The organism is Acidithiobacillus thiooxidans ATCC 19377 (assembly GCF_009662475.1).
Classification (GTDB): Bacteria; Pseudomonadota; Gammaproteobacteria; order Acidithiobacillales; family Acidithiobacillaceae; genus Acidithiobacillus; species Acidithiobacillus thiooxidans.
In genome coordinates this window covers 2,201,658-2,254,894 of sequence record NZ_CP045571.1, presented here as the reverse complement: position 1 = coordinate 2,254,894, position 53,237 = coordinate 2,201,658, and the positions used below count along the sequence as shown (strand labels likewise).

Annotated in this window: 73 protein-coding genes (2 of these 73 cut by a window edge); 33 read left to right on the top strand and 40 right to left on the bottom strand. The window is 53.4% G+C overall.

Translation table 11 applies throughout. The features are described 5' to 3' along the window. The 18 genes from GCD22_RS11960 to GCD22_RS11875 form a co-directional block, all read right to left on the bottom strand. A protein-coding gene (locus GCD22_RS11960) for a S26 family signal peptidase (RefSeq protein WP_065974536.1) crosses the window boundary here: on the bottom strand, window positions 1-203 show its 5' portion. The gene continues 451 nt to the left of window position 1, outside the view; the window shows 203 of its 654 coding nt (coding positions 1-203); it begins with the start codon at window positions 201-203; the stop codon falls past the left edge of the window. Then, window positions 203-2,386, bottom strand: coding sequence for a DNA topoisomerase 3 (locus tag GCD22_RS11955; RefSeq protein ID WP_153940797.1), 2,184 nt, complete (start codon window positions 2,384-2,386; stop codon window positions 203-205). The genes GCD22_RS11960 and GCD22_RS11955 overlap by 1 nt, the downstream gene beginning before the upstream one ends. A 156-nt stretch (window positions 2,387-2,542) precedes the next feature. Next, entirely contained in the window at window positions 2,543-2,851 is a 309-nt protein-coding gene (locus tag GCD22_RS11950; RefSeq protein ID WP_031568984.1) for an XkdD/Y8K6 family phage-associated protein, read from the bottom strand. Between the two features lie 2 nt (window positions 2,852-2,853). Beyond that, a complete protein-coding gene (locus GCD22_RS11945; protein ID WP_139112213.1) occupies window positions 2,854-3,174 on the bottom strand; it encodes a hypothetical protein in 321 nt (106 codons plus the stop codon). A 135-nt stretch (window positions 3,175-3,309) separates the two neighbouring features. Beyond that, window positions 3,310-5,769, bottom strand: coding sequence for an ATP-binding protein (locus tag GCD22_RS11940; RefSeq protein WP_031568989.1), 2,460 nt, complete (start codon window positions 5,767-5,769; stop codon window positions 3,310-3,312). 150 nt (window positions 5,770-5,919) lie between these two features. Then, window positions 5,920-6,204, bottom strand: coding sequence for a hypothetical protein (locus GCD22_RS11935; protein ID WP_031568990.1), 285 nt, complete (start codon window positions 6,202-6,204; stop codon window positions 5,920-5,922). 2 nt (window positions 6,205-6,206) lie between these two features. After that, window positions 6,207-6,791, bottom strand: coding sequence for a hypothetical protein (locus tag GCD22_RS11930; protein WP_031568992.1), 585 nt, complete (start codon window positions 6,789-6,791; stop codon window positions 6,207-6,209). Next, the gene (locus GCD22_RS11925) at window positions 6,788-6,985 is read right to left on the bottom strand and encodes a hypothetical protein (protein WP_031568994.1); all 198 of its coding nucleotides are present in this window, start codon (window positions 6,983-6,985) and stop codon (window positions 6,788-6,790) included. Before GCD22_RS11925 ends, GCD22_RS11930 begins: the two co-directional genes overlap by 4 nt. Window positions 6,986-7,066: 81 nt before the next feature. Then, window positions 7,067-7,624, bottom strand: a complete 558-nt coding sequence (locus GCD22_RS11920) for a hypothetical protein (RefSeq protein WP_031568997.1) — start codon at window positions 7,622-7,624, stop codon at window positions 7,067-7,069. A 73-nt stretch (window positions 7,625-7,697) separates the two neighbouring features. Further along, entirely contained in the window at window positions 7,698-9,314 is a 1,617-nt protein-coding gene (locus GCD22_RS11915) for a DUF3363 domain-containing protein (protein ID WP_065974537.1), read from the bottom strand. Window positions 9,315-9,396: 82 nt separating this feature from the next. Beyond that, a complete protein-coding gene (locus tag GCD22_RS18765) occupies window positions 9,397-10,221 on the bottom strand; it encodes a DNA-methyltransferase (protein WP_139112212.1) in 825 nt (274 codons plus the stop codon). Further along, the gene (locus tag GCD22_RS11905; RefSeq protein ID WP_051690433.1) at window positions 10,119-10,820 is read right to left on the bottom strand and encodes a class I SAM-dependent methyltransferase; all 702 of its coding nucleotides are present in this window, start codon (window positions 10,818-10,820) and stop codon (window positions 10,119-10,121) included. Before GCD22_RS11905 ends, GCD22_RS18765 begins: the two co-directional genes overlap by 103 nt. Continuing rightward, a complete protein-coding gene (locus tag GCD22_RS11900; RefSeq protein WP_031569001.1) occupies window positions 10,817-11,017 on the bottom strand; it encodes a hypothetical protein in 201 nt (66 codons plus the stop codon). Before GCD22_RS11900 ends, GCD22_RS11905 begins: the two co-directional genes overlap by 4 nt. Then, window positions 11,014-11,424, bottom strand: a complete 411-nt coding sequence (locus GCD22_RS11895) for a hypothetical protein (RefSeq protein ID WP_153940796.1) — start codon at window positions 11,422-11,424, stop codon at window positions 11,014-11,016. The genes GCD22_RS11900 and GCD22_RS11895 overlap by 4 nt, the downstream gene beginning before the upstream one ends. After that, complete coding sequence (locus GCD22_RS11890; protein WP_139112211.1) at window positions 11,390-11,701, bottom strand: hypothetical protein; 312 nt, start codon at window positions 11,699-11,701, stop codon at window positions 11,390-11,392. Before GCD22_RS11890 ends, GCD22_RS11895 begins: the two co-directional genes overlap by 35 nt. Window positions 11,702-11,757: 56 nt before the next feature. Next, a complete protein-coding gene (locus GCD22_RS11885) occupies window positions 11,758-12,102 on the bottom strand; it encodes a hypothetical protein (RefSeq protein WP_031569007.1) in 345 nt (114 codons plus the stop codon). A gap of 35 nt (window positions 12,103-12,137) precedes the next feature. Continuing rightward, complete coding sequence (locus tag GCD22_RS11880; protein WP_031569009.1) at window positions 12,138-12,596, bottom strand: single-stranded DNA-binding protein; 459 nt, start codon at window positions 12,594-12,596, stop codon at window positions 12,138-12,140. A 178-nt stretch (window positions 12,597-12,774) separates the two neighbouring features. Beyond that, complete coding sequence (locus GCD22_RS11875) at window positions 12,775-13,437, bottom strand: SGNH/GDSL hydrolase family protein (RefSeq protein ID WP_226855983.1); 663 nt, start codon at window positions 13,435-13,437, stop codon at window positions 12,775-12,777. Between the two features lie 374 nt (window positions 13,438-13,811). Here GCD22_RS11875 and GCD22_RS11870 point away from each other — a divergent pair, with 374 nt between their 5' ends. After that, window positions 13,812-14,186 (top strand): hypothetical protein, encoded by a 375-nt coding sequence (locus tag GCD22_RS11870; RefSeq protein WP_031569013.1) that lies wholly within the window; start codon window positions 13,812-13,814, stop codon window positions 14,184-14,186. A 19-nt stretch (window positions 14,187-14,205) separates the two neighbouring features. On the opposite strand, the gene GCD22_RS11865 is transcribed toward GCD22_RS11870, so the two are convergent. From GCD22_RS11865 to GCD22_RS11765, 21 genes are all read right to left on the bottom strand, one after another. Then, window positions 14,206-14,823, bottom strand: coding sequence for a hypothetical protein (locus GCD22_RS11865; RefSeq protein ID WP_139112078.1), 618 nt, complete (start codon window positions 14,821-14,823; stop codon window positions 14,206-14,208). Continuing rightward, window positions 14,820-15,770, bottom strand: coding sequence for a DNA adenine methylase (locus GCD22_RS11860; RefSeq protein ID WP_139112079.1), 951 nt, complete (start codon window positions 15,768-15,770; stop codon window positions 14,820-14,822). The genes GCD22_RS11865 and GCD22_RS11860 overlap by 4 nt, the downstream gene beginning before the upstream one ends. Before the next feature lie 57 nt (window positions 15,771-15,827). Beyond that, the gene (locus GCD22_RS11855) at window positions 15,828-16,937 is read right to left on the bottom strand and encodes a hypothetical protein (RefSeq protein WP_031569020.1); all 1,110 of its coding nucleotides are present in this window, start codon (window positions 16,935-16,937) and stop codon (window positions 15,828-15,830) included. A 61-nt stretch (window positions 16,938-16,998) separates the two neighbouring features. Continuing rightward, the gene (locus tag GCD22_RS11850) at window positions 16,999-17,382 is read right to left on the bottom strand and encodes a hypothetical protein (protein WP_031569022.1); all 384 of its coding nucleotides are present in this window, start codon (window positions 17,380-17,382) and stop codon (window positions 16,999-17,001) included. Next, the gene (locus GCD22_RS11845; protein ID WP_153940795.1) at window positions 17,383-17,523 is read right to left on the bottom strand and encodes a hypothetical protein; all 141 of its coding nucleotides are present in this window, start codon (window positions 17,521-17,523) and stop codon (window positions 17,383-17,385) included. Continuing rightward, window positions 17,513-17,686: a hypothetical protein gene (locus tag GCD22_RS11840; protein ID WP_153940794.1), complete on the bottom strand. Its 174-nt coding sequence runs from the start codon at window positions 17,684-17,686 to the stop codon at window positions 17,513-17,515. The genes GCD22_RS11845 and GCD22_RS11840 overlap by 11 nt, the downstream gene beginning before the upstream one ends. Further along, a complete protein-coding gene (locus GCD22_RS11835) occupies window positions 17,679-18,410 on the bottom strand; it encodes an ATP-grasp domain-containing protein (protein WP_051690435.1) in 732 nt (243 codons plus the stop codon). The genes GCD22_RS11840 and GCD22_RS11835 overlap by 8 nt, the downstream gene beginning before the upstream one ends. Before the next feature lie 5 nt (window positions 18,411-18,415). Further along, entirely contained in the window at window positions 18,416-18,580 is a 165-nt protein-coding gene (locus GCD22_RS11830; protein ID WP_153940793.1) for a hypothetical protein, read from the bottom strand. After that, a complete protein-coding gene (locus GCD22_RS11825; RefSeq protein ID WP_031572152.1) occupies window positions 18,577-19,191 on the bottom strand; it encodes a hypothetical protein in 615 nt (204 codons plus the stop codon). Before GCD22_RS11825 ends, GCD22_RS11830 begins: the two co-directional genes overlap by 4 nt. After that, the gene (locus GCD22_RS11820; protein ID WP_031572151.1) at window positions 19,176-19,451 is read right to left on the bottom strand and encodes a heavy metal-binding domain-containing protein; all 276 of its coding nucleotides are present in this window, start codon (window positions 19,449-19,451) and stop codon (window positions 19,176-19,178) included. The genes GCD22_RS11825 and GCD22_RS11820 overlap by 16 nt, the downstream gene beginning before the upstream one ends. Further along, window positions 19,448-19,843, bottom strand: a complete 396-nt coding sequence (locus tag GCD22_RS11815) for a hypothetical protein (protein WP_031572150.1) — start codon at window positions 19,841-19,843, stop codon at window positions 19,448-19,450. Before GCD22_RS11815 ends, GCD22_RS11820 begins: the two co-directional genes overlap by 4 nt. A 97-nt stretch (window positions 19,844-19,940) precedes the next feature. Beyond that, window positions 19,941-20,264: a hypothetical protein gene (locus GCD22_RS11810; RefSeq protein ID WP_139112105.1), complete on the bottom strand. Its 324-nt coding sequence runs from the start codon at window positions 20,262-20,264 to the stop codon at window positions 19,941-19,943. 38 nt (window positions 20,265-20,302) lie between these two features. Further along, on the bottom strand, window positions 20,303-20,602 hold the full coding sequence (locus tag GCD22_RS11805) for a nucleoside triphosphate pyrophosphohydrolase family protein (protein WP_170286743.1): 300 nt from the start codon (window positions 20,600-20,602) through the stop codon (window positions 20,303-20,305). A 67-nt stretch (window positions 20,603-20,669) separates the two neighbouring features. Then, window positions 20,670-21,248, bottom strand: a complete 579-nt coding sequence (locus tag GCD22_RS11800) for a hypothetical protein (protein ID WP_031572989.1) — start codon at window positions 21,246-21,248, stop codon at window positions 20,670-20,672. Window positions 21,249-21,360: 112 nt separating this feature from the next. After that, window positions 21,361-21,624: a hypothetical protein gene (locus GCD22_RS11795; protein ID WP_031572986.1), complete on the bottom strand. Its 264-nt coding sequence runs from the start codon at window positions 21,622-21,624 to the stop codon at window positions 21,361-21,363. A 68-nt stretch (window positions 21,625-21,692) separates the two neighbouring features. Then, on the bottom strand, window positions 21,693-22,211 hold the full coding sequence (locus GCD22_RS11790; protein ID WP_153940792.1) for a hypothetical protein: 519 nt from the start codon (window positions 22,209-22,211) through the stop codon (window positions 21,693-21,695). 18 nt (window positions 22,212-22,229) lie between these two features. Further along, complete coding sequence (locus GCD22_RS11785) at window positions 22,230-23,063, bottom strand: hypothetical protein (protein WP_031572981.1); 834 nt, start codon at window positions 23,061-23,063, stop codon at window positions 22,230-22,232. Between the two features lie 65 nt (window positions 23,064-23,128). After that, on the bottom strand, window positions 23,129-23,359 hold the full coding sequence (locus tag GCD22_RS11780) for a superinfection immunity protein (protein WP_031572978.1): 231 nt from the start codon (window positions 23,357-23,359) through the stop codon (window positions 23,129-23,131). A gap of 142 nt (window positions 23,360-23,501) precedes the next feature. Next, window positions 23,502-23,720 carry a hypothetical protein gene (locus GCD22_RS11775; protein WP_031572976.1) on the bottom strand — a complete coding sequence of 73 codons (219 nt, stop codon included), beginning with the start codon at window positions 23,718-23,720 and terminating at the stop codon, window positions 23,502-23,504. Between the two features lie 14 nt (window positions 23,721-23,734). Beyond that, window positions 23,735-23,926 (bottom strand): hypothetical protein, encoded by a 192-nt coding sequence (locus tag GCD22_RS11770; RefSeq protein ID WP_031572974.1) that lies wholly within the window; start codon window positions 23,924-23,926, stop codon window positions 23,735-23,737. Between the two features lie 176 nt (window positions 23,927-24,102). Continuing rightward, window positions 24,103-24,900: a S24 family peptidase gene (locus tag GCD22_RS11765; protein ID WP_051690646.1), complete on the bottom strand. Its 798-nt coding sequence runs from the start codon at window positions 24,898-24,900 to the stop codon at window positions 24,103-24,105. A 372-nt stretch (window positions 24,901-25,272) separates the two neighbouring features. On the opposite strand from GCD22_RS11765, the gene GCD22_RS11760 reads away from it, so the two are divergent. The 24 genes from GCD22_RS11760 to GCD22_RS11640 all read left to right on the top strand — a co-directional run bounded on the left by GCD22_RS11760 (window position 25,273) and on the right by GCD22_RS11640 (window position 45,219). Next, window positions 25,273-25,467 (top strand): hypothetical protein, encoded by a 195-nt coding sequence (locus GCD22_RS11760; protein ID WP_031572968.1) that lies wholly within the window; start codon window positions 25,273-25,275, stop codon window positions 25,465-25,467. Beyond that, a complete protein-coding gene (locus GCD22_RS11755) occupies window positions 25,464-26,393 on the top strand; it encodes a hypothetical protein (protein ID WP_065974454.1) in 930 nt (309 codons plus the stop codon). The genes GCD22_RS11760 and GCD22_RS11755 overlap by 4 nt, the downstream gene beginning before the upstream one ends. After that, a complete protein-coding gene (locus GCD22_RS11750; protein ID WP_051690644.1) occupies window positions 26,390-27,193 on the top strand; it encodes a replicative helicase loader/inhibitor in 804 nt (267 codons plus the stop codon). Before GCD22_RS11755 ends, GCD22_RS11750 begins: the two co-directional genes overlap by 4 nt. A gap of 61 nt (window positions 27,194-27,254) precedes the next feature. After that, complete coding sequence (locus tag GCD22_RS11745) at window positions 27,255-27,878, top strand: DNA-methyltransferase (protein ID WP_035210706.1); 624 nt, start codon at window positions 27,255-27,257, stop codon at window positions 27,876-27,878. Then, window positions 27,875-28,096, top strand: a complete 222-nt coding sequence (locus GCD22_RS11740) for a DUF1064 domain-containing protein (RefSeq protein ID WP_031572959.1) — start codon at window positions 27,875-27,877, stop codon at window positions 28,094-28,096. Before GCD22_RS11745 ends, GCD22_RS11740 begins: the two co-directional genes overlap by 4 nt. 10 nt (window positions 28,097-28,106) lie before the next feature. Beyond that, entirely contained in the window at window positions 28,107-29,141 is a 1,035-nt protein-coding gene (locus GCD22_RS11735; protein WP_051690643.1) for an ORF6N domain-containing protein, read from the top strand. A 133-nt stretch (window positions 29,142-29,274) separates the two neighbouring features. After that, window positions 29,275-30,672 carry a hypothetical protein gene (locus GCD22_RS11730; protein WP_031572954.1) on the top strand — a complete coding sequence of 466 codons (1,398 nt, stop codon included), beginning with the start codon at window positions 29,275-29,277 and terminating at the stop codon, window positions 30,670-30,672. Beyond that, window positions 30,665-30,907, top strand: a complete 243-nt coding sequence (locus tag GCD22_RS11725) for a helix-turn-helix domain-containing protein (protein ID WP_031572952.1) — start codon at window positions 30,665-30,667, stop codon at window positions 30,905-30,907. Before GCD22_RS11730 ends, GCD22_RS11725 begins: the two co-directional genes overlap by 8 nt. Continuing rightward, a complete protein-coding gene (locus GCD22_RS11720; protein WP_031572950.1) occupies window positions 30,904-31,191 on the top strand; it encodes a hypothetical protein in 288 nt (95 codons plus the stop codon). The genes GCD22_RS11725 and GCD22_RS11720 overlap by 4 nt, the downstream gene beginning before the upstream one ends. Before the next feature lie 87 nt (window positions 31,192-31,278). Next, a complete protein-coding gene (locus GCD22_RS11715) occupies window positions 31,279-35,643 on the top strand; it encodes a zincin-like metallopeptidase domain-containing protein (protein ID WP_153940791.1) in 4,365 nt (1,454 codons plus the stop codon). Window positions 35,644-35,656: 13 nt separating this feature from the next. Beyond that, window positions 35,657-36,052 (top strand): hypothetical protein, encoded by a 396-nt coding sequence (locus tag GCD22_RS11710; RefSeq protein WP_035209204.1) that lies wholly within the window; start codon window positions 35,657-35,659, stop codon window positions 36,050-36,052. Window positions 36,053-36,134: 82 nt separating this feature from the next. Further along, on the top strand, window positions 36,135-37,901 hold the full coding sequence (locus GCD22_RS18025; RefSeq protein WP_051690642.1) for an LPD7 domain-containing protein: 1,767 nt from the start codon (window positions 36,135-36,137) through the stop codon (window positions 37,899-37,901). Window positions 37,902-37,990: 89 nt separating this feature from the next. Beyond that, window positions 37,991-38,356, top strand: coding sequence for a hypothetical protein (locus GCD22_RS11695; RefSeq protein WP_226856002.1), 366 nt, complete (start codon window positions 37,991-37,993; stop codon window positions 38,354-38,356). After that, the gene (locus GCD22_RS11690; protein WP_193354187.1) at window positions 38,337-39,014 is read left to right on the top strand and encodes a hypothetical protein; all 678 of its coding nucleotides are present in this window, start codon (window positions 38,337-38,339) and stop codon (window positions 39,012-39,014) included. The genes GCD22_RS11695 and GCD22_RS11690 overlap by 20 nt, the downstream gene beginning before the upstream one ends. Before the next feature lie 95 nt (window positions 39,015-39,109). After that, window positions 39,110-39,373: a hypothetical protein gene (locus GCD22_RS11685; protein WP_031572930.1), complete on the top strand. Its 264-nt coding sequence runs from the start codon at window positions 39,110-39,112 to the stop codon at window positions 39,371-39,373. Further along, the gene (locus GCD22_RS11680) at window positions 39,363-41,135 is read left to right on the top strand and encodes a hypothetical protein (RefSeq protein WP_065974457.1); all 1,773 of its coding nucleotides are present in this window, start codon (window positions 39,363-39,365) and stop codon (window positions 41,133-41,135) included. Before GCD22_RS11685 ends, GCD22_RS11680 begins: the two co-directional genes overlap by 11 nt. Further along, complete coding sequence (locus GCD22_RS11675; protein WP_153940790.1) at window positions 41,132-41,434, top strand: hypothetical protein; 303 nt, start codon at window positions 41,132-41,134, stop codon at window positions 41,432-41,434. The genes GCD22_RS11680 and GCD22_RS11675 overlap by 4 nt, the downstream gene beginning before the upstream one ends. A 133-nt stretch (window positions 41,435-41,567) precedes the next feature. Next, entirely contained in the window at window positions 41,568-41,879 is a 312-nt protein-coding gene (locus tag GCD22_RS11670) for a hypothetical protein (RefSeq protein ID WP_031568824.1), read from the top strand. Continuing rightward, window positions 41,863-42,501 (top strand): hypothetical protein, encoded by a 639-nt coding sequence (locus tag GCD22_RS11665; RefSeq protein WP_031568827.1) that lies wholly within the window; start codon window positions 41,863-41,865, stop codon window positions 42,499-42,501. The genes GCD22_RS11670 and GCD22_RS11665 overlap by 17 nt, the downstream gene beginning before the upstream one ends. Then, the gene (locus tag GCD22_RS11660; protein WP_051690416.1) at window positions 42,501-43,085 is read left to right on the top strand and encodes a 1-acyl-sn-glycerol-3-phosphate acyltransferase; all 585 of its coding nucleotides are present in this window, start codon (window positions 42,501-42,503) and stop codon (window positions 43,083-43,085) included. The genes GCD22_RS11665 and GCD22_RS11660 overlap by 1 nt, the downstream gene beginning before the upstream one ends. Further along, window positions 43,082-43,945 (top strand): toxin co-regulated pilus biosynthesis Q family protein, encoded by an 864-nt coding sequence (locus GCD22_RS11655; RefSeq protein ID WP_081577648.1) that lies wholly within the window; start codon window positions 43,082-43,084, stop codon window positions 43,943-43,945. Before GCD22_RS11660 ends, GCD22_RS11655 begins: the two co-directional genes overlap by 4 nt. Continuing rightward, window positions 43,942-44,136: an ATPase, T2SS/T4P/T4SS family gene (locus GCD22_RS11650; protein WP_031568835.1), complete on the top strand. Its 195-nt coding sequence runs from the start codon at window positions 43,942-43,944 to the stop codon at window positions 44,134-44,136. Before GCD22_RS11655 ends, GCD22_RS11650 begins: the two co-directional genes overlap by 4 nt. An 18-nt stretch (window positions 44,137-44,154) precedes the next feature. Beyond that, complete coding sequence (locus GCD22_RS11645; protein WP_140391145.1) at window positions 44,155-44,697, top strand: hypothetical protein; 543 nt, start codon at window positions 44,155-44,157, stop codon at window positions 44,695-44,697. Window positions 44,698-44,724: 27 nt separating this feature from the next. After that, entirely contained in the window at window positions 44,725-45,219 is a 495-nt protein-coding gene (locus GCD22_RS11640) for a hypothetical protein (RefSeq protein ID WP_031568842.1), read from the top strand. A 47-nt stretch (window positions 45,220-45,266) separates the two neighbouring features. Here GCD22_RS11640 and GCD22_RS11635 read toward each other — a convergent pair whose 3' ends face one another. Then, a complete protein-coding gene (locus GCD22_RS11635; RefSeq protein ID WP_031568844.1) occupies window positions 45,267-45,827 on the bottom strand; it encodes a hypothetical protein in 561 nt (186 codons plus the stop codon). 96 nt (window positions 45,828-45,923) lie between these two features. On the opposite strand from GCD22_RS11635, the gene GCD22_RS11630 reads away from it, so the two are divergent. The 8 genes in view from GCD22_RS11630 to GCD22_RS11595 are tightly spaced (at most 1 nt apart) and all read left to right on the top strand, a layout consistent with a single transcriptional unit that may run on beyond the window. Beyond that, window positions 45,924-46,625: a lytic transglycosylase domain-containing protein gene (locus GCD22_RS11630; RefSeq protein ID WP_051690418.1), complete on the top strand. Its 702-nt coding sequence runs from the start codon at window positions 45,924-45,926 to the stop codon at window positions 46,623-46,625. Beyond that, entirely contained in the window at window positions 46,622-46,816 is a 195-nt protein-coding gene (locus tag GCD22_RS11625) for a hypothetical protein (protein ID WP_031568848.1), read from the top strand. Before GCD22_RS11630 ends, GCD22_RS11625 begins: the two co-directional genes overlap by 4 nt. After that, a complete protein-coding gene (locus GCD22_RS11620) occupies window positions 46,813-47,493 on the top strand; it encodes an EAL domain-containing protein (RefSeq protein WP_081577650.1) in 681 nt (226 codons plus the stop codon). Before GCD22_RS11625 ends, GCD22_RS11620 begins: the two co-directional genes overlap by 4 nt. Further along, on the top strand, window positions 47,486-49,156 hold the full coding sequence (pilN, locus tag GCD22_RS11615; RefSeq protein WP_031568852.1) for a PilN family type IVB pilus formation outer membrane protein: 1,671 nt from the start codon (window positions 47,486-47,488) through the stop codon (window positions 49,154-49,156). Before GCD22_RS11620 ends, pilN begins: the two co-directional genes overlap by 8 nt. A 1-nt stretch (window position 49,157) precedes the next feature. Then, the gene (gene pilO2 / locus GCD22_RS11610) at window positions 49,158-50,558 is read left to right on the top strand and encodes a type 4b pilus protein PilO2 (protein WP_051690419.1); all 1,401 of its coding nucleotides are present in this window, start codon (window positions 49,158-49,160) and stop codon (window positions 50,556-50,558) included. After that, window positions 50,545-51,255 carry a type IV pilus biogenesis protein PilP gene (gene pilP / locus GCD22_RS11605; RefSeq protein ID WP_035209374.1) on the top strand — a complete coding sequence of 237 codons (711 nt, stop codon included), beginning with the start codon at window positions 50,545-50,547 and terminating at the stop codon, window positions 51,253-51,255. Before pilO2 ends, pilP begins: the two co-directional genes overlap by 14 nt. 1 nt (window position 51,256) lies before the next feature. Beyond that, a complete protein-coding gene (locus tag GCD22_RS11600; protein ID WP_226832376.1) occupies window positions 51,257-53,026 on the top strand; it encodes a GspE/PulE family protein in 1,770 nt (589 codons plus the stop codon). Next, window positions 53,026-53,237, top strand: the 5' end (the start) of a protein-coding gene (locus GCD22_RS11595; RefSeq protein ID WP_031568857.1) for a type II secretion system F family protein. Its footprint extends 892 nt past the window's final position; the window shows 212 of its 1,104 coding nt (coding positions 1-212); the start codon lies at window positions 53,026-53,028; its stop codon lies beyond the right edge, outside the window. The genes GCD22_RS11600 and GCD22_RS11595 overlap by 1 nt, the downstream gene beginning before the upstream one ends.

Here is a 53,237-nt window from a genome sequence, read left to right as displayed (position 1 = left end):
TTTCGGGTGGACGGGCACACTTCCACCATGTCCCCATCTTTCAGCGCAGGATGCGGAGCAGGTTCCTTCTCGTAAAACCCCAGAGGCAGACAGGTTGTCCAGTTGAATGACCAGTCTTCCATGCGGGCAATGGCCAGCAGTCCCGCCATGGGCAGAATGATGGCGGCCAGTGCGCTGATGCCGATTGTGGACAGTCTGGGCATTATTTTCTGGCCCCGAAAGGCTGGCCCGGTTTGCCGTTCTCGTCAGCCAGCAAGGGATGCCCGTCACGGTTGGAGCAAGCCCAGAAAAACGTTCCTTTCTTCTTTTTACTCTCTATGCGCCGGACGGTGCCGCCGCAACCGGGAACGGGGCAGGGCGTACCGGCTCCTCCGGATGAGCCGGTTCCCTTTTCAGAGCCAAAGGGAGCGCCGGGTTTCCCCTTCTCGTCGGCCAGCAGGGGGTGTGCATCCCTGTTGGAACAGGCCCAGAAAAAGACGCCCTTTTTCTTTTTACTCTCCATGCGCCGGACGGTGCCGCCGCAACCAGGGACCGGACAGGGAGTGCTTTTCTCCTTTTTTCCCTGGTCGAAGCCACTCACGCCACTCCCTTCCTTGAGACGACCAATGATCGTCTCCACCTGGGTCGTGATGGCTTTCCCAAAGCGGGCTGGTTCGAGGGCGCCTTCAGCGATCCGTGTCAGATAGTCTTCCCACTGGGCGGTGGTCACCGGGTCGGCCATGTTCCGTGTCACCGCGTCCTTGCGCAGCCAGGCGATGAGCGATCGGCCCTTGCTGGTGGAGACCAGCTGTTTGCCCTTTTTCTCCAGAACGTCGCGTTTCAGCAGGGTTTCGATGATGTTTGCCCGTGTCGCCTCGGTGCCCAGGCCCGACGTTTCCTTGAGTTTCTTTTTGGCTTCCGGGTCGTCCACGAATTTATGGATATTGCTCATGGCCTCGATGAGCGTGCCGTCCGTAAAGCGCGCTGGCGGCTTGGTTTGTTTTGCCTGGACTTCTCCCTCCTGGCCCTGTAAGGGGTCTCCAGTCTGCATTTGCGGCAGGGGCACCCGGTCTTCACTTTCTTCTTCGTCGTCAGCACCGTTTCCATACAAAACCTTCCAGCCGGGATCGATGTCCTTGCGCCCTGTCGCCTTCCAGGTTTCGCCGCCAAGTTCCACGGTGGCGGAAATGGCGAGATAGCGGTAATCCGGCAGGAAAAGGGCCACATAGGGCTGCATGACAAGCTGGTAGAGACGCTCTTCTGCAGGGGATAGTCCGTTTGGCGTTTCTCCCGTAGGAATGATGGCATTGTGGGCTGTAACCTTGGCGTTGTTCCAGGCCGCATGCTTGCGGCGCGGGTCCAGCAGCTTGCGGGCCGCATCGGGCATGGGCAGCTGTTTCAGGATGCGGGATGCATCAGCCAGTTGTTCTTCTGGCAGATAGCGGCAATCACTACGCGGGTAACTGGTGAGCTTCTTTTCATAGAGCGACTGGGCCGTATCCAGCACCTGCTGGGCACTCATGCCAAAGCGGGCTGATGCCGTTTTCTGCAGGGCGGACAGGTTGAAGGGCAGGGGAGCGGACTGTTTCTGCTCTTTGGACTCGTATCTGGTGACTTTCCCCTGGCCACGGGCCTTGGCGGCAATGCGCTCGGCCAGGTTCCGGTTGATGATCCGGCCTTCGGCGTCGAAGCCTGGACCGTCTGTATGCTTTGGCTGCCATTTGGCGAGAAATGCGCCGTTGACGTGTCGGCATTTTGCCAGCACCTCGAAATAGTCCTGGGGCCGGAAATGCTCGATGGCATTGTCCCGGTCCACGATGAGCGCCAGGGTCGGTGTCTGCACCCGGCCCACGGAAAAGAAGGCGCCGGAGCGTAGGGTAACGGCGCGGGTAAGGTTCATTCCGACGAGCCAGTCAGCGCGGCTGCGGGCTTCGGCGGCGTCCTTGAGTGGCTGGTATTTGCCGTTGTCTTCCAGGCTGGCAAAGGCCTTGCGGACGTTTTCCTGATCCAGGGCCTTGAGCCATACCCGCTGTACCCGGCCCCGGTAGCGGAAGTGCTCCAAAATCTCGTCGATAAGAAGCTGTCCTTCGCGGTCCGGGTCACCGGCGTTGATGACGACATCCGCGTTTTTTAACAGTTGCCCGATTTTCTTGAGCTGGTCTTTGGCATCGGGTTTGGGATGCTTGATCCACTCGCCGGGAAGAATGGGCAGGTCTTCCATGCGCCAGATTTTCTTCTTTGTCTTTGGGGATCGGGGCAGGTCGTCGGGCAGGTAATCATCGGGTTCAGCCTGTTCCAGGATATGTCCAAAGGCGTTGGTAATCTCATACTGACTGGCTTTGGCACCCAGACCTTCGCGGATAGCGCGGGCCATGGATGGCTTTTCGGCGATGATGACCGTGGACATGAAAAAACCCTCTATCGAAACAATGACAGAGGGGTATAGCGCAGATTCGTTGTGTTATAGCGGACGGGCAAGAGAAAGCCCTGCCCGTTCGCTATAATGCAAGTCCATGAGTCAGCGGCAAGCCAGAGCGATGACGCACTTGAGTTTTGGCTATCGTCAGACTGGATGTTCAGGATGGGGTGACTCACTCTGGTCTCGCATCTTGTGCAGGATTTCCCGCAATCGTTTGTGCGCTTCACCCTGGATGGACAGTGCATTGATCTGGATGGCCGCTTCCAGAAGCTCCGGCAGGGCGGCAATGAGTTTGGCATCGGCCTCTGTAAATTGCCCCTTGTCATCTAATCGCCGCATGTATTCGCCGCCCTTGTCCGGCCAGAGAACGACCCAGGCATCGTGCGCGCCGAGCCTTTTGGCCTGCCAGGGTCCGGTCGTGTGGGACTTCATGATTTCCTGGTCGGTTTTCATGGCTAAATATTCCTCCTTTCCAATTGTGATTTTTGCGCCTCTATGATCTTTCTTTGTTTTTCTGATGCCTTATCTATTCTTAACTGTTCTTTGTATCTGCGATGCAGCATCATCAAATCCATTCTGCTGATCGGTTTGTCGTGCTCATTGATGTATCCATAAGCCATGGCTTTGTTTGCGTCATCCAGTTTTTTTAATGCAGATGCACTGATTGGATAGTTCAGAAAAGCAAAAATAGCAACCAGGCAAAAAAAGATGAAAAAAGAACTTAAAATTATTATTATCAATGCTGTAAAAACTGGAGCGTGTACTATTCCATACATGATTTAAGACCCTTGCATCTTCTTTCAGGAACCACAACTCTTTTCTGATACGTTCACCAATCAGCGCCAGGGCCAGATCAAATGTTTTGCCCGTTTCTTTTCCGTCCCACCGCAGATAGTGCAAGCCCAAATGAATTACACACGCTCTTTCGTCGCGTCCTGCAATGTGTCATCTCGCCATTCGAGGTACTCCAGCACATCCAGAAAGCCTGCTGCCGCAGCGTTGTGCTCGATGGTCCATCTGGTTTCGCCATTCTGAACATAAGGCACCCAATCTTCCGGAATCCGTTTGGCTTCTTCTGCTTTTGCCATGGCGGCATCTTCCTGCTCACGCACCCATGGGTCCCATTCTTCATCCTGGGTATGTTCCCATGGTTTTGGCGTTTGAAAACGGTAACTATTCCCATGCCACGCAGATCGTATAAAGTCCTCTCTTTCAGCCATCAACTCTGGATCACCATAATGCGGGGCAACAACGCTTTGATACCAATCGAAAGCGGCATCTGGAAGCTCTTCCGGCAGTATGCCCAACACTTCGGCATACCACTGGCGATCTCTTGCATCATCCTGTGCAATCATTTCGCCCCAATGTTCATCAGCTAGCCGATCTTCCATATCTCTTGCGCGTGTCCGATCACGATCTTCCGCCAGCTGCTTTTCCGAATCTCGTACCAATGTCTCCCACTCCGGTGGGAGTGGGCACAAACCAGCTTCAATCAAACGGTTGTTTTCGGCTTCGATCCAGTCTTGCAAACGACTGTCTTGCTGGCGGATATCTTCATTTCTGGATTCCAGCGCCAGGCGCATCATGGCGTCATCCACAGCGACAAGGCCGCTATCCAGACCGTTTTTAACCCGGCCATTGCCCATGCGCTCCTGCAGCAAACGTTCGCGCCAGGCTACGCCAGAAGGTCGTTTACCCGCATTTTCCATGCTGGACGTGTATTTCTTGAGCCAGATATACAGGAACTTCTGACGCACGGCAGCCTGTTCCAGCACCAGATCGTGGAACCGCTGATAAAATGCTTCATCGTGACCACAGGAAAGACTGTCGCCCTGGTGGGAAATCTCATGCTCCACGAGGCTAAAAATCTTCATCGCCGTTTCCAGAGGCTTGGTTTTCAATGGCAACACCTGTTTCCGGTCGATGGCGATATAGGCCGAACCGTCAGTCCATGCTTCAGCAGTATTGGAGTCCCCCAAAAACACACGAAAGCGAATGCCGCCCCGAGTCCGTCGCCCATACCAGAATTCTCCACCCGTACAAATGGCCGCGTATTGTTCCAGACACCATTTCAAGGCGACCCATGCCCGCCGGGTTTCCTTGTCCAACGTATTATCCGGAGCAAGGGCAATGCGACTTTTGAAAGCTTTTTTGAGCACGTCAAATGAAAGCAGCGCAGGTACGGAAAGAGTGCTGAGGCCCCAATACTGGATATCATTGGTGGACACATGATCCCGTAAATTGTCCTGTATGCGCCCAATGACTTCCACGAAATCCAATGCATTGTACAAACCAAAACGGGAGAGCGTGATGGGATGCACGAAAACGGCCATACCGGATGCCGCCATGGCTTCGGCCTGGGGGATGTCCCGTTCGTTCTCAACGACAGCAAAACGGTTATTCTGAACAACGCCTTTGTGGTAATTGCAATGCTGACGCAGGAACTCGTTCATAGAATAATGCTTTTTCCCGGGGAGAATAGTCACCACTGGTTCTTTATCATAAATCCGGTGCAACTCCGGATCACCAGACAATAATGCGCGTGCGCACCGTTCACGATAGGCTTCTGTTTTGCGTTGGGCATTGCTATTGCCCGAGGCGCGGGCCGCCAGTGGCGCGAACACCTTAGCAATATGTTTCCAAACGGGATCAGTTTTGCGCAGGATCTCGGTGCGGGATACGTTCAAGCCGATAGCCCTTTTGGAGACGATTAGCCCTCCGGCACCCCACACATGCCCGGGATCATGTCGAACCAGTACGCCCTGATTGTAGATGGCTACCGCGCCTTCTTCCTTGGCGCGGTAATATCCAAAGTCATCCACATGGTCCCATTTTTCCAGAGCGGGGTTACGGGTGATGAGCTTGCCGTTCAAAATGATCTCGATGGGCGTGTAGCGCACCAGGTCACGTACCTCCTGAATGGCCGCTAGGCGCTCCTGCTCAGTGAGCGGTTCATACCAGCTGCCGGTGATCTGGCAGCCAGCCACTGGCTCCGAGATGTCCTCCAAATCGTAGGCATACCCCATTTCTCGCGTATCCACCGTCATTTGCCAGCCATGCGATCGCCAGATGGTGCTTGCATGGGCCATGATCTGCCCGCGTCCCAAGCGGAAGCGTCCATACGTGGCGTCGCCTTCTTCGTGAGGTGTGCCGAAACGTCCGAAGTAACGGAGCACATCTTCTCTGGTGGCAAAGCCGGCACCATCATCACTGCAGGTGAACCCCTTACCGTCCATAGTCAGAGCAACTGTGGTGGCTTGTGCATCTATGGAGTTCATCAATAGCTCAATAAGCGCCTTGCCAATAGACCCTGCCTGGCTGTAGATGATGTGGTGGATAATCTGCGGGTCAAGCTCAAAGGGTCGTAGCATGATCAATCTCCAGATTGTTTGTCTTTGAACGTGGTATAGCCACAATTAGTTTGATCAGTTTGATGTTCCAGGGATTGGATCACATGCGTTTTCAGGTGTGAAAATCGAACAATTAGGAAACAACTAATAGTTGCCCTTTCCCCGGTCACATCACAGCCAGAAAACAACCACCTTCTTTCCCTTTTCTACGGCTATCTGGCAAGGAATGCTCTCCACGGAAGCGAGCTTCTGAAGAACCGCTTCACGATTTTTATCCTTTCGGTACAACCATCCTACAACGCATTCCTGCCCTTCGATCCAGATGCCTACTGCCTGATCGTCAAACCGGTTTTCTGGATCTCGTGCAATCCTGGCTACATGCTTTGAAGGAATAGCCTTCAGCCCGGAACGTCCAGGGAACTCCTGATTAAAAGCCAGATTGGACACTCTACGCATTTTTAAGCCCACCTTCGCATACTGGCTTCCAGAGCCACGGGAAAGTCCATCACATCGTCCACAACACCCACTTCAACAGGTACTTCACCCACATCATATCTGCCGCAACAGTAATATCTGGCACACAGCATTTTCGGCAGCATGCCTGCGTGCAGGACATGCTCCCACTGATCATCCAAAAACCCTACGGTGCCGAGGTCGTGCAGAATATTGGCTTTGTCTTGCGGCGTAGCCGTCCAGTCTGCACAGACAATGCGGCCCGCCGGTATAAGTCCGGATAGCGAGATCGCACGGGACTTGCGCTGCTCTTCGCCAATGGCTGTCACGACCCAAACTTCGAAGCCCATATCTTCCAGGGCATAAATCAGGTTTTTAGCATCCGGCAAAAGGGGTATACCCGACCAGAACACCGCATCCTGAGCCAGATCATTCCAGAAACCATCAATGCCATAGCGTGCTGACAGTTGAAAGCTATCAGCTAGTACCGGCAGCTTTCGTCCCAGCTTGTACTCCATGTGACGCTGAAAATGCCGATCAAAATCCAGTAAAACGCCGTCGGCATCCAGGGCAATTTTTCTGCGTATCACGAACCTTCCCCTTGTGCTCCGTCAGATAAATCTTCCTGTTCCCCGTCAGTAAATGGCAGATGACTTCCGTGGACAGCCTCCCACTCCCAGTCAATATCCTCATCGGAATCCGTGGACACCAGATCATCCGGCGTCAGCTCCACTTCCTCACCATTCAAGTCATAACCAATAATACTTTCTTGCTGTTTTTCCATGCTGTGTCTCCTTTGCAAAAAATAGTTTGTCGATTTGCCGCGTTAAAAATATAAAATCAACCATTGTCGCCAAACAACAGGCTATACATCTGCTTCAATAATAAACCCATCCAAATTATTTTCTTTCATAAATAATTTTGGGTCAATTTTAACGTGATCTGACCTGGATTCTTTTTTTAATTCGTCAATGGTTACTTTGCCTTTTATATTGAGAATCTTTACCCATTCCCCATCCAAATAATTTTGTGCGTCTCCCAGGAACACAACCGCTGAACCGTCAGGAAGAACATCGAGAGTGGCTTTGATTTTATCAAACAACGGGGTCGGTCCTTCTGTCACTTCCTGTATAATGCGCAATGTGTATTTTATAGGCAGAGAGAGCAATGCGGTAACAGTGCCAGAACCCACGTTGGTAAAATAAAACTCATCGCCGTTACGTTGTCCACCCGCAACGCAGCAATATATTTTTTTATGGTTATATATCAGTTGATATAGAAGCGCCATATAGGTTTCACCGGGCTTTTTTACGTCTTCCGGGATGGATTCATCAGGCATTACACCACCTATAACATATCGGCAGTCTATCTTCTTCTGATTCCCATAATCGCCTTTCAATTTCCGAATCTTTGCTTGTCCCATTCCACATCTGCTCCTATAAACCTGTACGAATCAAAGGATACTTTTTCGACTCATCGTAGCACCGCCGGTCTCGTCACTCGATGCCAGTGTCCTTGTCCTTGCCATCTTTCCGGGTAGACGAACGTCCGGCAGATCGCCGTTCCTGTTCCACCCGTTTCCTTTCTTTTTCCTGCTGCTCCTGTTCCAGCCGCGACTTCTTTTCCTTTTCCTTCTCCCGTTCCCGCTGGCGTTCCAGCAACTGATGATGCCAGTGGCGTTGGAATCCGGTATTGGCATTGGGGTCCGGCTTCTGCCCGGCGTCCAGGGCATCATCCAGGGCCTGCGGGGGAATCGGCAGCGCAGACTTCACCTTGTCCGCTATCTCCAGCCCGTAATCCTGTACCCGGGTGTAGCGGACCGTCCTGCCATCTTTCTCGAACGCCTTGCCCTCGATGGCGACCAGGTGCCGAAGCGGCAGTGCTCCAGCAGCGCGAGCCTTCTCTATCCGGTTATCCTGATACACAATATGCGCCCGGTAGTCCGTGCCCTCTATCAGGACAAAACTCCGGTCATACTGTTCATCAAGCCCGGTGCCGAGAACACGGCCAACCAGACGCTCTTCCGGCCGGATCTTCGTCACCTGCGGCACGCAGCGGGGTTCCGTCATCAGCGCCCGTGACTTCGCCACCATCTCGGTGCGGGTACGCAGTCCCTGCAAATCACGCAGCCCTTTGGTCCATCCGTGATCCAGTACCCAGGCACTATGGCTCACTTTCTCGGCCAGCCCCATGCGTTCCAGGGCCTCCAGCCGGCCCATGCGCCGCCGCTGACGTTCATAACCCCGGCTTTCCGGGAGCAGTGGTGTTTCCACGACAGCCGACCGTCCATCAGGCAGGGGCCTGGCCACGGCTTCGATGTCCCGGTCCAGGGGCGTCAACCGGTGGGCCTCCATTTCCCGCTGGCGGGTTTTCTCGATCTCGGCGGGACTGCGGTAGCCCAGGTGTTCGGTGGCCACTTCGGATGCCAGATTGCGCATACCGCGCTGAAGCAGTTCCCGGGGGATCTGCAGGTTGCCGTTACCGCGCAACAGCACATGCGCGTGCGGGTGTGCCGTGTTGTAGTGGGCCACTCCCATCCATTCGATACCGGTCTCCCGCAGGTGCGGGGCAAGACGGGCTATGTACTCCCGCGTGAATGACTTGAGGTCCATGCGGTCGCCGTCTTCCGGAGAGATGATCACCTTGAACAGGCGGGGGTCGTCAGCCAGCTGCCAGTCATTCAAACGTTTGTGCAGGGATACGTCATCGGATTGCACGTCGAATCCCGTTCCGGCGCTCCTGTCTTCCTGGGTGCCCTCGCGCTCCAGGTACTTGCCATGGGCGGCCCATTGACCGGGTTTGCGGTTGCTGACATAGGAAACCTTGATTGTCACCCTGCGGGCCGCCTCTTTCATCGGCGGGCCTTTCGGGATCGGGCGAATGGGATGCCGGCCATTGATGAGCTTGTTGCCGGCTGCAAGCCTGCTCGTCTGTCCTGCGGCCCGGGCGATTTTCGCTATGCTTCGTCCATGCAGATTCACACGCTCCTGGATGACTCGCCGGACTACTCGCGCCGCCTGGGGGCGGCCACGGGAGCGTTCGTCATCGTCAATGGTCTTGCCACGGACGAAACTCTTGCCAGATACGGAAGTGTCGGAACGTTTCTCTGTCATGTCGGGGTATAGCAGAAGTTCGGTGACAGAACGGCGGCATCAGGAAATCACCAACATGGTGAATATGTTCCGCAATTGCCATTCACGAAAACATTTTCAGTTGCTGTCTTTGCAAAAGTGGTTTGTGGTAGATACGGTTGCGTATCAACCACTCCCGGTTTTCCTGAATCCTCGCCGTTGCCATGGCCGCATATTCCGGATTCGCTTCGATGATCCGCCAATCACGTCCGAGACTTTCTGCAACGATAGCGACGGTGCCGGACCCGCCAAAGGGGTCCAGCACCACGGCAGGGATGGGATCGGCGGCGTCGCACTGGCATCCCGGTTGCCATCCGTCCGTGCGCAAAGTTATCGCACGCGGCCCCGTCTCCACTTTCGCCAACACCTCACGCGCCGCGTTGGCCTTTCCTCTGTAAAAAGAGGAACCGTTCTTTCGCACCCAGGGCGTGCCGCAGGTGGGGCAAACCCCCTTTTCAGATGTTCCGGCGCGAATCATGGGGTCTACCAGACCCGGAGGGAACACGGCAAAATGGGCGCCATGGAAAGGCTTTGTCGAAACATTCCAAACATCGCGCTGATTGCGCATACTATTGGCAAAAACCGTGTCCTTACGATTCGGCCGGTGCGTTCCTGCGGATTGTCCGGGAATGCATTGTTCCCGTTTACTGCCGACTCTGCGAAAAGACCCCGCTTGCGCGGATTGCAGGCTGACCGTCGGCTCCTGTACGGCAATATGGTCGTAAAAATACCGCTGCGATTTCGAGAGCAAAAAAACCATCTCGTGGGAGCGCGTCGGGCGGTCTTTTACGGACTCCGGCATGGCATTAGGCTTGACCCAGACGATATCAGATCGCAGAAACCAGCCGTCTGCTTGTAGGGCCAATGCCGCCCGCCAGGGAATACCCATAAGGTCTTTGGGCTTAATACCGGAGGGTCTGCGGGCCGCAGGTCCATGCCGTGCACTGACAACTTTTTATCAATGTCACGAGTGCTGTGATTGCCCGACACATAGCTGTCGCCCAGATTCAGCCAGAGCGTGCCGTCGTAACGCAGTACCCGGTGTGCTTCCCGGAAGACTTGCACCAGATGCCCGATATAGAGCGCCGGATCGGGTTCCAGTCCCAGGCAGCCGCGCCACGCGCCGCATTTGCGACAGAATTGTCCATGAGCGTGTTTTTTATGATTTCCGTTGGACGTGCGCGATGCTTCTGCGTAGCTGCGATCCGTCGTGCGCGTTTTCCCATGTACGGTTTCCTGGCGAATATCGTGGGCTTCCGTCCATTCGCCCCAGTCGTGGTCACAGTCCGTGAACGTCTCATGGTTGGCATGCGCCGGAACTGACATAGATGGCAGCCCAGCCATCGGCGCATACCGCACGGGTGCCCAGATGACGGGTTCCAGTCCATAATCTCGCAGTCCGTAATAGGGCGGGCTGGTAATGATGCAGTGAACGCTTTCGTCCGGTAGATCACGCAGGCGGTCCAGAACGTGCTCCTGGAGAATCACGGGCGCTCCTTTGCCGTGATCGCATTCACCAGCTTGCGTACTGCAAAAAGACACTCGGCGGCAGTATGGGCGATTGGGCCATTTTTCGGGTCGCGGATGACGCGCCGGAGAACGGCCTCGAACGCCTCGCAGTCCGGCAGTACGGACTTGCAGTCGGCGGGTTTGCACCCCGCAAGGGGCTTGCAGTCGCGGCTCATGCCGCGCTCTCCCTGGACGCTTCCCGGATGAACGCCTGCAGCCACGCCGGATCGTTCCACGCGCCCTCACGCACCATGCAGTCAATCAATTTCTGAACAACGTTGCCATCCACACTGTCTGCCCACTCATGGAAATCCGGATCATCATCGTACGCATCGATGAGCGACCCCATGGCAAGGGCATAACCCACCGGCAAATGACTGGCATCGACATGTCGAAAAACACGCTCGGCGATATGTTGAATGTTGGCCATCAATCGCCCTCCGCGCGGTGTAACGGAATAGCGGGTTTGATACCGACACACTTCCAGTTCAGCGACTTCCAGGCGACGGTGGCCGCCTCGATGCCGGAAAAGAGGGAAAGGTAACGCATCAATTCCCCCGCTCATGCGGCACGGAAACAACATCCGGAGCCCGCGTACTCAGTACACAGCCGTCTTTCAGTCTCTGGTTTTCCCTTTTGAGCCTTTCTTTTTCTTTTACCAGACGATCTATCTTTTCCCGGAAGGCCCTGACATCTTTCAGCCGTATCCATTCATTTTCATAACGCGCACATTCAATCTCCGCGCAAGCCTCAAGCAATGCACCGCGCATGGATTCGATGATTCCGGTGTCCACAACCGGATTTCCGGTCAATGGAACCGCCGCTATCCTTTTCCAGAGAATATGAGTTTGGATTTTCATGGCGGGGTATAGCAGAAAGTCGTGGGGATTTTCAGGACAGCCTGCCCGCGCACGAATCAGAACAAGGACATCTGTCCAGGTTCCGGCTCTCTTTGACTTTCGTCATCAATGATACGGGCCAGCGCCACTACCGCCTGACGCTCCCCGGTATACTGGGCCAGCGTTGCGCCCGCCCCGGCGCTTCCCAGATTCTGCATGGCGATCTGCACGATTTCCTGCTGGTCATTACGCTGGTGAAAGTGTACCAGTGTGTTTTCGACCATATTCCGCGCCCATTTTTCACACAGCCGATCGGTAACGGGCTGCATGGCAAGAAAATGCCGATACCATGCAGCATAGGCTGAAACCCAGATGTCACGATCAGCAGATGCTGCTACCTGACAATATTCGCGACGAGGCATTTACACGAGTTACTGAGCAGCTTTATCGAACCGCTCTAAAATGGAATATCGTTATCAAAATCTTCCATCGGCGGGGGTGGGGTGTCCCGTTTGCTGGTTCCGTTGTCGGTCGGAGCTGAAGCATGACTGCCTGTTGATTCACTGGATGCCTCTGCGGGGGTGCGACGACCGCCAACCAGCGTCATCCGGTCTCCAACAATCTTCGTGGTATAACGGTCAATCCCGTCCTTATCCTTCCATTTCTCGGTCTGCAGACGCCCCTCGATATACACTTCCGAACCCTTGCGCAGGTACTCCCCGGCAACTTCCGCCTGCTTGTTCCACAACTGGACCCTGTGCCACTCCGTGCGCTCCTGGGGATTCCCGTCCCGGTCCTTGTATTTCTCGCTCGTGGCTACCGACAACTGCGCCACTGCCGTTCCGTTCGGGGTATACCGCAGCTCCACATCTTGTCCGAGCCGTCCCAATATGATCGCTTTGTTTACACCTGCCATGATTTGCTCCTTTCATTGCCAATACCCAAACAGCACAACGGGTCTCATCCCGGCGCTGTCTGGGTATAGCAGGAAGTCGGTGGCAAATGGCTTAGACAGACTGACAGGCCATGATTCCACGACTGCACAAGCGCCAGGGCATCCCGGCCGATGTGCTGTTTGCAGAAACGCCCGCAAGTTAAACGTCTGCAATAGCAAGGGCAATGGCATGTACCATGACCCGAATCCCTTCCCAATTGGGATGTACCTCATCCGTCCAGAAATACTGCGGATGATCCCTGCTCAAGAAATCCCAGCGCACCAGATGCACATTGGGATAGGTGGCCGCCGTCTGCAGGTAAAGCTGCTGCACTTCATGCTCCCAGGGCCGGGGCATTTCCGGCATGACCAGAAACACCTGGCGTGGGCCAGTCATTTTCAGCAGTTGCTCCATGTCCGCAGGCGATACTTCACCATTCGTCCCCAACTCGATGACCACATCGCCAACACCACGGGTGACACCCGCCTGTTGCAGGCTCTTCCAGATAGGTAATGCACTGGAGAATTGTCTGCCTACCCGTCCGCTAATCAGCGCATTGGGAAACACATGCGCAAAATAGCCAGACCAGCCGGTCAAAATGCTGTCGCCGATGAAAATCACTCCGACCGGATAGCGTCTGGGAAAACGTAGCACCGAACGAGCGTCCAGCACATAATCCGGACTGGGAGACTGGGCAAAATCCTTGTGCGCATCGATAATCGCCATACGGTCCAGGTAACGTTCCGGGTGTGCAATGGCAGGGCACGAGATGACCAGCAGCATGACCCAAAGCAGCCGGTTTACTTTTTCGATAAATCCCATCCCTGATGATCGCCTGTTCAGCACTCCCTTGCGTCGCGGTATAGCATGGAGTCGGTGGCGACAGTTTGGCTGCTATCCTTTCTGAAAGATCAGGGGGCCGCTACCGACCAATGAACAGAAACAGAAATCCGGGCAGAGAACGCTATAACTTAGGGTTCCCCCTTTATCTTGCGTTAATAAAAAAACATCCAGAAAGAGGTTAGAAAAGGTTTCGGATTGTTTTTCCGGGTTTCCCGAAGGCTTTCCAGCCGACTCCACGGATAGCTGCTCTTATTATGGTGGCATAACTGCCGGAAGTATCGCGATACTCATGGCATAAATGCCACCATTTTTAAGCTATACCCAGGCAGTCAGAAACCAGGAAAGGAAACAGCATGCGCCGTCCACGCAAACGTAAAACCCGTACCATCGAAGAACGGATATGGAAATTCCAGGATGAAAAATCCGCCCGTCCAGTCACTATCAATGCCGGGCAGAAAACGCTTGTCATGTTGCAGGGCCTTGCCAGACAGGGAACCTTCCATACATCCTGCGGACGACTGCTACAGTTCGTTCTCGAACACGCCACCAAAGGCACAGACGGAAACTGGTACTACCTGGGACCCGTCAACCTGGCAGCAGACGCCGCCAACGTGGAACACAAACAGGCCTTGCGCTGCATGAAACGCTTCGTCGAAAACGGCGTACTGGAAAAAATTGATAGGGAAGGGGGGAGAAAGGTGAAACCGTACCGGATCCTGATCCGTTAGCTAAAACACAACCAGGACACTAGACTGCGGCAAGTTCCGCATTCCGAAGAGCCAGAGGCTTGTATTTCGGTCCCAGAATGTAGTTCTTCAGCACGGCATATCCCATGGCCTGCAATACCGGCGCAGGCAGCCATACGTTCAGGGAAACCATGTCATCAAAAGCATCCAGCACCAGGATGGTCAGATTCTCATCAGGACAATAATGGTCCATGCACCCCTTGAACCGGCGACGAGCCGAAGGGGACTCATAAGCAAGCTTGGCAAAATACCTCAAATGAAACAGCGTAGAATAAAACGGACTTGGGAACGTCGGCAGGACAAAGGAACGGTGTGTTTCCGGAATCTGGTCGTCACGATGTGGCAAACACCGGACATTCCTGGCGTACACAGCCATATCCGTGGACAAGCCGGTAAAACGCAGATACTCCAGAATCCAGCCGCCTCCCGCAAAAGATTCAGATTCCTTGTCTGCCGGAAGCACCAAGGAAAAAAGCGCACTGGAAAACTCGTCCATGGAAAAATCCAGGACCCTTGGCGGTTCGATAATTACCCCATGGTCCCACAGGGCAGCCTCGGTATCCCATAACTTCATCGGCGGATATGGAAAGACGTGACAGGCAAGGTCCATCTCGTTCACGAGGCACCCCCAAGATCATCAAACAACTGAAAGGCCACCTGATGGTTCTGGCTGGCCTGCGCAGTCGGAGATATCCATAGACACTCCGTCCTCGATCTTTCAACCCGTGCTCCACGATATTTGCGGGTGTGCCCGGAAACCCGAAGCTCCAGATCGAATTCCCTGCGCACCCATCCGGCATCTTCAAGCGGGGTATACACATCACTCGGATATCCGGAAAGCAGCACCATGCCCTTGACCTGCAACAGCAAGGCCACTAACCGGTCATGGAAACCGTCGTCAGTTTCTACCTGATATGTACCACGATCACCGGCAGGCCGGTTCACTGTTTTGCTCGCCCGCGTGCTATCCACATAAGGAGGGTCCAGATAGAAAAGTGTCCCCCGGTCATCCCATCGGGTGATCACAGAAAGGGCATCGTCAGATTCTATGGCCACGTCGCGCAAACGCCTTGCCACCGACATCATCTTGTCGATCCGCCCACGAAAAGCCACATTCTGGTCCCGGACACGGGAAACCCCCCAGGAAACCTTTTCCCTGCGCAGTGCCCCTGTGCCACCAAAACCCTGGCCTTGTGCCACAAAAAAAGCCCAGGCCTGCACTACCGGGTCCGGGTCGTCCAGAGAATCAATGGCCAACTCATATTCCTCGCGGGAATAGGGTGTCCACTCCAGACGGTCCAGTAACAACTTCCGCTCCTCGGGGTTCTGCAGAACCCGAAAGAAATTGGTAAGCCAATGGCTCGCGTCATTGTACACTTCCACATCAGAAGGCTGTTTGGACAGCAGAACCGCAGCCGAACCGCCAAAGGGCTCCACATAGGCCGTGTGCGCGGGAAATAGATGAATAATGTCACCAGCAAGTCGGCTCTTGCTGCCCATCCACGGAAAGGGCGCTACCGACCGGTACCATGCTATCTCTGGAATCAATGTGTCAGGACAATCCAATGAAATACACCTCGTATCTTCGCATCCTGACGGTATAGCCAAGATTCGGTGGTGGATTTATTCGATTTCTTCGGCCTCCCGACGAACCTGTTCTTTCCGGTCCGGTGTCTTTGTCTGTTCCTGACGCACCAGTGTTCTTGTGTCTGTGGAGAGCCGCTGAATAGCCTTTTCGGAAAGCGCTTGATCCTGACCCTGCAGGACCGCCTGCCCGAGCTTCGTCAGGGTGGTTTCGATGGCTCTTTGTGCGGAACCGCGCCCGTGATATGCACCGGGAATGGCCCGCATCACAAAGTGTGCAGGAATCTCGCCGGTTTCTACCCCTTGCCGGATCGCTTTTTCAGCCGTAATAGCCTGCCCCTTGCGGGCAAAATGGATTCCATGTCCCTCGTCCAGAAGCACACGGAAAATTATATACTGCCGATCATTCAGGATTTCTGCTGCGGCATTCTGGAGTTTTTGCTCCTGATCTTCAGATACGTTGTGCGTTTCTGTTATCTGTGTACCAAGCTTTGCGAGAAAATCATCTGCCACTTCATAACTACTATCCGCTTGGCGGACCCTGGCGTTTTCATCATCCAGGGAAACATCGCGCAGATGCCCGGACTCCACCATATGCGCCCGCTTCTGCCAGTCGATGAAGTCCCGGACCCCATCTTGCAACCCATGTTTAATGACCGCCTGGGCCACCCCACGATTTGCCACTATGTATGCCTGGTCCCTTGTTAGTCCGGCATCCTGCATGAAATCTCGGACGGCGGAGGCATGCGCAGCACGGAACTCCCGGACCGTCTCCGGCGACGGGCAGTATTCAGAAAAGTCCAGCCCGCGAAGCTGCAGGGAAACCGTAGCGGCGAGTTCCGTTGCATAGGCCCTGGCGCGGATTTTTTCATCCTGGTCCAGGCGCGACACGGAACAGGACAACATTTCCGCACGGGCAAGCAATGATTGCCGATCTTCCTCAACGGCATCCCGTGCCCGTGCCCGCAGCGTATTCGCGCGGGTCTTTCGCAAATCCGGCAGACGATCCCATAACTCGGCCATTTGCTGATCCGCGTCCAGCCCGCTCAAAGCAGCAAGCAGATGGAACACCTGCTTGTCCTGCTGGTACTCGTTCTGTCGGTCCGCTGGCAACCCGGATTCCCGTACAATGCTGTCAATTGTTTGCATCCGCCACCTCCGCGATACAGGCTTGCCTTGGTATAGCGCAGGACTGGCGGGGTGATCAGAATCAACAAAATCGTTTTTTGCGAATCGTGACAGGAATTTTTCTGGACGTCTCATCGGCTACCTGACGGATTTTCGCCGGCGCAGTCTTTATGTATCTAAACGTGAATATGTTAATGGGCCGGTGCTTCGTTTCTATGTAGTGACGCATCATCACCTTCTCTGCAACAGGCAAGTTTCTAAGCCATGATTCAGGCACGTTATAGCTCGCTTCCAGATCCCAAATGACAACAAGCACAACAAAAATCATCCCGCCAATAATCCCAAGGGTATTACCAATCTTTTCGTTTTCTCTAAAGAAAAACCACCCAAGCAGATAAGACAAAGCGCCAACTCCCAGCATGGAAAAAAGGATTGTCGCATTAAAAAACCATAAAATATCGCCCATTTAATGCTCTCTACGAATCCAGACCCGGAAATTGCGATACACTTGACGTACTTCCAACACTAGAACCCACACCAGTAATAAGCCTACGGCGGCGGGAATCACCAGCCAGATCCAGGCGAAAAACGAAAGGTCAGCGGGCATCGTTTTCCTGTTCTGAATTGCACGGACAACCTATATAACTTTCCAGCAAACAAATCTTTTCCCTAAGCCGCTCGATCTCATCTGCCGCTTCTTCCGCAATCGAAAGATCGTCGTGCTGGTAGTTGGCCAGGGCGCGAAGCCTGTTTGCAAGATCATCAGCCATGATCTACCCCTGTTATTTCATCCCATCGGGCACACAAAAGATCAAAATAATCCGACGAAGAACAAGAACCTGAATAAAAGCCCAGTGCCCACCCATCGTTCACTTCTACCAAGGCTACCTTGCCGTCATCCAGCACTCCTAAGTCTATGCTGTATCCTGCCGGAGCATCCTGATACTGCTTCGCCATTTCACTTGCCGCATAGTGCAGCATCATCTCCAAAACAGGATCTTCCGCATCATTATCGTCGTAGCGACCCGCACCCAAGACCTTGCCGTTGCAAACGTAGTACCGCCATTCCTGGGTAAATGACACTGGATCCGCGCACCAAAGCACATCATTTGCTGGTAAGTCTTTCAGAGCGATTTCCTGTCCATCACCATCCGGCCATACGAAGCCTGTAAACAGCTTTTGGCGAGCGGAAGGTTTCACAAAAACCCTGCGGCCATTCGCCAAGACATTTCCTGCCGTATCCAGCCAGGTTTCCCTATGCAAGAACTCGCGCAAACACTCCGGATAGGTCGATACATAAGACGGGTCCATTTGCTGATGAATCATTGCTGCCAGACAAAACCCCACCGAACCGACCGGCATCCATCCAGATTTCGGGAGATTCCCAATATCCTCTATGGAAGCGAGCGTAAGGCGATCCGCATGGGCGCGAACAGCGATGCCCGCCCGCAAAGATGAATTACGCTGTAAAACCACTTCCCGTTTTTTGACCATCGGAATTAGCCCTCTTGATTTGTCTCGGAAACCGCCTCACCAGCTCCGTCCAGATGTTCCTCTGGCGTGCCATGATCTTCCTCATGGCAATAATCCGGCGGCGGGGTCTGTTCGCCTGGTTCGCGCCAACTGGGTGCGCCACAAAACAGGCAGCGGTACGGTGGATTCATGGTTTTGCTCTATGAAGCATTTTAATCTGGTAAGTATCTGGCCCGATTTGTGTTATCTGAGCGCGACCGTGAATAATTTTGTTTCGGACCCTTATATAAGGCTTTGGTAAATTCTTTGTTTGCACCATTTTGGCAAAAGCCGCATCTTGACGCTTTTCTTTGGCAATCTGCGTCGCTGTCAGTGGAATAGGCATTTCAAAGAGTACCGGCGTTCCCCGCACGAATTGAATATTTTTCACTATTGGTTTGGAAGCATTAACAGAAACAGGCATGGACGGCATCAACGTAGACATGAACTCTAAAACAGACACGACGATGATCACGGCAAGCAGTAAAATGAATCCCTTTTTCTTGTCGCTGTAACGCTCCCAATGGGGCCGCATCACATTTTCTACCATGAACAGCACCAGATAGCCCACTACAAAAAACAATCCGACAGCGAGCAGGATTATCCAGAAGATATACAGCGAAAAAGGGTGCAGGGCGAAAAACCGCGTCACGCCGTCCAGATTGGCAGAAAAACGGAAACCGGAGAACGCACAAAAAGTCATGAAAAGCCCGAGGGTTATCATCCAGGGCATAAAAAACAGTTCTGTTAATCTTCTAAACATATTACCGTCCCATAAGCCATCATCACCCGGATCCCCCGTTCATCCACCATCGGGACCAGACGCACGCCGATAACTGCCTTAGCACCCAATGTACGGGCCTTCTCTTGCAGCATATCCAGCGTATCGTCCGGCTGGCGGGAAAAGCATTCGCCATAATACGCCCGGTTCATCACGGTAATGATTTGCGTGTTTGGCGATTCCTGAATGGAATCTGTTGTGGACAAGGGTATTTTCTGCGCTTCAACGGGTTCTGATCTCATACCCATATTCCTCCTGACTGATAGGTTGGCAGCTTTAATTTGAACCCCACACCCGGACCGTAAAGCGCCTCAAACTCACCTAAAAGATTGTGAAGATTGGTGACACCCAATCCCAAATCTACATTCATGTTGTAAAATTTCACGAAGATAGGGGCGCATGATTCGCAAACAACCCAGGACGCTAGAGGAACCTCATCGCCATAGATGCGCTCTTCGACCTCATTGGCGTAATCTCGCCAACGCTCCACCTGGATATATTTCGCACCGCGCCGGACCACATCACCGCATGAACAGCATCGTTTGCCCCTATTCTTGTCATAGGGCAAAAGACGCATGTTTGCGCTCCACCACCACGCCGCACCGTCGCATTCTATGGCACAAGAAATAGTCATGGTTCTCTCCTCTTACTGATCACAAAGCCCGTAAGAAAATGCACAAGCTGGCAGGTTTAGATCCACATCAGCAAACAAGCTCATCGGGCCATTTTTATCATTGGCCCAAAATACCTTCCCTTTCCTTATATTCTTCGACCATGTATGGATGGCCTTTTATCATTATCTTCTCAACGACGTTCGGATGACCGGTTATGATTATGATGGATTTATGATTGGACTGATAAATGAGTGAAGAAGAAAAAATGACAATAAATACCATCATAAGTAACACCAAGCGCCATTTTTTAAGTTCATGATAAAGATCGGTCATGTTGTGATCCTCCATCCTCGCCCCGGTCGATCGCCTTTCTTGGCGCATCCAGGGTAGACGTACCGGGGGTTTCCCTTCTTGTTGAGATATCGGGTAAATAAATTTCATGATTGATATTCCCTCATGACAAACCATTCTCAGCTAATCTAAGTTTGGTGATGCAAGTAATTAATCATTTTTTTCGCCTTATCGTCTGCCCATTGGGACATCTCATTTCCATCTATATCTCCAGCGCCTATTAAGCGCCATATAGCATGGTAAACATCACCGCATTCGCGTGTCAGCGATTCACGATTAGTGGGGCCGCCGTCCGGGTGTACGCTTTCGTAGCCGTGCCGCAGTATTTTTCCAACAGCCTGTACCACTTCTCCGCACTCTTCAGCTAGTAAAGCCAGTCGCTCGGCTTCGGCTGGAGTCAATCGGTTAAAGGGTTCCATTTTTCCCATATCTAGCTGCTCCTTAGTCATCGGTTAAAACTTCCTTTTCTAATCGCCAAGCACGAAATCTTAATTTTTAACATGAGTGGCACGCTGGCCCTTGATGGGCAGATCCATCATGGAATTTAGATACCCCTTTTTTATCATAAAGGACACCCGCCACATTCAGCGCTACAATTGTTTCTACGTCAGTTTGTGCAAGTTCCCTAAGTTTTAATTGCAGTTTTTCGCCGCATCCAATACCCCAATCATGATCGCGGGCATAACTCAAGAGGACCGGATATAGGGATAACAGCGCCAGTAATTCCTTTGCAAAGCGATCTTTGACGCTATCAAACACTTCCTCGCCATGTCTTGTTGTGCCAATTTGTACCGTATGATGAGCATTCGATAGGATGGCAGCCGCCGTTTCAGAATCGACACTTCCAATATCCGGGGTTGTTTCTGTCGGCAACAGCTTCAAAATGGCCATAGATGTTCGCCAGGCCATCGCTTGTACATTTGTGTCGCTTATCCTTTCTGTGATTTCGGTCCATGCTTCAGTAAGCGGCATTTTCATAGCAATAGCAGAAGCATTCCTAATACCCTCCGCATAACCATCCTTGAAATCTGCATTTCTGGCAATTTCAGGTGAATGAGGTAAATTGGCGTTCATGATGGAAACTCCTTAATATCTAGTGGGTTAGATTTATGTGGCATAATTCATCAAAAAAGCCCGCCCATAAGACGGGCAAACAACCGCACTCTGGGAGAGTGGCACCGCAAAACTAATGCACCGCAAAGGCTTCCGGCTTCGCCTGGTCCGGAGCGCAAATGACCCGGCTCCAGAGATCCCAGATGGCAGGCTTGGCACACAACAGCCGGTATCCCCGGAAATACAGTTCTTCGGGCGTTGCCCAGAAGTCCACGACAGAGCCTTGGATATGCAGTTTCACCAAACCATCCACCGACTCTGTTTTCAGAACGGGCAGGATGGTTCCATTATGACGGCGCACAAGTCCCGCAAACTGCTTTAGATGTGAAATCTGCATATCCAATACTCCCTAAAAAAGCCCGTCCCGAAAGACGGGCAATAGCCGCAAAACAACCGCCTAAAAAATCAACCTGCTGCCCGAGAGAAAATAGTTGGCAGGGAATCAGCCACAAACATGTGCGCCGTGGTATCCATCAGCCAGGCAATATCACTGTCTGTACGCTTATCAAGCTGAAACCAGCTCTCCAGCACATCCAGCACGGGAACATCCAGATCATTCATGCTTTCCAGCACCTGATAGATGGCAGCACCTACAGCAACCCGCTCTGCACGTTGCAGGTCAAGGTCGCAATACAAGTCAATGACTTCCTGCTGATTTGCCTTGTGGCCAAGAGAAGGGAGCCTGTGCAGTGTCTGTGCTATGCCGCCAATAAACTCCCGCAGCCAGGATACAGCCGCAGCCGGGTCTTTTTGGAAACGCCCATTCACCAGGATCGTGTCAGGCCAGTTGTCCTGACGATTCGACGCCACACCCTGCGCCTCTAGTACCGCAACCTGGAACACCTGGCTGAAAAACCGGACAACGATAGCCTGCACAAGGGTTTCCGTTGGCTGAATAACTGTTTCCGTTTGTTGTTCGTACATGGTTATCCCCTATAGCGTTTAATGCAGAGTCCCGTTAGAACCATGGATTTCACCAGATGGCGATACGCTCTGAACGATCCCAATCCCGGGCAGACTGTCTCCCGGTCGTACCTGTTCCGTCTGTCCGTGGATAGACACCCAGGCAATCCCGTTTGCCGCACCCAGCACCTGCACTAACGGTTTTGTTCTGACCGGTGCAGGTGCCACCTGTGCGGGTTTGGCAGGAGCCGCAGGAACCGTCTGAACGATAGTCCGGTACACGACGCGGGGTTTTTCGGCGGCGGCTTTGACGGCGGCAGCCTTCACCGTAGCCATCTCGCTTTTCAGCGCCGTCAGTTCCGCCTTCAGCTTCCTGATTTCGGAGTCAGGGGCGGACGATTTTCCGGTTGTCGCAGAGATGCCGGGAGTCGCTGACGCATCGGGAGATATCTGCGTTACTCGATTGTTTGGAACCACAACATCGGGCGCCACTCTGTGTGCAGCATTTCCCGTCAATTCCGGTTTCGGAACAGTTGGGGTAGTGACTGTATGAGGAATGGCGGGGGAGTCTGTATGAACGGGCACGTTTTCAGGATCTGAGGGAACCGTAGGTCTGACCGTATTCGTTGCAGCCTGCAGCATCGGCACATCAGCGCGGAAAGGAATATCAACCTTGCGCTCCATGGCTACATAGGCAGTGCCCAGTACAGCGACGATCCCAAGCGCTACCAATACCCAAATCACAGGCTTCCTCTTACCAACGCCTTTCTGCGTCTGCGGAATTTCGGCTTCCACAGATGGGCGCTGGGTATCGTCTGTCCTGGCAGACCGTTTCTTGAGGAGTGATGCAATACTGGCCCCAATATTACTCATAAATACTGCTCCTTTTTTACCCTTTGTCGGGTATAGCGCGGCGGGTATCGGTTCCCGTACGCCGATCAGTCCGTTTTTCCGTTATGATTATTGACGATGATGGTCTGCGGCTGCGCATCCACTGACAATGCCCAGACCAGAGCCACTACCCAACCAACCACCAACCATCCCAAGAAAAAATTCAAAGCCGTAATAGCAGCAACGTTGTTTTTCTTTCGACGTATGGCAATGATTGTTGGAAGGAAGTAGATGATTACCACAAAAATTAAAAGAACAATTATAAATAGCGTCGTCATTTCGCGGACTCCTGTTTGATAAATGTGAATTATCCAAACCGATATGATGGGTTAAATGAAAATTTCTCTAGTAACCTGGTATAGCGCAGATGGTCTCACCGCGCCGATAATTTATTGGTTCTTAGAATCTTCTCCTTAAAAATCAGAACGGCAACTGCGCGTTGGACATCTGTATTGAATCAAGCGCCGCCTGCACATTCGTATATTCCCGCGTTTCTTTTCCGGTTTTTAACCATGCGCGGCCAGAAATGCTCCCACGTTTCAGGACAATGTGTTCGCCGGTAACTTTGTCAACGCGATTAGTGATGGTTACACGTTTTTCCTTGTGATAAGGATTAAATTTCGGGCTTATAAATTGCATGATGTTCTCCTTAATTAAGCTGCAGGGCTGGGCGTCAAACCATGACGCTCAGGGAATGGGATGACTTCGGCGTTTTCGCTGCGCTGAAGGTTCTGTGTGATCCTTTCTGAGTACCGCCCGCTGGCGTCTGTGCCGCAGTTTTCGGCAAGCCAGCAAAGGCGGTCCATTTCATGGGCGGGAATGAAGACAATGGTTTTAGTATTCATGGTTTGTGCTCCCATTGGTTGGTGCCGATGGAAGTCATAGTAGCGATACGCTACCGGATAGTCAATAGCGAATCGCTACCAGAAAAATAATAAAATTTTTCTATGCGTCCCTCCGTAGAATTTGGGCAATAAAAAACCGCCCAGAGGCGGCTTTAATCAGCGCTGATACTTGCAGTTTATCTTATTTCTCTTTTGCTTGGCGGATGGATGCCGCCGACCGCTTGAATTGCCCTCACTTCTGAGGGGTGCAGAGTCAATCTGCCGTAGTTTTCATTGACGCTTTGAAGGATGAGTTCATCGCCACGCCAGCCGAGAAACTCTTTGACCATCTTGCGGCCATCGGCACATTGTACGACGACAAACTCACCAATTTGGGGCTCTCTGTTTGGCTCAACCATAACGATCCACCCGTCCCGGATAGCAGGGTGCATTGAGTTCCCTCTGACTTTGAGGGCGTAGGCGTTGACATCTTTGGTAACAGCTTGAATAAATCCGTCTCCATCTCCTGGCGGGAAGCCTAGCTCCTCATAGAAGCCATTATCGCCAAGCTGGGCCATTCCTACCACTGGAATCATGCGGGGCGCAAGAGATGGGCCGAGATCAACCAAATCCGCCTCATGTTCATCACCTCCAAAATTGACTGCCAAAGGATAAGCGACTTCATTAGATGCAGGAGATGAATGGTCCTGATCCATCCAATTAGCGGGTAAACCCAAGGCCTTTTCTATTTTTGCGGCAGCCTTGTCCCCAAGGTCTCGAGGCTTTTTGTCGCGCTCCCCCATGAACCCAGAGAGTATCTGGTTCAGGTATTTTGGATTCAGCTTGTCGCCTGGACCCAGGCGAGCACTCATGGCGTCTACCAACTTATTGGCAGATCCGTATTCCTCAACCAGCTTTGCTAGGTTGGCTTTCCTGTTTTCTTTATAACCCATGCGAAAAGAATAGGGGTTTATTGAACAATCAAAAACCAGCATTTCGCTGCCTCCCTCTTGCGAACATTGTAGCGAATCGCTACCATGTGCCCATGAACCTACTCGAAATCTACGAACTGGAAGGACCGCACGGGCTAAGGAAGCTGGCTGAAGCCACGCATTCCTCGCCTAAGTACCTTTATCAGTGCGCAACCGAGCGCCGCATACCTGGGCCTTTAATGGTCCGGAAACTGGTCGCCGCCGATCCCCGTCTTAAGCGCTCAGAACTTCGCCCAGACATCTGGCCGAAGGATGAAGATCCACCTGCCGCACAACGCCAGCAGGAGAATTGCCCATGAACGGGATAAATAGCTCCTCGCGTCTCACTGATGAAACCGTACATTCCAAATGCGTTCCTGTCCCAAGGTGTGCGTCATGAGGCCATCAAACTTTCGGAATAGGCGCGCCCGCGAATTGCGACTGCAGGACGCGCTATACCAAGCGGAAAAGAAAAACGCCGAAGAACTGCAGCGGAACTTGCAGATCGTGCGAGCGGCAGGCTGCAAAACCATTCCCGATTACCTGGAGCTTAAACAAGTCCAGTGGTTAGCGCGGGGGATTAAGCATTGATTGCCCCATACGTTTTTATCTCTGGCGACGAGCTAGAGGCTTTGGAGGGCCTGCCACACATTGTTTTCCGGCTCTATCTCTGCCTCAAGCAGCGGATGGATTACCAGACTGGGGTAGTTGGGCAAAAACACAGAATTTCATGGATGGGCCTCCGTTCCATGCTTTATGTACAAGAACACCAAGGTTTTGAGGAATCAGGGGCACCATCGATCGGGAAAGTTCGCCGCGCTATGGAATGGTTAAAGCGGCAAGGTTTGGTGGAGGATTTGGGAAGCAAACAGCGCGGTGAGGCTATTGTTTTTCGACTTATTTTAGCGCCTTTGGATAACTCTGAGAAAAATAAACCCGGCATGAACCCGGCAAGAACCCGGCAAGGCAATCCCAGCAAAAAAGAAACCTACAAAACCAACGCAGAATCAGATACATACACACCAGATACAGAAGAACCCGGCATGAACCCGGCAAGCGAAAATTCCAAAAACCCGGCAGATATCATTAATCACTATTCATTAGGGGATATAAATATCCCCCTTAATAAAACAACTCTGTCAAATCCGACGCCAAAACCTGCCCCTTCGGAGCAGGTGGATGTGGTTTTCTCCCATTGGCAATCCGTCATGGGAAAAAAACTGGCGAAACTGGATAGCAAACGCAAAGCACGCATTGAGTGGGCGCTCAAGACTTACGGGTTACAAGCGGCCTTGGCTGCCATTGACGGATGCAAGAACTCTGATTGGCACATGGGCGCCAATGACCGCAGACGCGAATTTAACGACCTGACGCTCATCTTCCGTGATGCAGAACATACCGAGCGATTCCTGGCAAAGCCCACCACGCGGAAATCGGGCATTCAAGACTGGCTCTCTGAAGACCAGTGCATAGATGGCGATGTCATCTCCATAAAAATAGCAGGAGGCACACGATGAATCGGGAAGACAAGGCGCAGTTTGCAGAACTGATCGGCGGGCTATTGGAAACTTACCACCAACCTGAGCCTTCCGCTCGCGTTATGAAGAACTGGTGGGCTGCATTGGAAAGTTTCCCCTTCCAGGGGGTTGAATGGGCTGTAAGCCAATACATGCGTACCGGCAAGTTCCCTCCCAAGCCTGCAGATATTTGCGGGATGATCGATGACGCTCTCAAGTCTCGCTGGTTTTCTGCTGACGAAGCCTGGGCGCATGCGCTTCGCGCTTTGGATGAATATGAAACCGTCATCTGGACCCATGAGGCGGCTAAGGCTTTTGAAATCGCCAAACCACTTCTGGAGATGAACGACAAGGTAGGTGCGCGCAGGGCGTTTGAAGCGGCATACCTGCGCGCCGTAGCCCAGGCCGCTGAAGATCGTCGTCTGCCTGTATTCCTGGTTTCTGAGGGGTGGGACCATAAGCGCCGCCTAGAGGCCATCAGTCGCGCCAAAGCTGAGGGGTTCCTAACCACTGAGCAGGCCGACAGATACCTTAGCCGACTTTCCAGCGAGATGAGCGATGACGCCTTGATGATTGCAGGGCTTGTAACCGGGAAGGTTTCACCGCATCCCAGCGCTAAGACAAAAGAGTTTGCCGACATGATGCGCCGCGCTTTGGCATCGGCTACGGAGAAACAGAAGCAGGCAGAGATGGTTAAACAGGCCGAGCGCCAGGCAACCAAGGATGCGTTTGAAGCCAAACGCAAAGCGATGCTTGAGAAGCTCCAGGCGCAAGCGGAAAAGCTGGCGGGGGTTCAGTGATGTTCGGAAGCGATGCCGTTGACCGCTGGCCGGAGTGTTTGAAGCAGCACAGGGGCGAATCATGAAGCCTGTTGTTATTGGGAATTGCACTCTTTACAACGCTGACTGCCGGGACGTTCTGCCTGAGCTTGGGCGGTTTGATCTACTTTTGACTGATCCGCCTTATGGATTGGCAGATAAGTTACAAGGTGGTACTTGGGGAAAATCTTATGATGGAGATCATAAAGATTGGGATCACTTACGACCTGATTTTCTGCCATCAATAGTTGAGAAATGCAATCTATCTATTGTTTGGGGTGGTAATTATTTCAAGCTTCCAGCGTCAAGAGCATGGATTGTGTGGAGCAAGCCCGATCGCGGATTAACAATGGCAGACGGTGAGCTTGCTTGGTGCAGTTGGGATGGGAATCTACGCATAAAAGAATTATCTCGAAACCCAAACAACAAAAAGCGTGTCCACCCCACGCAAAAGCCAACAAGTTTATTGCAGTTCTGCATTCATCAAGCAGACAAACAAACCCATAACTCCACCATCTTTGACCCGTTCATGGGTTCTGGCAGCACGGCTATGGCTTGCATTTTAGAAGGGCGAGCCTTTACCGGCATCGAGCGAGACCCCCGCTATTTTGACGCCGCCTGCGAACGCATAGAGCGCGCAAATGCACAGGGGAGGTTGTTCGCATGATCCGCCACAAGTTCCACGCCCGCCAGACCGAGTTGGATGGAATTCGCTTCACGTCCAAAAGGGAAGCCCAGTATTACGCCGAACTGTTGTTACGCCAGTTACGCCAGAAAGCCGGGGAAGTCCGGTTTGTGGATGTAAAAGGCATCAAGACCGACCTGTATTTGGCGAAAAAACGGCTGGTGGAATCCCTGTATCTGGTAGTCATTGAGGAAGCATAAGGAGATTTGCATGAAAACTGTAACGGTTGCCAATCAGAACTTTCCCATTGTCGAGTACCACGGCCAGCGGGTGATTACGTTCGCCATGATCGACCAGGTGCATCAGCGGCCGGAAAGAACAGCAAGAGAGGCGTTCAGACGGAACCGGGAAAGGTTCATTGAAGAGACCGACTTCTATGTTATTGATTATTCTAAAAAGCACGTTTTACATGCTTTTGGAATTGAGGTGCCGCCACGCGGTCTCACCCTGCTTACCGAGTCCGGCTACCTCATGCTGGTCAAGTCCTTCACGGACGATCTGGCCTGGCAGGTGCAACGCGAACTGGTGAACGGCTACTTCCGGGCAAAGGCCTTGGCCGGGGCTGAAGACCGTTCTCTTGCCGGGTGCCAACCCCGCCTGAAATTTCCCCATCTCCTGGCTGGTTTTTACAAGGGCACAACACTAGCCCGCCTGACCCGCATGGAGCGGGAGCTAGTGGGGCAGGGCGTCCATGCGTTCGGTATGGAGCCGGAGCAGGCCCGGACGCGGGCACTGCCCATTCTGCAGGAGCGGTTTGGTGCTGATCCAGAGTTCCTGTTTCGCGGGCTGCCCATCATTGTGCCGGAGGAGAAAGCGAAACGGCGCGGCGGCGTTAAAGCGTTGTCTGTTGTGGCCACGGCGACTGCGGAGGTGATCGAGATTTCCGCGCACACCCGGATCGTCAAGCGGCTGCCCGATGGAAGCGTGGATGAGGTTGTGGAAGGTAACGTACTGAGTCCCACAGAAATTGCCCGGAAGCTGGGCGTAAAGGATGGGGCGCAAATGAACCGAATTCTTGAATCTGTGGGGCTGCAAAAAAAGAAAATGCTTCCCGGCGGAAATTCGACATGGCAACCCACGGAAAAGGGCGAGCCATTCGTCGTGTGGATGGAAAAGCAGAATCTGGTACCCCTCCGGTATTTTCGCTGGAAAGAGAAACCGTTGCTTGCGTTTCTGCAAAGTGAAGATACCCGACATGCCCGCCAGTTATTTGGCTGGGGAAACGAACAGCACGATTTGTTTTGAGATTTTGATACAGATTTTTGTGTGTTTTTTTGAGTGATAGAAGGGTAACGCAAGATAAAAGGGGAAACCCTAGTTATAGCGTTCATCCTGCCTTGTATGTGCTGTATCCATCTGTTTTCATAGGAAAGAAATTATGACTACATCCAGTGCTTCGATGAACGGTTCATTTGCTTCTGCTCTGTCCAGCCTGCGTGCGTATTCCGCTGCCGCCGAGCGTCTTGCGGCACATCGTCAGCCCATTGAGAACGGGGGTTTCACCCTGCTTGCCTGGGCACGTTTTGCGCCGACATCGGTGCGTGGGCGGGCGGTTCATGATGAATTGCTGTCCCGCCTGTCGCAGGAACTGATGGTGAAGCTCCTGAAGCTGGACGAGGTTCCGATGCCTTGGCTGGTGCAAAATGGCCGGGAATCACTGGCTGGTCATGTCAGTTCGCTGGCGTTTCTTGCCGTGCAGATGTCGGTAAGGGATTCGCAGATACAGAAAAAGCCTGAATATTTCCTGCACCCGGAGCGGTATGACCTGGAGAAGCTGGTGAATCACATTGTGGCGATTCTGCGTTGTTATTGCGTGTTGCGCAGCCATATCGAGTTTGATGCGGGCATGGAGATCCTGCAGGACGCCTTACGGAGTGAAGTGGAGAGGCGGCAGGCGCGATTGAAGGCACAGGAACGGCGTCGCCAGGTTCGGGATGGTGCGTTCTGGGAGGACGAGATAACGGCGGTGAAGCTGGCGAAGCGGTATCGCTCCAGCTCGTGCAATCCGGAGGAACGGGATGCGATCAAGGCGTTCTTTTTTCCGGAACGGGAATCAGATTTTGATTTTCGGGAAGAGGGTGTTTCCGTGGATCGCCTGTATTTGTCCTCTGGCGGGCTTGAGGACCCGGTATTGGGGGGCTTGCTTGCGCGGGAGGCAGAGGAAGCCTTCGATTCGGATTTTCCCGATGAGAGAAGCCTTGTGCCGGGCATTCGCGGCATCACGGCGGCTGGTCTGGCGGATCTGGTGGTGCAGAGCATTGAGGATGGGGAGACGACGGCGGAGCAGGCGGTTTCGGTGTTCGGGCCTTTTGAGCGGCGCAGGGAGTTGCTGGATCGTCTGGTGAGTCGTGCAGAGCAATCGGACGTGGCGCGGGCACTCTGTTTTAGCCTGGCGGAGCGGGTGGAGCGGGGGTCTATCGAGCTGGGAATTGGTGGACCGGATGGTTTGCGCAATCGTGCCTTGCGTGAGCGGATTCTGGAGGAAGCGGCGCGGTTGCGGGAGGTGCAGCCGACGGTTCTGGAGGCGGTGATTCCGCAGACGCCGCCGCCGACGCGCCAGTATTTCCCGGCGGATGGTTTGCCGGAGGACCCATCCGGGTTTCCGCCGTCACTGGATGAAGGTTCTGCCGGAGTGGGTCCGGATTCTGGGGTCCGGCGACTGGAGCCGGTGGATCGTCGTGTGACGGAGCGAAAGAAGCGGAAACGGGATGCTGGAACGGGCTTGCTATACCGTCCGAATAGTGGTTTTCGTGTGGAAGAGGTGGCGTATGGATGATCTGCTGACGATTGAGGATTTGGCGCGCGTTTTGCGGCTGAATCCACGGACCGTGCAGAACCGCCGTCCGGAGGATTTGCCGCCGGCGATTATTCTGCCGGGCACGAAGCGTTCCCGGCGCTGGCGGGAAAAGGACGTGGCGCGGTGGCTGGCGGAGTTGCCGGCAACGGTAGTGGCGCCGGAGTCTGCGCTGGATTCGTTTCCGAGGCGGGGCAGGCCGAGGAAGGTAGTGTGAACGTGAAATCCTGCCGGGAAGTACGAAAAGAAATTGCCATGCGTCTGCGGCATTGTCTGCAAGGGCGGTCTGCCGCATGGTTGTCCGCCGGGTCCGGCTTGCTGGAAACTGTGGTGGAAGCCTATCTGGCAGGCCGCCGGGAAATCTCTATCGCGGAACTGAAGTGCATGTGCATGGCCATGGATATCCCCGTCATGCGTTTTCTGGTTCATCCTGATCCGCTTCAGGAAAAAGATTTGGACGAACAAATCCTTGCTGAAATCGCTTTTCTGCAAGGATTTTGATCCACTCGACACTACCTCGACACTGGAAAGCTATATCCATCGTTTCTGCTATACCCCCGCAGTCTGTTTTACAGAGGTGGCAGTGTCATGGCGAAAAAACAGGATATGCGTCTGGAACTGGCCGATCGTCTTATCGAGATGATGGAAAAGGGCACGGCGCACTGGCAGCGCCCATGGGTTGCCGGTGAGGTTCTTGCGCCAGTCAATGCGGTAACGGGAAAACCCTATCGGGGGGTGAATTACGAAAACCTGATGTTTTTCTCGCCGGACCCCTCTGATCCCCGCTGGTGTACCTACAATCAGGCCCGGGATCAAGGCTGGCAGGTGCGCGAGGGTGCTTCCGGCTTGCCGCTGGAAGTCTGGAAGAATTATGAGCATCAGCGCACAGAGGAAGAAATTCAGCGGCTGAGGGATGAGGGTGTTGAGAGCCCGGAGCTGACGGAGCGGCGGATGGGTGTCAGGTATTATACGGTGTTCCATGCTTCCCAGATTGATGGGATTCCACCATTGGATCGTCCCCTTACGGGGCAGGAGATGGAAGGGAAGCCCGACGATCGCCTGCCCCGCCTGGCTGAAACCATGGGTGTGGAGTTGCGCTACGGTGGTGGCCGTGCTTTTTATCGCCCGTCGGAAGACCGTGTGCAGATGCCGCCTGTGGAGACCTTTGAGAGGGCAGCAGGACATGACAGTACGCTGCTCCATGAGCTTTCCCATGCTACTGGACATTCGAGTCGCATGGGCCGTGATCTGCGGAATGCTTTTGGCAGTGAGAAGTACGCCATCGAGGAGTTGCGGGCGGAGATGTCGGCGGCCATGACAGCGGCGACTCTGGGGGTTGGTTTTGACCCGGATGCGCAGAATCTTGAGGAAGGCCGTGAGATGGGTAATTCGGCGGCCTATCTCGCTTCCTGGCTTAGGGCATTACCTGAAAAGGACCGGAAAAAGATTGTCGTTGATGTGATCAGGGATGCCCAGAATATGAGCGAATACCTGCTGGAGCGTACTCCGGAAGTGGACCGGAATCAGCTTTCCATCGGTAGTACGGATGTGGCGTTGCCGGAGTTTGACCGGGTTCAGGGGGAGGGATTTGTGTTGGCCCGCAATGCAGAGCGGGAGGGGCTGGAAGTCCAGTTCGAGGAAAAACCCGATCAGGAAATGCTGGACGCGCTGAAATCCGGCGGGTTTCGCTGGTCGCGCGGTCAGGGGCTATGGTATGCGCGGGATTCAGAGCGGAGCCGGCAGGCGGCGGCGCAGTTGTTGCCGGAATCCGAGCGGGAAAAAATCCTGCCCCGGTCTCCGGAACAGGAACAGCATGCCAAAGACCGGGAGAGCGCGGAAGTCAACATCATAGAGCGACCCCGGGTCGGTGATCTTGTGCGTTTTGAACCGCACGAACCGGGAGTAAACTCCATGCCCTTCTCTGGTCGTGTCATCGATGCTCTGGATACCAACACCGGTGATATCCGCTATCACTTGCGGGCAGAGACGGGGCCAGACCAGAGTATGGAGGCACGGGTCTATGGTCGGGACGGACAGTTTCGCGAGATTGCCATGGAGCAGGCGGTAGGATTTGACCGTGCTTTGGCTCCGGAACCTGAGAAAACCCAAGGATTCCATGTGGGAGATTTCGTGACTACGCACGAAAACCATTTCGGTGCCGACTGGAACACGCATTCGATTCTGGTAGGACTGGATGACCAACAGGTGAAGTTACAGAACCTGTATCGGTCCGGTCAGGAGTGGAAGGTTTCTCCCGGCATACAGACTATGTCACCTGAGCGATTTAAGCAGACCGTCCGGCATCAGGTCAGTGGTGTGGTGCCTCCGGAAATAGCCTCTGCCGAAAATGGCGGACATTCCATTGCCCGAAGAGACCGCATTGAAAAAGCCGTCAATGCCTTTCACGCGGAAAACAACCTGCATTATGGAAAAACCCCGCCGACACCCGAAAGAGTGCCGGAAAAGGTCCGCTATTTCCTGGGCGACCGGCAGGCTCTGGCGACCGATCAATTGCTTCGTGATAAAGAAGGAAAAGCTTTTTACGGAGACAAAATGCAGGAACTGAACAATATCATCATGGACATGCCGCAGACCTATGAAACGGACGGCAAATCCGATGCGGAAAAGGTGGCGGCCTTGCGTTACTTTGGCCCTGGCAATGCGCAGTTTTTCATTATTGAGAAGGACCGTGGTGACCCTGAAAATGAAGGATCAGGCTTCCCGCGTCAAAAGCAGGCTTTTGGCCTGGCGGATTTGGGGGAAGGGGCGCCTGAAATGGGGTACATCAACATTGAGGAAATCACCCGGGCAGGCGCTCAACTGGATTACCATTTTACGCCGCAAAACTTGCTGGAAATTAAACAGGAAAAATATCCTGAATTGATGTCACTCAAAGATCGCGCAGAGATCTCCCCTGCGTTCGTTGCGAAGCATCTAGCACCTCCGCACGAAAGCTTGTCCGTCTTCGCCTCTGCAAGTGGTCAGGATCTTCTGGGGCGGGTCGTACTTTCTGATTATGGCCCGGACGCCAAAGGCAACATGGGCATACAATCCGATACGACCTATGTGCGTTTTTCTCCCGAAATCAACGAGAAAGGGGAATCGGTTTTTGTGGCGCGTGACAGGGCCAACCCTGCAGGGAAAGCCCATTATTTCGAGGCCGTGCTACGCAATGTTGAAAAAGATGATGGTACGCATTTTCTCAGCTTGAATTACTTTGAGAAGCATGACGGTGAAGAAAGGATGCGGCTGCTAACCGCCTTGAGCCTCAAACCGAATGAGGCGATGAAAGAAGTGGGTTTTGATGACCCGGCGGCCAAGATGGTCAAGAACTATCTGGGACTGGATATGGGTGCAGAAGCCAATAAGGACATAGCCCCGGATACGGGATTAAAAACCGGCAAGGAAACTGCACTGGAAAGTGTTCGTGATTTTTACGAATACCTGCCCGACCGTGTGCATGATTTGATGGACACCATCAAAGATCGTCATGAGGAGCTCTCCCCTGCTGATTTTGAGGGACACCGGCAAGTCCGTGCAGATTTTCAGGCGGGCGTAGATGATGTGCTGGGCATCATTCGTGAAGGGCCGGACAGAGGGGCCAATAAAAACTGGCTGACGTTGGAAAAGGCGGGTTTTACGCCGGATGAAATCAGCAAAATGCCACTGATGGATGACGTACAAAATGCTACTCGTCGGCATGGTCAGAATCTCTCTGCTTTTTCTAAGGAACTTGACAACCAATTCACCGAAAACCTGAAAGCGCATGGCAAGGAACGCCTGAAAAATCCCGAGAACTTGAGTAAATTGGAGATGGGTCAGGCCGTTTTCTGGAAGCATGGTATTCAGGTCGAAGGCACGGATAACCTGATGCTGAACCGGTTCATCGACGCGGTGGACAACAAAGATTTGCCTAAACTTCTGTCTTCCATTGGACACAACAGCCAAAACCCGGCCAGCCAGGAAATCTTTGAGCGACTGACCGGAGAAACCTTGGGCAAGACCCAAAAGGCCAGGGTGGAAACGCTGGAAAAATGGGCGGGTTCAGAAGTCGTGCAGACCATGAAAACCGAACAGGCTGAAAAAGCGGCTGCACGGGCCATCGAGAAGCCCATAAAAAATCTGCAAAACCGCTATGACGACCTGAAAAACCTGCGTGTTCGGACGCTGAATGGGCAGGGTCAGGAAATGGTGCTGAATGGACACGAATATTTGTCCCACAGCGCTGACATGGGTTTTACGGATACTTTTTCCCGAAAAAAGGGGGCGGTCCTTGAATACGGTTTGCTGAATAAGGAAGAAGGCATTTACCGCACGGTGAAAGACACGCGGCTCACGCAATTTATCAAGGCGGCGAGGGACGTGGACTCCGAGGGCCAATGGCTTCCCGCGCTGGAAAAGGCAGGGATTGCTCTGGGTCCTGAAAAGGAAATGATCGGAAAACCGGTAGAGGTATCTGCCGACAAGGGTAACGCGCTGTTAGTGAAAACGCTTGAAAGGGCACAAGGCAAGCATGCTGGACAAGAGAAAATGGCATCGGTACCACGTCTTGTGGCCAGCATAGGGTCTGCGGATGACCGGGTTTTTGTGACGGTGGGCAAGGAAGGCCGAGGTTTTATGGCAGTGCATGAAGGGGATCGGAAAGACATTGTTCCGGTGGCCCTGCGGCTGTGCAATGACGACAGGAAGCCGTCTTTGCAAGGGGTGGCTGAATATGACGGTCGGAAGTTCGGCGTTTCGCTCTATGCCGATGGATTGAGCAAGGATCGGGTGACGGTAATGGTATCCGAGCAGACTGCGGAAGGCCTGAAGATTCTGGGCCATGCACTGCTGGAGCCCAACCGGGAAGCGCGGGAGAAAGGCCTGCCGTCGCAGGATGTGGAATATCTGAAAAAGACTTTGGGTGTGAGTCTGCAGGCAGATCGGCAGAAAGCGGCAGTCGGATTGGAATGATAAGGAGATAGCGATGTTCGGAATTTTCGGTTCTCACCATGCAAAGGGCTCGCACCCTGCAAAGGGCTTGCAGCCTGCGAAAGGCAAGGTTCCATGCAATCTGTGGATTGGTGGTCATCCGGACCGTTTGCGTCCGGTGGACGATCCCCGTGGTGCGGGTGGCTATCAACTGGCTATTGATGCGCTGATCCGGGATGAGGCGCCTGATGTGATTTATCTCCGGTCGGAAACCGAAGACCTGTCTGTAGTCCGGCGTGGTCTGGAGTATTTATCCAGGATAGGCGGGCAGGTTGGCGTGACGGATCAGCTTCCTGATACGGAAGTGGCGGCCATCTTCGGGGTCGATGTCCGGTCGTACCAGTCCGCTGTTGTGAATCCGCAGGGAAATGCGGGTGTTTATGCGGGATGAGTCTCATGTAAACCACTCTCCCTGACCGAATTTCAACATAGATACCCGGAAATCACCTTTTTTTCAGTCTTTGGAGGACGTTATGGCAGCGCAACCAGATTATCTTTTGTCTTATGGACCCATGAATGTAGTGGGCAGCATCGATGAGAAAAGACCGGGGCTTTACGTTGCCCATGAGGCGAGCGAAGCGTTTATCTCCCGGGATGACCCGCTGCATCAGGAAATCCGGAGTCTCATTGAAAAGAATCCGCACAGCAAAGGCTTTGTGGCCAACCAGATTTACGCGCGCCTTGAACAGGAGGATCGGTGGGGCGGGCCTGAACAGGATATGGACGCTTTAAGTTTCGGTCCATCCATGAATCTGGAGCAGGAGCATGGCGCTGAACGGGATGATCAACCGGAAAATGTCGTTGAACGTCTGAACTACCGGCCTTTTGCGACCCATGGCGCGGACAAACTACCAGAAGGTTTTAGCTCTGAGGTGCGCGTTGCAGCACTGGTTGTGCGCGAAGGTGCCCGTATGACACCGGAAATGCCCCTGGAGGGCGACGATTTCAAAGGTTGGCAGGCCAACCGCATATTCAAACAGGATCATGCCTTGTTCAGGGATGGCGGCAATCGAGTGATGGTTGAAACTTTGAACTTTGCTACGCAGGAAGAAGCCATAGCTGCCGCAAAAAAGATGGAGAAAGAACCGGCGGATCTAAAAACGTTGTATGAAGCCAGAGCACGTTCAGGAGTGATTGAGCCGGATCGATTCGATTTCATGACGGGCGTGATTGCTGAGAAGCAGCAAGAGCAAGAACAGTCGAAGGCTTTGCCGTCTGACAAGCCGTTGGAGCCTGAACCACAGGAAGTTGCTGCAAAACCTTCAGTTGAGAAGGCGGAAGAACCCGAGAAAGCCAAGGAACCTGAAAAAGCGCCCCAGATCGAATCTGCAGGGGATATTGCAGAAGACCTGAAGAAGATGGCCAACCGTCCCATTCAGGCCGAGTCACTTTTCCCGCAGCAGGAACCGGACCCTGCACCGAAAGCCCGTCCATCGTATCCCCGCAAGAACCCGCCTGAAGTGCTCCTCGCCAATCCCAAAGGCAAGCCTCATGTGCTGGATCATGGTGACAAGGTTACGGTGACGAACCGTGCGATGCTGGGGATTGGGCGTAAAGCCGAGGAGAAGCGGCGCAAGGCGGTTGAGACCGCCCTGCAGTCTGCTGTGGATCGATATGGTCAACCGGTACGCTTTCACGGCAATCGTGCATTCCTGGAGGAGGCTGTGAAGATTGCCATGGAGCGCGGCATTGCCCTGGAGCCTGGCAGTCCCATGGCGAAGGAGATTTACGAACGGGAGACCCATGCGCGCGGGAACCAGTTTGCGCCGTCGAAACCGGGCAAAGTGCAGGAAGTGGACAAGGACAGGTCTCCGGCGGTTCCGCGTCTTGTGGCTACCGTCGAGCAGCCGGGAAGAAAGATGTTCGTGACGGTGGGTGAAGAGGGTAAGGGCCAGATGGCGTTGCATGAAGGCGACCAGAAAAAGGTTCTGCCTCTGGATTTCTCGCCTGAAGCCTCTGCCAAAGGCCCCAGTCTGCTGGCCCATGTTGAGCATGATGGTAAGAAGCTGGGGGTCATGATGTATGCCGATGCTGCGCAACCGAACCGTGTGGCGGTTGCGGTCTCGGAAACCGCGCCGGGGCAGGACAGAAAACTGCTTGGTCAGGCCCATTTGGAAGCTAATCGGGAAGCGAAAGAAAAGGGTATTCCTGATGGAATGGTGCAGTACCTGCGCAAGACCCTTGGGGCGGATTTGCGGGTGGGCCAGCAGAAATCTTCCGCCATGGAAGTGGAGCGGTGACTTGGACCGTAAATGGTTTTGCAAGGCTTGAATCACAGTCTGCGCAGTGTGAAGATATATAGCATAAATCATACATTAAGGAATGGTTGATGCTGATGCGACAGGATGCTAAAAGCCTTGATTTGGGGCGTGCAATTTATCATAAGCTGCACACATCAGCGAATGGTCATGACCTTCTAAAAGAAGCCCGTGATTGGGCGGTGCGATTTTCGCAGCAACGCCCGGAGGACATCTGGCTGGCTGAGTGGGTTGAACGTCTCAACGCAGCCCTTTCCTCAGAAAAGGGACGTAACGACTTGTATGATCTGCTACTTTCTCCTGAACAGCACGCCATTGATATGCGTAGCAGTTCTCCGTTTTCTCATGTGCTGACAACCAAGGAACGAACCACGGTTTTATTGGCTTTTGAAGCCCAATGGCGAAAAGGGACCTGGCATGACGGAAGAGCAGCTTGAACATTTGATTCGCGCATCGGGGGCCATACTGGGTGATGATGCGGTAGTCGTTATTGGGAGCCAGTCTATTCTTCCCTGGTTGAGAAAATTCTCTGGACATCCACCCAGAGCGTGGCCTGGGGTTTTCACGCTGTCTACCGAAGCCGACATTATTCCAATAGATAATGATGAGCATAAATCCGATCTCATTGACGGATCCTTAGGGGAAGACTCCTACTTTCATAATTCCTATGGATACTATGCTCAGGGTGTATCTATGGAAACTGCGAAGGCCCCGGAAGGCTGGATTTCGCGGTGTTATCCACTCGTCAATACCAATACGCATCAAGTCGTCGGGCACTGCATGCACCCGGCCGACCTGTTTATTGCTAAATCCATAGCGGGTCGTCCAAAAGATGGACCATTTCTGGATGCAATGATTACCACAGGGTTGGTCAACGAAAACACGGTTTTGCATCTTCTAAGAAAGGTTCCAGGGATCAGTGTAGAGGAACAACACGTGCTCAAGAGCAATGTGAGCGCTCGCTTTCAAAGGACAAATGGACCGGATATTGATGTGTTGAAAGACGGAGAAAAGAGCCGGGTCATCGGTGCGCGTGTCCGGTCACCGGAACAGAATCCTGAACCAGGACGTAAAAAAGGGGATCTGGAAATCTGATCCGTCTGATCGGCTAGGCATAAGGTAGGATGCTTTTGCCAATTCAAAAAACGGCTCGGTCAATAGTGGTGTGCCCACGCAGGAGAATGTGCCAAATGAATCAAAGGCAAGTTGGAAAACGAAGTAGCGCCTGGACACCGGCAAAGACGGCAAGCGACTTTGCTGCGAATCTCATAAAAGCCGATCGGCTGCAACAGGAATCGGCGAAGCTTTGCCCGTTTATTAGAAGGCCCTATGAGGATGGGGAGCCAAGAGTGAAACGATTCAGAACGTTGGAAGAAATGAATGCGGACCAGGAAAAGACTAAAGCCGAGTTCATGGCTTGGATCCATTTACGAGGGTGCTTTGATGGAACCTGAACAGGAGGTCCCAAGGCCTGCCAATAAAGCGGACATGTTGCAGATCATAGATGCTTTAGAAACTCGCGGGGTGGATTATATTTTGATTGGTGGGCATGCTCTTCAATTGCATGGATATATGCGGGCAACTGAAGACGTGGACTTTTTGTTACCGTTAGATGAGATCAATGGCAGCAAGGTTATTGATGCGCTTTCCATACTCCCCGACCAAGCTTCACTGGAAATGGAATCATCATGGTTCGCAGATGGCGAAAATATACGTGTTAATGATGAAATCATTGTGGACTTACTGTTTGTGGCAGCCAATGGGGAAACTTACGAAAGCCTTTCCGGTCATATCATAGACGTAGAGATTGACGGGCACTCCATTAAAACGCTTGATCTTGAGGGACTGCTCAAAACAAAAGTCAGCACGAGAGAGAAAGACATTGCTGATTATCGTGTGCTTGCATTAGCGATCCACGAGATCAATAAAAGAAAAGCACTGGATAAAGACTTGTCCGCTTCATTAACAGAGGATAAGTCTGTATCAGAATCTTCCGCAAAAGCTATAACCGACGCTCCCGCTATACCGGAACAGGTAATGACGAGGAGGTGCGATATGCCTACGGTATTGATGGAACGGAACAACCTGGTTAATGCGTTTGTCCGGGTAGACGAGGAAACGAAAAAGGCCCGGGCTTCTGCCCAGCATGAAGTTGGTGATAAGGAGTGGAAACAGGGCTTCTCCGAAGAGAAGCAGGAAACGGCCCGTAATATCCTGAAAGAGCAGGGTGTCGGCTATGAAACTGCCTTGAAGGGAGAACTCCAAGGTGTGGCGCTGGCCGAGACCAAGGTCAACGGGGAGCCGCAGCAGAAACTGCGGGTAGCGCTCCAGAAGGGGGAGGACCGGATTCTCCTGTCCGCTGATCTCGATTCGGAGTTCGCCCAGCGTCTCGTGGCGAAGCTTGACACCCTGTCGCAAAGCCCGCAGAAGGGTGAAATCACCATTGGTGCCTTTGCCAGTCCCAAGGAGCGGGATGGACGGCATTTTGTCGATCATGTAGCGACGCTGAAGGGTCCCGATGGCAAGGAAATCCCTGCGGTTTCCGGCCATTTCGAGCAGGCGAAAGAACTGTCCGAACAGGCGAAAAAGCCCATGCTCGATGCTGGTATAACGGAAAAGAAAATCCTGGAACCAATCGCTGACGCTGCGCGGGAGAAGTATTTTGCCGGACTGGTAACGGAAATCTCCGGACGCCTGAAAGAGCAGGGTATCACCATGGAAACCGGTCAAAGCAATAATCCTGCTCCCCGGCTGGAAGCCCATGTACAGGAGCCGAATGGCACTTGGCACAGCGTTGGCGTCTGGGCGGACAAGGAAGGCAAACTGGTCGGCAGCGTGGCTGTACAGCGTCCCGACGGGGAAAAGGATCGCATTCCCGTGATTTTCCAGGACAAGGTCTCCCAGAAGGGGGTGCCTATGTTGCAGGCTGCGGGTGAGCGTAGCGATGGTGCGCGGGTCTATGTGTCCATGATGCCCCATGAGGCCAAATCTGGTGAGAAATTCATTTCTGCGAGCTTTGCGGAGAAGCATCCCGAACAGGAACTGGTGCGCATCGAGGGGCGTGGCGGCGGCCTGAAGCCCAACAAAACGGCGATGGAACAGGGTGTCCGCAACCGGACTGTCCAGCTTGTGAAGGAGAAGCTGGGCGTCAACGTTCTGGAGAATGCCCGTACCCAGGATCGCGGCAAACAAGAAGGCATGGAGATCGGGCGATGAACAGCAAGGACATCGATGTCTGGGCGGCGTCGGAGATTGCAGGTCTGCAGGACTGTTGCCGTCTGCAGGACCGGGGTGATGAACGCGCGCAATCCCGCATAAAGCGCCTGCAGGGCCTGCGGGCGGAACTGCGTCGGGCTGATCCGTGCCGATTTCCGCCGGGGTCTGTCCAGCACACACTGGCGCTTTATGAGCAACGCACCGCCATGAAGCACGCCCTGGCCTTAGGGTACGAGCCGCCGGAACGGGCGCTGCTCGAAATCGGTGCCCACACCCTGGAACTGGGGTTGGGTCTCTAGGCAAAACATTTCTCTCTGAACTGCCCGCCTTCTGGCGGGTTTTTTTGTGTGTGTCGTTTTTGCGCTTTTTTGCCGTATCACCACGACAGCCCGCTATACCCTGGCAGGTAAACTTGTGGAGATAACGAACAATATGTTCCGGGAGAACGAACGTCTTGCCGACCTGCAAGGTCCTGCGGACTGCTATGGTCCTGCGGACAGAATGCAGGCAGCCTGCGAATACAAGGAAATCACGGAATTCCAGGTGGCAGACTGGCTGTACTCTCTGTACCGGTTCCGTCTGGACATGGAGATCGAGGAATGGCTGGCGGCCAGCCGGACGGACGAAGAGCGCCGTATCAAGGGCTGGCTGGTACATGGATTCTATCAGACGCGGGAATGTCATCTGATTGAGTATGCGCTGACCCATCGCCAGGAGGAGCCACCTCATGTCGCGGCGCTCTGATGAAGAGATCGACCTGCCGGATGACCTGCTCGGGGATGGGGACGCCGTTCCGGTTCCCCATGTGCTGGCGATGTCCGGGCAGAAACCCTTCGGGCAGAATGACTTGGAAAAGTCCGCGCAGACTGAATCCGCGCAGGGCGCAAATCCCTTGCAGACAGCAGGCTCTTCGCAGGTGGAAACGCCATCGGTAAATGACAAAGCCGGGAAACCGTCGTACTGGCTCCGCCGTGGGGAAAAGAAAGTGCGGCCGGAGCCGTCGGATGGCTGTTTTTCTGCAAAAGTCATCCAGGAAACCTGGATTCCCATCCTGTTGGCGGCGATAGCTATCCTGCTGGTATTTGCCTCTGGAGTCGTGTTCGGGATGGTGCTGACACAAACGGCGGCCATGCAGCCGGTAAAGGCTATGCTGCCTGCCAGGGCATGGTTGCCCGTTCTGGCGCTGACTGAACGGGGCAGCGCGGCGGCGCTTCTGGCTCCACTGGTGGCTCCGACGGGCGTCATTCTGTTCCTGCTGGCGGCAATCTACGCTTTTCTGCGTTCCCGTTCGTCCGGAAACCATCAGTCCCTCTGGGCGTTGATGGGCTGGATACTGCTTGCCCTGTTCCTGGCGGGAATCCTGTGATGCTGATTCTGGTCCGCCCGCATGTGTCCCTGCTTGATGGCCCCTTCGTCGCGTGGAAGCTGCGCAAGACTCCGGCCCCTTGCGGGGTGCGAGCCCTTCGCGGGGTGCAAGCCCTGTTCCCTGTGGATAGCGACTACGCCCGACATCCTCTCTGGAGCCACATCCTGCGGGCCTACGGATGGCTCCTGGGGCATCAGTTGGTGGCCCTCGACGTGGAGCGTCCCATGGGGATGCGCACGGTGCTGCAGGCGCTGCGGGAAGAGCAAAACGTGGTCCTCTTTCCCCAGGGGGCTGGCCTATCGGATTCCCGCCGCCCGGATCGGCCCGGTACGCAATGGCTGCTACGGAAGAGTCTGGCCCCTGTCGTCCATTATCGGTTGACGCACTGGCACGGCATACCGGTCCGTATTTGGACGGATCCTCTCCAGCAAGGCCCTGGCGGGCGGCAAGGCCCTGGCGGGCAGCAAGACCTTGGCAAGCAGAAAGAACCAGGCCCTCTGCAAGGATTGGTTTGTCCATCCCCGGAATCCCCACAATCGTTTGCTATACCAGAGCGGCACGGAAAGCCAAGGAGCAATAAATGATCACGCTGAAACAAAGGATCCGGGTTTTAACCACTCTGATGGTGGCTGGATGCTGCCTGTCTGGCGGCTGCCAGACTGCCATGGCCGGGGTTTTCCATGTGGATGTTCCATTGCAGACACCGGCTGCAAGCCCCTTGCAGGGCGCAAGCCATTCGCAGGCTGCAAGCCCGCAGGATACGACCCTGCCGGATGGTTATGTTTCCTGGACCCCGTTGCCGACCCTGTCCCAGGAGGGAACGGGATTCGTGCAGACAAACAGTTCCTTTGGCAAAGGTATGAATATCAAGGACGCCCTGCGCCTCATCCTGCCGGAAGGCTGGAAAGTCTATGCAAAACCCGGCATATCCGGCGGGATTGCTGTCACCTGGAAGGCCAGGAATCAGCCATGGACGGTGCCTTTACGGATAGTCCTGGGCCAGTCGGGATTGATCGGAACGGTGAACTGGCCGCATCAAGCGCTGCTTTTGCGGGTCAGGCCCGAACCTGCAGTGAAACCTTTGGATACCAAAGGATACACGTCATGGAATAGCCAGTCTTCATTGCCCGCCCATTTTCATGAAGGGCCTGTGGTGCCTGTGGCAGCGCCTTCCCTGTCTGGTGTTACCCCGGTATTTATTTTGAATCGTGGTGATCTCATTCTGCCCGATCTTCAGAAGTGGGCCAAACAATCCGGCTGGACAGTGGTCTGGCAGGTGCCGGAGGACTGGCAGGTGCCGAACACCACGACGTTCAGCGGAGATTTTCAGAAGGCGGTCAGCCAGGTGATCCAGGCGTTGTCCGCGAACGGTGCGAACGTCCATGCGGTTTTCCATATCGCCAACAAAACGGTGGTCATTAACGGTGCAGGAGGCGGGGAGTGAAATCTTCAGAAAAAATCGAAGATATGACGGCAGATGTTTTTGCCGAAGGGTTGCGCAAAGCTTTACGCACGGACCCGGATTGTATTTTTTTGGGAGAAATTCGTGAAGCAGGAGGCGTGCTAGTGCCATTGGCCGCGAATGGCACAACTGTCCACACGGTATTCCATACCGCCAACAAAGGCGGTCATTAGATGCGCAGGTGGTGGGGCATGAAACCTCTGCAGGGCGCTCTTGTCGGATTGCTGTCCGTCGGCATTATCGGTTCTGTGCTTTATGTGGGTAGCCAGTATGCCCTTTATTTGCATGACATAAAGGTTCTCTCGCATAACCACATTGGAACCGTTTTTATACACGGGAAAATTCATGGGCAGCCATTTCAATGGATAACCAATGTAGACGTATCAACCGCCTTACCAAGCGTGTCCATAGTGTTAGGTTACCCGTACAGCTACACATTGAAATTCCAGGAAATAAAGGGAAATAAAGCCAAATTGAGCTTTATTGTCTGGCAACGGCGACCTCTGGTCACAGGCCAAAGTCAACAGAGTCAAACGATGGTATGGAAGTCTGTCGTACCTTCCATGGCGGCGAAATTGGCTACTAAAGGCTCACTAGAACAGGCTTATTCCCCAATATCGAAAATGTATTACTTGTCAAAAAACCCCGTTTCTGCTGCAGAAGGGAAACTGGCGGGGGATGCGGGGAAACAAAACGAATTGCAAGCAACGTGGATCGGCGCGACGTATGAGTAAGACTCATTCATTAAAAGGAGTAATGCTATGTTGAAGAAAGTGATGTTTGGTGCTGTTTTGAGTTTGATGATAGTTCCAGTGGCGGCTATGGCTTCGGCTGAAGGCCATGCTGTTTACACCGTAAAGGTGATGAACAATGGGAAAAAAATTTCCAATGTATCAATTTCGACCATTCCGGGTGCTCCTGCACCGTTTTCCGTAACACGGAAAATTAGTTATCCCGCAGCATCGAAAATCAAAAATGGCAAAGTGTCCCTATTGCCGGGCTTCATCACTACGGGCGTCAGTGGCGTATTGTCTGAATCCCGGAAAAACCATGGTGTCGTTCACCTGAAGCTGGCGGACACGCGGCTCATTAAAATGGGCACCCTCGTTGCAGACGGGCAAACCATCGTTTTGCCAGAAGTCAGCACACAAAATTTTCAGGACGCATTGTTTTTGCAGAAAGGTCAGTTGATGGTGTTGCATGGTTTTAATCCTAAAACAGGGGATATTTCTTTAACTGTGAGTCGAGCACGATAAGCCTGATGCGCCACAATACGGGTGGCGCATCAGAACAAACAAACGAATCAACCAAAGATTGAGGAACTGATGCTGTATTTAAGACGATATCCATTTCCCAAATCAACAACGCCGACATGGTCTGATGCCAGTGTTGTTATGGTTCTATTGATGCTTGTCAGCTGCTTGGGCATAACCGTTTTACATGCTGATATTGGCTGCTTCATGATCAGCATAACTTGCTTTGTTACTGGGCTTGCTTGCATCTTTTTTATGGTAATGGCAATACTTTTCCCGTTGTTCACTAAACGAGAATCAGCAGAAAAACCATTACTAAGGATAGCTGACTTAAAGGTTCGAGTAGTTGAACTTCCTTTTGTCGCGCACACCACTTCCGGATATGCAATTCTGTCAAGACTTGATGACCATGAATGTTGGGCACGAATATCGGACGTATTAAAGATCATTACGCTTGACCATATTTCTTTGTTTTTATGGAACACTGTAAATGGAATTGCATACTGCACAAAAGACGTATCAGCAAAACTGGGTACCGGCGCTAAAAATCCTAACACAGCGATGACACTCACAGCCGAAAAGCGATATTTTTTTCTGAAACATGGTTTCATGGGGATTACTCCTTTGATTCGTGCAACATGGTTAAATGGGACCTCAGTGTACGAAAAAGGATGTACCCCCGCCAATTTTCCGCAGGAGGCTATGACATGCTTGCCTGCATAGCCCAAGCGTCCACCGCCTATCACGTCCCTGTTCCGGCCATCGAACGAGTCATGACGGCTGCAAAGCATGCCAGTGGCATAGGCCCGATGGGGGTTCCCGCACAATGGCTGCCGGTACTGGGTGCCTACGGCTTTCCCGTTGCTACTGTGCGTAAACACCGCTGCTGGGGCATTGCGGCGGGAACCTGGATTCTGGCCGTAGAGCGGATGTATCAGGGGGACGGTACACCGTCATTGGGCGCACAGGGGCATTTTATTTACCCCTCTGCCTTGCCATCCATTCCGCAGCGCATCGTCCAGTACGCCAACCAGGCGCAGGCAGAGACGGGGGTTCCTGCGAGCATGTTGCTGGCGGTGGCCGCGCAGGAAAGCGGTTTTGACCCGAATGCGGTCAGCCCTGCCGGTGCGCAAGGGCTGATGCAGTTCATCCCGGCAACCTGGACGCATTACGGACGGGGATCGCCGTTCAATCCGGAGGCCGCAATGCTGGCTGGTGCACGGTATTTACGGCACCTGGCTTTGGAGTTCCATAGCTGGCCTTTGGTGCTGGCCGGTTACAACGCAGGCGGGCAGGCGGTCAGGAATGCAGGGTATCGCATCCCGCCGTTCCGCCAGACGCAGGCGTATGTGCCAGCGGTGCTCGCCCATTATCGGCAGGTACTCGCGCGTTTAGGGGAGCACCCATGACGGTCATCTCGGCCTTGCGCCGGATCCGGTTTTCCGTGCCGTTGTGGGTGTGGGTGTGGGCGGGGCGGTTAGGTAGCGCGCTGACCATAGCTGCCGCGATGGTACTCATGGACTTTTCTGCGCTGGAAAAACAGTTGCAAACCCTGCTGCTGGATTACGGCATCACCGTCATCGAGGACAACATACTATGAAATACCGTCTGGAACCCATCGTGGACCTGCTGACTGGAAAGCCTGTCGGTTACGAACTGCTGGCTGGAGATAAATGCTGTCCTGACTGGGACGAACAGGCATGGCGCGACTGGTATGGCTTTCTCGCGCGGGAAATACCGGCGCTACTGCCGGATTTGTCTGGATTGCTGTTTTTGAACTTGGATGGGCAGCAATTGCTGGACCCGCACATCTCCAGGTCCGTTCGCGCCCTGCGTGAACAGGCCGGCCGGATCGTCATCGAGTGGACGGAGCAATCGTTTCACGACGAGAAACTCGTGGATGTGCTGGCGAAGCTCAATTTTTTCAAGAGGCTGGGTTTCCGTATTGCCATCGACGACATTGGCGCTGGCGGCGGTGTCGATGGATTGGGCCGCGCAGGTAGCATCAAGGCGAGCTTTTGCAAGATTGACGGACCCTATTTTCAGTCGGTTCGCGACAAGGGTCCGGAATATCTGCGGGGACTTTGTCAGCACCTGTCCCACAACGGCGCCCGCGTGGTCGTGGAATGGGTGGAAGATGACGCCGACTACCGGCTGGCCCTGGCAGCGGGTGCGCACCTGGGGCAGGGATGGTTCTGGACCCAAAAGGACAAGAGCAACGACATGGAAGCAAAGAAAGGAATCATGACGGACGAAGAGGGAGAGAAGAATGCGTAATCATTTATTGAAGATGGCAGTTGCGGCAGCCATTCTCCCGTTTACCTTGGCGGGATGCGCGACGTTTCATCAGGCGCATGTAGACCAGACGCAGGCTGAACAGTCCATCGCCAGCTATCAGCCGCCCAAGCAGCCAGCCGTAGTGAGCATGGTCAACACCCCGTATCTGATGGGCTCGGTAGTGGGTGTACGGCATAGGGTGCCTGCTGTATTGAAGCAATCCATTACGCTGGTCTCCTCTAACCCGCTCACCATTCGTGAAATCGGGGCGCGGATCAGTCAGCTAACCGGCGTCCCTGTACATATTGATAATTTAATGTCCCAGAAAAGTGCGACGGGGGCACCAGGAATGCTCCCGCCATTACCTAGCACGTCTGCTGGTATCCCCTCTTTTGGTGGAGCATCTAATGGGGCTTCTGGTTACGCAAGGACCGGCATTTCTCTCAACTGGAACGGCAGCGTGGCGGGGTTGTTGCGCTATATTACCGCAAAAGACGGTCTCTGGTGGAAATACTACGGAGGCGCGGTACACATTTTTTACACGGAAACAAGAACGTTTTCCATACCAGCCTTGTCATGGGTTACCGATTCCAGCGGCTCTATTATCGCTGCCGCCGGCGCAAACAGTAGTGGAGGTTCCAGCAGTACGGGTGGGGCAACGACTGGAATGTCCGCGATCAATGGTGGAAGCGCTGGAATTAGCGGGTCTTCTCAATCAGATACTTCCACTGGCACTACGGACATAGAGAATACGTCCAAGGTCAACGTCTGGGGGAACCTGGAGAAGGCTGCCCAAACAGTAGCCGGCGGCTCGGCGCGCGTGTTCGCGGATAGCTCTACGGGAACATTGACGGTGACAGGGACACCACCACAGGTCGATCGTGTACGGCAATGGGTACACAGCTTGACCCGGCAATTATCGCGTCAGGTGATTATCTCTGTGCAAGTGTACAATGTGCAGATTAATAACGAGCAAAACTATGGATTAAACCTTTCCGGAATATTCAACAGCCTCGGCAAGCAATATGGCGTCAGCTTGCAAGGTGTGGCGCCTCCTGCGCCTACAGGCAATGTGTCGCCCATGTCGTTGGGTGCAAGCGTGTTGTCCACTGCCAATGGTGCATTGAGTCAGACTAGCGGCAGTCAGGTGGCGGTACAGGCGTTGTCTACTTTGGGCAATGTTACCCAGGTGTTCAGTCGCTCTGCTATGAGCATGAACGGTCAGCCGGCGCCGATTCAGGTGGCTCAACAGACCTCCTACCTTGCTGAGAACAGCACGACGAGCACCGCTAACGTGGGAGCCACCAGTGGACTGGTCCCGGGCACTGTGACGACAGGCTTTACGGCTATGTTCTTGCCACGCATTGATAACGGTCGCGTGTTGTTAGGGATGAACATGACCATTAGCAACCTGGTTTCGCTGGACACCATCTCGTCTGGTGGAAACAGTATTCAGGTACCCACGGTGGATAGCAGCACCTTTCAGCAGTCCGTCAGCTTAAAGCCAGGGCAGACACTACTGCTTACCGGGTTCTCTCAGTCAGGCAGCAATGTGACGCACAATGGGGTTGGCAGTCCGTATATGCCGTTGCTGGGCGGCGGTGCTGACGCCAGCACTTCCAAACAGATGATCGCCATCGTGATCACAGCGCGGATTCTCTAAAATGGGGACACTTATTCGGTTGCCCGGAGATCGCCGCGTTTTTGTGGCGGGCATGTATTGGCGGCATGAGGATCGCTATCCATCCAAAAAGATATTAAAAGATGGCGCCCGCAATAAAGACTTCATGGTCGCTGTGCGGCGAACGCAAGCGGGGGCCATTCAATCAGGGTTTACGGAACCTGTTTTGAATGAAGATGGCCGTCATGAAGGGAAACCATTCAAAGGGAAGATGTATTCATTGGCTGCTGCAGTAGCCGAAGTTTTGCAGGAGCCATGGCAGGGCGTTTTCGATCTGGGTGATGGTCGATACTGGTATGTCGCCGTTCGAGAAAACTATGAAGTGCTTCCGGACGGGGATTTTATCGGAGATTATGACGCCGTTGATAAAAGGATGCGGGAACATGCGTCTTATGACGCATGGCGTCTTACGGTCAACGATACTACCGAAAAACTGCTTGAATTGGTGTCTAAATCGGTAAAACAAAAGCCCATACGAGATATTCGCAAGAATACTTGGTTGCCGGTTCTGATTTATAGCGGCGTGGTTGGAACGGCTGTCATTGGCGGGGTTATTTACTTGAATTATGTCAATGAGCAAATAGAGCAGGCGAAGCGGGCCGCATTGATGCATCGCTTGGCGATTGAACGGGCTATGATGGAACAGAAAGCCAAAGCAAACGTTCCGTGGCTCCAATTTGCTGGACCGTTTACTTTTTTGGAGGGATGCCTACATGGCATGTCTGGGATCCCTCTTTCTGATCATGGATGGCTGTTAAGTGCCGTATCTTGCCAACAAGCGCCGGGTGGTGCGCATTTATCCTCGCAACACTTTAATCTAACCTGGAAGTGGTCGCCCGGTGCCACGATGTTGGTATCGCCTCCCGGGGCCATATCCCATCAGGGATCAGAAATTGATCAGTTTATAAACGGACTTTCGATCCCCGCATCCAGAAATGGTGTTTTGTTACGGTCTTCTGTGGCTTTGCGAAAGTTGTATGGCATGGCGCAACTTACGCATGTGGCTATCCACGTCTCTCTTTCGTCTTCAGTTTCTCCCGTTTCCCGATTGCCCGGGGCGAAGACTCCACCGATCGCGGACGCCCAGAAAAAGTTGTGGAAAGTGTTCTCGGTGTCCATGCAAGGCCCACTGGATGCGCTGGCCATGAACAGAACCTGGGAGACCTTACCCGGGTTACGCTGGACGCGCATGGTGTATCCGGTCATGTCCAGCAAAAAAGAAAAAAACGAAGCGCAAGAGGTCACCATGTATGGGAATTTGTACGTACGCAACAGACCGGTTGACATGATGCATCGTCCCGCTGTCGCCTTGCCATTGAAGCCTATTCACGCATCGGACAAGGACAAAGTCATTCCTCAAGGAGTTATGCATGATCAACCGTAAAGCAGTCTGGAATATCCCATTCTTTGGGGTGTTATTGTTGTGTGGAAGTGGGATGGCATCGGCTTCATCGCTTTTATCCGCTTCATCGGTGAACGGTTCACCAGAAACGGTTGCGCCCAATAACACAGCGGAAACGGTTCAGTCACTGGCGTCTGTACAGTCGCAGATACCCGTGCTCCAGGCTCAACTGGAAGTCGCCAAGTTAAAAAAAGAAATTGCGGATGTTCTTTCCGGGAAGAAGGCAGGCAGCAATAAGCCATCAAACCCTTCCGCATCCGCGTTCCCGCAGTCATCTATCCCGCCCATAATGCCCTCCATACAGCAGGTGGGGACATCAACCGCTTCTCATATATCCAATCTCCCGCGCGTGCTGTCTATCTCCGGTGCGCAAGGCCGTTATCAGGCGACATTAGCCTTACCGAACGGCGGAGTGCTACCGGTATTTACCGGGAATCGAGTTGGGCACTGGGTTATACAGCATATCGGCCCGCAAGGGGTGCTTGCCAGTCATAAAGGGAAGACGCCAGTTTTGTTGATGATGTCAGGCGGATACACCGCGCAACAAGGGAGCACATCCTCTGGTAATCCTGTCGGGTCCTATTCTCCGCCACCTTTTTCTCCGTCTAATGGGGCTCCCCCATCGAATCTTATGGTTCCGCCACCAGGAATGATTCCTAACCCGCAAGGAGGGCATTGATATGGCTTTACAGATTCGTTCCAGGAATGAGAACAGCAAAACGTCCGCAAAAAAAAGGATTGGGGACATTTTGGTAGAAGATGGCATCATTTCTCGACAACAGCTAGAGATAGCGTTGCAGGAACAGGCGAAGACTCCAGAGAAAAAACTGGGTGAAATCCTGGTAGGAAAAAAGTTTGTTTCTCAACAAATCATAGATTCTACTCTTTCCAACCTCGCCAACGATTTGAATCTGCGCGAGATACCTTCCGCTATGCAAGAATTTGCAGTGCTTATAGGGCGCACCCTGCACGTATTGTCCGGGCGTCAAAACCAGATGGTCGTGCAAAGCTGGCTGGCGGAAGCCCGCAGGGATGGCGTAGACATTCAGCTTGATTTGTGTGACATGCAAACCTTGGCACAAATCAAGTCCGGAATAGCCGATAGCGATGACATGAACCTGTCGGCTGTGCGCAGTGTACGGCGAATGGTGGTGTTGGCAGCGGCCGAAAAAGCGAGTGATATTCATCTTACACTACGCGAAAACATGAACGGTAGTGGATATTTACAGGTGCAGTTTCGGGTACAAAACGAAGTGGAAGATCGTTATCAAGTGCCACAGACTGAAGGGGCACAAATGATTCGTGCCATGTTTCAAGGGATGGCGGCCGTGTCCGATGCCCAAGTCAAAGAAACGGAAGATCAACATGCGGTCATCGTTAACCCATCGCTACTCCGTGGAGAAAACGGCGAAGACATGGGATTAACCGGGCTCCGATTGGCACGTGCGCCCTTGCACGACGGTATGAACCTGGCTATCCGACTACTCTATCGTTTAGAAAAGCAAAGTCCAGATGTTGATCTATTGGCAGCACTGGGCTATTCGCCACGTCAATTACGGATCCTCCACCTGTTATCGCGCCAAACGATGGGAATTAACCCGTTCACCGGCCCTACAGGATCGGGAAAATCGACCACGCTCGCGCAAATGATTAATACCATCCTGCGTATTCGGCACGGAGTACGGATCATCACCATTGAAGATCCTGTGGAATACGTCTTTCAGTCCGATTATGTCTGGCAGTACAAAATCGCCAACGCCAACACGGATGAGGAAAAAAACCGGGCATTTGCAGGCAAGTTGAAGACAGCTTTACGGCAAGACCCGGATATTATTATGGTCGGCGAAATTCGCGGGCTGGAAACCGCAAAAGAGGCGGTGAATGCTTCGATCACGGGGCATCAGGTATGGACGACGCTGCACGTATCGGACCCGTTTATGATTGCGCAACGCTTAGTGGGTATGGGCGTGGATGGCTTTTACCTGCAAGACCCAAAAATGTTGTCATCGCTCATTGCACAACGCTTGGTGAAATTGGTTTGCCCGTACTGCGCACAGCCAGCGAATCCGGATGTACTCCTGAAATCTGGTTTAGATAAAGAAAGCTGGGAAAACCTTTTGACCTGGGAAAGTGCCATTTTCCCCTTGTCGGGCATCCGGATGACGGGCCCTGGATGCGGTCACTGTAATCATACGGGGTCTTTGGGGCGGGCTGTTGTGGCTCAGGTGATTCCTACGGACGATGATTTATTGGTCGCCATGGTCAAGGATGGGCCAATGCCCGCCAGAAAATTATACGCGTCTCGCCGTGATGCGGAGATATCCATGGAAGCCCATGGGGTACTCAAGATTCTCAAAGGATTAACTGACCCCCGTTTTATTGTGGATGTGCTGGGCCCTATTCCGCCTCGTCCGACTGAACTGCGCGAGTTGACGGAGGATGACGTCTGATGGAAATCCCTTATTGGATACAGGAACAGTTGACCCGTATGGCCCGAGCCCTGTGGGGCGGGAAAAAGCGGAGCGCCTTTTATCGACGGTTAGCGGTCTATCTGAATAACGGCATTCCGGTACGTGCGGCAACAACCCGGTTGCTTCAGCAGAAGTCCTTACAGGGTGGCTCTGGTCTTATGGCCGCTTTTGACCCGGATCGGTTGGCTTT

Coding starts and splice junctions, on each gene's coding strand:
- GCD22_RS11955 (WP_153940797.1), bottom strand. CDS start 2,386: ATGTCCACGGTCATCATCGCCGAAAAGCCATCCATGGCCCGCGCTATC.
- GCD22_RS11625 (WP_031568848.1), top strand. CDS start 46,622: ATGACGGTCATCTCGGCCTTGCGCCGGATCCGGTTTTCCGTGCCGTTG.
- GCD22_RS11880 (WP_031569009.1), bottom strand. CDS start 12,596: ATGGCAGGTGTAAACAAAGCGATCATATTGGGACGGCTCGGACAAGAT.
- GCD22_RS11730 (WP_031572954.1), top strand. CDS start 29,275: ATGACTACATCCAGTGCTTCGATGAACGGTTCATTTGCTTCTGCTCTG.
- GCD22_RS11765 (WP_051690646.1), bottom strand. CDS start 24,900: ATGCTGGTTTTTGATTGTTCAATAAACCCCTATTCTTTTCGCATGGGT.
- GCD22_RS11775 (WP_031572976.1), bottom strand. CDS start 23,720: ATGCAATTTATAAGCCCGAAATTTAATCCTTATCACAAGGAAAAACGT.
- GCD22_RS11695 (WP_226856002.1), top strand. CDS start 37,991: ATGCTGATGCGACAGGATGCTAAAAGCCTTGATTTGGGGCGTGCAATT.
- GCD22_RS11870 (WP_031569013.1), top strand. CDS start 13,812: ATGCGCCGTCCACGCAAACGTAAAACCCGTACCATCGAAGAACGGATA.
- GCD22_RS11915 (WP_065974537.1), bottom strand. CDS start 9,314: ATGACAGAGAAACGTTCCGACACTTCCGTATCTGGCAAGAGTTTCGTC.
- GCD22_RS11600 (WP_226832376.1), top strand. CDS start 51,257: ATGGCTTTACAGATTCGTTCCAGGAATGAGAACAGCAAAACGTCCGCA.
- GCD22_RS11660 (WP_051690416.1), top strand. CDS start 42,501: ATGCTGATTCTGGTCCGCCCGCATGTGTCCCTGCTTGATGGCCCCTTC.
- GCD22_RS11710 (WP_035209204.1), top strand. CDS start 35,657: ATGTTCGGAATTTTCGGTTCTCACCATGCAAAGGGCTCGCACCCTGCA.
- GCD22_RS11940 (WP_031568989.1), bottom strand. CDS start 5,769: ATGCTACGACCCTTTGAGCTTGACCCGCAGATTATCCACCACATCATC.
- pilP (WP_035209374.1), top strand. CDS start 50,545: ATGATCAACCGTAAAGCAGTCTGGAATATCCCATTCTTTGGGGTGTTA.
- GCD22_RS11895 (WP_153940796.1), bottom strand. CDS start 11,424: ATGTTGTTTCCGTGCCGCATGAGCGGGGGAATTGATGCGTTACCTTTC.
- GCD22_RS11810 (WP_139112105.1), bottom strand. CDS start 20,264: ATGAAATTTATTTACCCGATATCTCAACAAGAAGGGAAACCCCCGGTA.
- GCD22_RS11635 (WP_031568844.1), bottom strand. CDS start 45,827: ATGAAACCATGTTTCAGAAAAAAATATCGCTTTTCGGCTGTGAGTGTC.
- GCD22_RS11745 (WP_035210706.1), top strand. CDS start 27,255: ATGAAGCCTGTTGTTATTGGGAATTGCACTCTTTACAACGCTGACTGC.
- GCD22_RS11950 (WP_031568984.1), bottom strand. CDS start 2,851: ATGAAAACCGACCAGGAAATCATGAAGTCCCACACGACCGGACCCTGG.
- GCD22_RS11760 (WP_031572968.1), top strand. CDS start 25,273: ATGAGGCCATCAAACTTTCGGAATAGGCGCGCCCGCGAATTGCGACTG.
- GCD22_RS11800 (WP_031572989.1), bottom strand. CDS start 21,248: ATGAACGCCAATTTACCTCATTCACCTGAAATTGCCAGAAATGCAGAT.
- GCD22_RS18765 (WP_139112212.1), bottom strand. CDS start 10,221: ATGGGTATTCCCTGGCGGGCGGCATTGGCCCTACAAGCAGACGGCTGG.
- GCD22_RS11750 (WP_051690644.1), top strand. CDS start 26,390: ATGAATCGGGAAGACAAGGCGCAGTTTGCAGAACTGATCGGCGGGCTA.
- GCD22_RS11645 (WP_140391145.1), top strand. CDS start 44,155: ATGAAACCTCTGCAGGGCGCTCTTGTCGGATTGCTGTCCGTCGGCATT.
- GCD22_RS11875 (WP_226855983.1), bottom strand. CDS start 13,437: ATGGGATTTATCGAAAAAGTAAACCGGCTGCTTTGGGTCATGCTGCTG.
- GCD22_RS11665 (WP_031568827.1), top strand. CDS start 41,863: ATGTCGCGGCGCTCTGATGAAGAGATCGACCTGCCGGATGACCTGCTC.
- GCD22_RS11770 (WP_031572974.1), bottom strand. CDS start 23,926: ATGAATACTAAAACCATTGTCTTCATTCCCGCCCATGAAATGGACCGC.
- GCD22_RS11795 (WP_031572986.1), bottom strand. CDS start 21,624: ATGCAGATTTCACATCTAAAGCAGTTTGCGGGACTTGTGCGCCGTCAT.
- GCD22_RS11715 (WP_153940791.1), top strand. CDS start 31,279: ATGGCGAAAAAACAGGATATGCGTCTGGAACTGGCCGATCGTCTTATC.
- GCD22_RS11640 (WP_031568842.1), top strand. CDS start 44,725: ATGTTGAAGAAAGTGATGTTTGGTGCTGTTTTGAGTTTGATGATAGTT.
- GCD22_RS11655 (WP_081577648.1), top strand. CDS start 43,082: ATGATCACGCTGAAACAAAGGATCCGGGTTTTAACCACTCTGATGGTG.
- GCD22_RS11840 (WP_153940794.1), bottom strand. CDS start 17,686: ATGGCTGATGATCTTGCAAACAGGCTTCGCGCCCTGGCCAACTACCAG.
- GCD22_RS11735 (WP_051690643.1), top strand. CDS start 28,107: ATGAAAACTGTAACGGTTGCCAATCAGAACTTTCCCATTGTCGAGTAC.
- GCD22_RS11850 (WP_031569022.1), bottom strand. CDS start 17,382: ATGGGCGATATTTTATGGTTTTTTAATGCGACAATCCTTTTTTCCATG.
- GCD22_RS11630 (WP_051690418.1), top strand. CDS start 45,924: ATGCTTGCCTGCATAGCCCAAGCGTCCACCGCCTATCACGTCCCTGTT.
- GCD22_RS11670 (WP_031568824.1), top strand. CDS start 41,568: ATGTTCCGGGAGAACGAACGTCTTGCCGACCTGCAAGGTCCTGCGGAC.
- GCD22_RS11620 (WP_081577650.1), top strand. CDS start 46,813: ATGAAATACCGTCTGGAACCCATCGTGGACCTGCTGACTGGAAAGCCT.
- GCD22_RS11890 (WP_139112211.1), bottom strand. CDS start 11,701: ATGAAAATCCAAACTCATATTCTCTGGAAAAGGATAGCGGCGGTTCCA.
- GCD22_RS11825 (WP_031572152.1), bottom strand. CDS start 19,191: ATGTTTAGAAGATTAACAGAACTGTTTTTTATGCCCTGGATGATAACC.
- GCD22_RS11785 (WP_031572981.1), bottom strand. CDS start 23,063: ATGAGTAATATTGGGGCCAGTATTGCATCACTCCTCAAGAAACGGTCT.
- GCD22_RS11845 (WP_153940795.1), bottom strand. CDS start 17,523: ATGCCCGCTGACCTTTCGTTTTTCGCCTGGATCTGGCTGGTGATTCCC.
- GCD22_RS11690 (WP_193354187.1), top strand. CDS start 38,337: ATGACGGAAGAGCAGCTTGAACATTTGATTCGCGCATCGGGGGCCATA.
- GCD22_RS11900 (WP_031569001.1), bottom strand. CDS start 11,017: ATGAGCCGCGACTGCAAGCCCCTTGCGGGGTGCAAACCCGCCGACTGC.
- GCD22_RS11820 (WP_031572151.1), bottom strand. CDS start 19,451: ATGAGATCAGAACCCGTTGAAGCGCAGAAAATACCCTTGTCCACAACA.
- GCD22_RS11920 (WP_031568997.1), bottom strand. CDS start 7,624: ATGGGACAAGCAAAGATTCGGAAATTGAAAGGCGATTATGGGAATCAG.
- pilO2 (WP_051690419.1), top strand. CDS start 49,158: ATGGGGACACTTATTCGGTTGCCCGGAGATCGCCGCGTTTTTGTGGCG.
- GCD22_RS11885 (WP_031569007.1), bottom strand. CDS start 12,102: ATGCCTCGTCGCGAATATTGTCAGGTAGCAGCATCTGCTGATCGTGAC.
- GCD22_RS11790 (WP_153940792.1), bottom strand. CDS start 22,211: ATGTACGAACAACAAACGGAAACAGTTATTCAGCCAACGGAAACCCTT.
- GCD22_RS11835 (WP_051690435.1), bottom strand. CDS start 18,410: ATGGTCAAAAAACGGGAAGTGGTTTTACAGCGTAATTCATCTTTGCGG.
- pilN (WP_031568852.1), top strand. CDS start 47,486: ATGCGTAATCATTTATTGAAGATGGCAGTTGCGGCAGCCATTCTCCCG.
- GCD22_RS11830 (WP_153940793.1), bottom strand. CDS start 18,580: ATGAATCCACCGTACCGCTGCCTGTTTTGTGGCGCACCCAGTTGGCGC.
- GCD22_RS11725 (WP_031572952.1), top strand. CDS start 30,665: ATGGATGATCTGCTGACGATTGAGGATTTGGCGCGCGTTTTGCGGCTG.
- GCD22_RS11935 (WP_031568990.1), bottom strand. CDS start 6,204: ATGCGTAGAGTGTCCAATCTGGCTTTTAATCAGGAGTTCCCTGGACGT.
- GCD22_RS11675 (WP_153940790.1), top strand. CDS start 41,132: ATGAACAGCAAGGACATCGATGTCTGGGCGGCGTCGGAGATTGCAGGT.
- GCD22_RS11680 (WP_065974457.1), top strand. CDS start 39,363: ATGGAACCTGAACAGGAGGTCCCAAGGCCTGCCAATAAAGCGGACATG.
- GCD22_RS18025 (WP_051690642.1), top strand. CDS start 36,135: ATGGCAGCGCAACCAGATTATCTTTTGTCTTATGGACCCATGAATGTA.
- GCD22_RS11925 (WP_031568994.1), bottom strand. CDS start 6,985: ATGGAAAAACAGCAAGAAAGTATTATTGGTTATGACTTGAATGGTGAG.
- GCD22_RS11780 (WP_031572978.1), bottom strand. CDS start 23,359: ATGACGACGCTATTTATAATTGTTCTTTTAATTTTTGTGGTAATCATC.
- GCD22_RS11815 (WP_031572150.1), bottom strand. CDS start 19,843: ATGACTATTTCTTGTGCCATAGAATGCGACGGTGCGGCGTGGTGGTGG.
- GCD22_RS11805 (WP_170286743.1), bottom strand. CDS start 20,602: ATGGGAAAAATGGAACCCTTTAACCGATTGACTCCAGCCGAAGCCGAG.
- GCD22_RS11685 (WP_031572930.1), top strand. CDS start 39,110: ATGAATCAAAGGCAAGTTGGAAAACGAAGTAGCGCCTGGACACCGGCA.
- GCD22_RS11740 (WP_031572959.1), top strand. CDS start 27,875: ATGATCCGCCACAAGTTCCACGCCCGCCAGACCGAGTTGGATGGAATT.
- GCD22_RS11945 (WP_139112213.1), bottom strand. CDS start 3,174: ATGTATGGAATAGTACACGCTCCAGTTTTTACAGCATTGATAATAATA.
- GCD22_RS11855 (WP_031569020.1), bottom strand. CDS start 16,937: ATGCAAACAATTGACAGCATTGTACGGGAATCCGGGTTGCCAGCGGAC.